The organism is Enterobacter sp. KB-221C9 (assembly GCF_041320715.1).
Classification (GTDB): domain Bacteria; phylum Pseudomonadota; class Gammaproteobacteria; order Enterobacterales; family Enterobacteriaceae; genus Enterobacter; species Enterobacter asburiae_D.
Map to the genome: position 1 here is coordinate 1 of NZ_JBGIWG010000006.1, position 57,671 is coordinate 57,671.

Genomic DNA, 57,671 nt, shown 5'->3' on the forward strand with positions numbered 1-57,671 from the left:
CGCGGGCGCCGCTGGGGCGGGCGCCGGGGTAAAAAAAAAAACGCCCCGGGGGGCACTTGGTTGGCCGGGCCTACGTGCCGGTTCGCCCCGGAAAACTATGTGCCGCCGGGCGTAAAGGCAACTCAGTTCTTCAACACCCACGCCTCTTTCCAGTGTGTGCCAACGCCTGGCTCAAACTGGGTAGACGTTCTGCTGTACTGCATGCAGTAACCGCTGTACGGGAAAGGTTTACACTCGTAGGTCTTACCGTCTTTAGGCTGTAACACTACGGTACCTGCTTTGTAAGACGCGACATTGTCCGGGAAGATATAGTCATGCTGACCGGCGTTGTCCGCCGCCGCTTCGCCTTCCAGCATCAGGTTCAGCACGTCCTGGGCAAACAGGGTGCCGTCTTTGTTGGTGGCGTAGTATTTCAGCATGTGGTGGCCCGGTGTCACGTCATTCAGGGTCATGGTCACGTCCTGGCTGGCGTTGTTCATCTCCTGTTTCAGATAGCCTTTTTCCGCACCGCTGTGGTTCATCACGTGTGCTTCCATATTCACGTCGCCTTTGGTGCTCACGTGGAACGTCACGGTCGCGCTGTCATGTTCGATTTTGCTGTACTGCAGGTTAGAAACGGCAATCGTTTCATTCACTTCCGCTTTCTGCTCTTCATACGAAATCGCGACGGACTGCAGCGTGCTGCCGTCCTTCACGAATACGCTGTTCGCGCCGTGAACCGGGTTGATTTCACCCGCTTCATCCTTCACCCCGACGCGAACGTCGCTGTGCTCGGCGTTGATCTTCTGCGCCAGATCGTATGACCACTGGTTTGCATCCCCTTGGGTAGCCGAGCCGATGGTCAACTCGGTACGCAGGGCGGCAACTTCCCCGTTAGCGTCGAAGAAGCGTGCAATGATTTTGTCGCCCGTATGGAGGTTATTGCCCGCGATTTGGCCGGAGATCATTTTGCTCCACTCCGATACGCCCGCTGTCGCCTCGTCAGTCGAGGTGCTTGCGCTATTACCAAAATCAACATCAATAGCCTGATAGAAACTGTTTGCCGTATCGGCAATTTCCCACACGCCATAAATGACCTGATATCCGGTGCGTTCAGGAACATTACAATTCATGGACTGCGTCATCGCGGGGGCAAGGCCATTCCCGTTTACAGTACAGAATGGGGTAGATTCAAACTGAGCGCGGGTCAGGGGTTTATTCGGATCCCAGTTTTGCTTAGTGATGTAATAACGCCAGTTGGCGGTTTTGTGTGGGGCGGTATGGTGCCAGACAAATTGATGCGGCCCTGCCGTCATCGGCGTTTTTGTCCAGGCATTCAGGCTCTGTTTATCCAGTTGAGAATACTGGGCAATGCCGGCACTGGCGAGTTGCCCATCCGGCGGCATAGCGCCAGCCGGGAAACCGGAAATTTTTTCTACACTCTGCGGTTCGTACTGTACTAAACCACAATCGATATTTTGGCCGAGCTTGCACATATAGGCGCGGCTGGCTGGAGATTCAATATAGCCATGGGCCAGTGCGGAAGAGGTAACGGTCAATGCCGCTATCGCCAGCGCAATTTTTGAAAGTTTCATTCTCTGTCCATAATAATCAATATACCGCGTGAGTGTATTTATGGACGGGGGGAAGGTCATTTTAACGCGAGGATAAAAATAGGCGAAATAAAAGGCAGCCTGAGCTGCCCTGTATTTACTGAAACAGATTAACGACGTACGGCAATCGCTTCGATTTCAATTTTCACGTCTTTTGGCAGACGGGCTACTTCCACGCAGGAGCGCGCCGGGAAGGTGGCGTTGTGCTCGGTGAAGAACGCTTCGTAGGTGGCGTTAACGGTCGCGAAATCGTTCAGATCCTTCACGAAAACGGTGGTTTTCACGATGTCGCCCACTTTCAGGCCCGCGGATTCCACGATCGCCTGCACGTTTTCCAGCGACTGACGCGCCTGTGCCGCCACGTCGGCCGGTACTTCACCGGTTTTTGGGTTCACCGGGATCTGGCCAGAGGTGATGATCATGCTGCCCAGATCAACGCCCTGAACGTAGGGGCCGATAGCCGCTGGTGCATTTTCCGTCGCGAGTACTTTGGTCATGATTTCTCCAGAATAACAGCTGATTTAAGAGTCCCGGCCATTATAGGGAGGCCGGGATCCTTTACCAACCTCAATTAGTTGGCCAGCACCACATAATGAGAAAACTCTTTTTCGCAGTATTTGCATTTGAGCGCGATGTCATCGGCGCGTTTTTTCACTGCAAAGCTGGAGGAAACCGGCTCAGCATGGCTGATGCAGTTGCTGTTCGGGCAGACCAGCACGCTTTCGATGCGATCCGGCAGGCTCGGGCGGGATTTGCCCACCACTTCATACTCGTCGATGCGGTTGACGGTAGCGTCCGGCGCGTACAGCGACAGCTGGTTAACCTGCTCGTCGGTCAGGAAGGTATTCTCGATTTTAATCAGGTCCTTGCGGCCCATTTCGCCTGACGGCAGGTTCAGGCCGATGGTGATGCGCTGGTCGGTTTCGGTCAGTTTGAACAGCGTCAGCAGCTTAAAGCCCACCTGCGCAGGGATGTGGTCAATCACGGTGCCACGCTTGATGGCTTCAACCTGGAGTTTGTTATCGTGTGTCATGGTCGTTTCCCCTTACAGTGCCAATTCGCGATTCAGAACCAGTGCCAGTAACGCCTGGCGGGCGAAGATGCCGTTTCCGGCCTGCTGGAAGTACCAGGCGTGCGGCGTTTTATCCACGTCTGTGGCGATCTCATCGATGCGCGGCAGCGGATGCAGCACCTTCATGTTGTCGCGCGCGCCCTCAAGGTCGCTGGCGCGCAGCACGAACTGCGCCTTCACGTTGGCGTATTCGGACGGGTCCAGGCGCTCTTTTTGCACGCGGGTCATATAGAGAATATCCACGTTGCCCACCACCTCTTCAATGCTGGCGTGCAGGCTCCACTGAATGCCTTTTTCGTCCAGCATGTCGAGAATGTACTGCGGCATCGCCAGCGCGTCAGGCGCGATGAAGAAGAAGCGGTTGCCGTTAAATTTCGCCAGCGCCTGGGTCAGGGAGTGGACGGTGCGGCCATATTTCAGGTCGCCGACCATGGCGATATTCAGGTTCTCGAGCTTGCCCTGCGTCTCCTGAATGGTGAACAGATCCAGCAGGGTCTGCGTCGGGTGCTGGTTGGCACCGTCACCGGCGTTCAGTACCGGAATGCCGCCGGAAAACTCGGTCGCCAGACGCGCCGCGCCCTCCTGCGGATGACGCATCACAATCGCGTCGACGTACGTGCTGATCACTGAAATGGTATCCGCCAGGGTCTCGCCTTTTTTACCCAGCGACGTGTTGCTGCTGTCCGAGAAGCCCACCACGCTCGCGCCCAGGCGGTGCATGGAGGTCTCAAAGGAGAGGCGGGTGCGGGTCGAGGCTTCGAAGAAGCAGCTCGCAATCACCTTGTGCTTCAGCAGCTCCGGTTGCGGATTGGCCTTCAGTTTTGCCGCGGTTTCCAGAACCAGTTCCAGCTCTTCGCGGCTGAGGTCGTTTATGGAAATGATGTGTTTTTGATAAAGCGGATTCATGTTTATCTCCTGACGCCGGGCAAAAAAAAGCCCCTCAAATGAGGGGCTCTGGGAATAGGTTTAGCAACGGGAAGAAAAACGGCAGGCCAGCGTCTGATTTCAGACGCGGTAAGACGTTATGTCGTACACGCTTGACCATGCTTCCTCCCGGCAAATTGTCGGGCATTATACGCAGCTCGCTTTTCGGATCAAGCGATTTAATGCACACTTTACTCAATGCAAACGGTTCTTTATGAATATTAATGCGTTCTGAGTAAATAATTAATTTGCTTATGCACCAGCGCGGTGCGCTTCACGACCCGGGGCGCGACCCAGACGATACTGCTGCCAGCCACCACGCCTAAAATTTCCGGTAGCTGGTGATAATCCAGAATACGCGCCACCGCGCGGCCATATCCGGCGACGGTATGAACAAGGATAAACTCGCTATTGTGCTCGACGCTGACCACCATTTCGGACACGGTACGCGCGGCGTCGGGGGCAGGGCGCAGCTGGGGATTCAGCGAATAAATCTTTAGCCCTTTGGCATTTCGAATTTTTATGACACCGAGCAATTTAAGCAGACGTGAAACGGTGGACTGGCTGATGGTCTCAAAACCACGCTCCTGCAAATCCCGGCGGATCTCCTCCTGAGAGAGATAACTCTTTTCTGCGATCAGACGCTGGCAGACCGTCAGCTGAAGCTGTTCTTTTGGAGAGTAATCACCATATTCCGTCATAACTATTTCCCATGTAAGTGGCTGAAACAAAACGCCCGGTGGCGCTACGCTTACCGGGCCTACAACTTCAAAACGTCACAACAACGCCCCCAGGCTTAACGCCGCCATAATCACCACCGTTAATATCCCCAGCAGCGGCGCCACCCATTTCAGATAACGCACGTAGGGCACGCGGGCGATAGCCAGCCCGCCCATCACGACGGCAGAGGTGGGAGTGACCAGGTTAACGATGCCGGAGGCCGACTGGTAAGCCGTAACCACCAGGTCGCGGTTGACGTTAGCGAAATCGGCAAGCGGCGCCATGATCGGCATCGTCAGAACGGCCAGGCCGGACGAAGAAGGCACAAGAAACGACAGCACGACCTCCAGCCAGTACATCACGTTGATGAACGCCACCGTGGACAACCCGCTGACCAACCCTTCCGCGCTGTGCAAAATGGTGTGGGTAATCATGCCCTTATCCATGATCACTACGATACCGCGCGCGATGCCGATAATCAGCGCGACGCCCAGCAAATCTCGCGCGCCGTTGATAAACGTCGACGTCAGCTCCTCTTCGCTCATGCGGGCAATCAGGCCGACGATAATCGCGCTGGCGAGAAACACCGCCGAGATCTCCGCCATCCACCAGCCCAGCACCGCCACGCCGTAGATCATTACCGCGAAGGCGAGGGCGAAAATCACCAGGATGATTTTGCGGACCGGGGTAAATTCCAGCGACTGTTCGCCTTTGTTGCCGAGGAAGTGGGTGCGGTTCTCTTCCTGTTTATCCGCTACGATCGACAGCGACGGATCCTGGCGCACCTTGCGGGCGTAGCGCATCACCCACGCCACGCAGATGATCCAGCCGATGACCAGCAGCGCCACGCGCAGGGCGATACCGTTGGTGAAGGGGATCCCGGCGGCGTTGGCGGCGATCACCGTTGCGAACGGGTTGATGGTAGAGCCAAGCGTGCCGATCCCCGCCCCGAGCAGCACGGTGGAGGCGGCGACAACCGGATCGAAGCGCGCGGCCAGCATCACCGGTACCAGCAGGGTGTAGAACGGCAGCGACTCTTCGGCCATGCCGTAAATCGTGCCGCCTGCGGCAAACAGCGCCATCAGGATCGGGATCATCCACTCCTCGCGCCCGCGCAGCCGGGTGGTGACGCGCTCGATCCCGGCGTCAATCGCCCCGGTTTTGGTGACGATCCCGAGGAATCCACCGATGATCAGGATAAACAGCGCCACGTCGATCGCCCCGGCCTGACCGGAAACCGGATCGTACAGCCCGGCGATGGGCGCCATCAGGACGGAAACCAGCCCCTGCGGATGCGCCGCCACGTGGGCGTACGTTCCGGCAATCGGGACTTCTTTACCGAGGGTTTCGTTCATCGCCATCTGGTACTGACCGGCAGGGACGACCCAGCTCAGCGCCGCCACAACGGCAATCAGAAAAAAGAGAATGGTGTAAGCGGAGGGAAACTTAAACTTGCCCATGATGTGCTCCTTAACCCGGCGCACCCCGCGGCGCGCCGGGCGGTGATTAGTCGCCGAGTGTCGCCACCATGACCGCTTTAATGGTGTGCATGCGGTTCTCTGCTTCGTCGAAGACGATGGAGTTCGGTGATTCGAAGACCTCTTCCGTCACCTCCAGCCCCTTCAGGCCGTACGCCATCTCGATCTCGCGGCCCACTTTGGTGTGCTCGTTGTGGAACGCCGGCAGGCAGTGCATGAACTTGACGTTCGGGTTGCCGGTGGCTTTCATCACGTCCGCGTTGATTTGATACGGCTTCATCAGGCTGACGCGCTCGGCCCAGGCCTCCTTCGGCTCGCCCATGGAGACCCACACGTCGGTGTAGAGAAAATCGGTGCCCCGCACGCCTTCTTCCACGTCGTCGGTGAGAGTGATGCGCGCGCCCGTCTCTTTCGCGATGGCGCGGCACTGCTCAACCAGCCCGGCTTCCGGCCAGAAGGATTTCGGCGCGACGAGGCGGATATCCATCCCCATCTTGGCCGCGCCGACCATCAGCGAGTTGCCCATGTTGTTGCGCGCATCGCCCAGGTAGGCAAAGCTTAGCTCCGGCAGGGTTTTGCCCGGCGCGTGCTCCAGCATGGTCATCAGGTCGGCGAGGATTTGGGTTGGGTGGAACTCGTCGGTCAGGCCGTTCCAGACCGGCACGCCCGCGTATTCGCCCAGCTCTTCGACGATGGCCTGGCCGTAGCCGCGGTATTCGATGCCGTCATACATGCGGCCTAATACGCGGGCGGTGTCTTTCATCGACTCTTTATGACCAATTTGCGATCCGCTTGGGCCGAGGTAGGTGACCTGCGCGCCCTGGTCGAACGCGCCCACTTCGAAGGCGCAGCGGGTGCGGGTGGAGGTTTTTTCAAAGATCAGGGCGATGTTTTTCCCGGCCAGGGTTTGCTTCTCACGCCCGGCTTTTTTGGCGGCCTTCAGCTCGATGGCGAGGTCGATCAGGTACTGGATCTCCGCCGGGGTGTAGTCCAGCAGTTTCAGGAAGTTGCGGTTTTTCAGGTTAATGGTCATGTGGGAAATCCTTTTTAAAATTTAGCTGTCTGATGCACTCACCCCAGGTTTACGTCCCCTCTCCCTCCGGGAGAGGGTTAGGGTGAGGGGAAAACGACTCAATTGCGAATCAACGTGCCTTTCTCGCCTGCCAGGATCTCCGCGCCGTCGGCCAGCGCGCCGATCCCGGCAATGCCGTTGCAGGCTTCAACAAACTCGCGGCAGGCGGCCACTTTCGGCCCCATCGATCCGGCGTCGAACTGCATGCCTCTGAGCAGCTCCGGCGTCACCTGCGCCAGCGGGCGCTGGGTCGGCTTGCCCCAGTCGAGGTACACCGCGTCGGCATCGGTCAAAATCAGCAGGGCGTCGGCCTCGATTTGCCTCGCCAGGAGTGCGGCGGAGAGGTCTTTGTCGATCACCGCCTCAATCCCGCGATAGCCGTTGGCGTTCTCCACCACCGGCACGCCGCCGCCGCCGTTGCAGATCACCAGGTGGTCACGCTGAATAAGCGCCGTGATGGCGTCGCTCTCGACGATGCGCTTCGGCTGCGGCGACGGCACCACGCGGCGGACGTAGCTCCCGTCGGCCTTGAACACCCAGCCTTTTTCTGCGGCCAGCGCTTTCGCCTGGGCTTCGCTGTACACCGGGCCGATGTACTTGGTCGGGTTGCGGAAGGCCGGGTCGGCGGGGTCCACTTCCACCTGCGTGAGCAGGACGCTCACCTCGCGCTGCGGCAGATTGTTTTTCAGCGCCTGCTGAAGCATGTAGCCGATCATTCCCTGGCTTTCGGCGCCGAGAACGTCCAGCGGGTAGGGCGTCACTTTGTCGTAGGCGCTGTTCTGCAGCGCCAGCAGCCCGACCTGCGGCCCGTTGCCGTGCACCAGCACCACGCGCCACTGTGCCGTCAGCCCGGCGATGGTGCGGGCGGCCTGCTCGATGTTCTGGCGCTGGATCTCCGCTTCCAGCGGCTCGCCGCGCTTGAGCAGCGCGTTGCCGCCGAGCGCCACAACCAGAGTGGGTTTTCGTTCCATGATGGCTCCTTTAAATTCCGTCACGTTCCAGCGGGCAGCTCATGCAGCGCGCGCCGCCGCGGCCGCGTCCGAGTTCGTCGCCAGGGATGGGCAGCACGGTGATGCCCGCTTTGTCGTACTTCTCGTTGGTCCAGACGTTGCGCTCGTAGCCGATCACCACGCCCGGGCGAATGGTCAGCACGTTGTTGGCGTCGTTCCACTGCTCGCGTTCCGCTTCAAAGGCGTCGCCGCCGGTGGTGATCAGGCGCACCTGGCTAATGCCGAGCGCCTTCTCGATGGCGTGCAGCAGGTCGGTTTCCTGCGTGCGCAGCAGGCCGCCGCGTCCGTCCGGGGTGAGCGTCCAGCACTGGGCGTCCTTGCGCACCACTTCCGGATAAACGGAGAAGGTGTCCACGTCGATGTGGGTCATGACGGTGTCGAGGTGCATGCAGGAGCGGTGTTTTGGCAGCTCCACGGCGATCACGCGCTCGGCCTGACGGTGTTTGAACAGGCTGTTGGCGAGGAACTCCACGCCCTGCGGCGTCGTGCGCTCGGACATGCCGATCAGGACCGCTCCGCGTCCAATAACCAATACGTCGCCGCCTTCTAGGGTGGCGTGGTCGTAATTAATATTCTCGTCGCCGAAATACTTAATAAAATCGCCGTCGGCAAACGCCGGATGCCAGCGATATATTGCCCGCAGGTTATTTGTTTCACGCTGGCGCGCAGCTTTTGCCATCGGGTTAATAGAAACGCCGTTATAAATCCAGCACGAGGTATCGCGGGTAAATAAATGGTTCGGCAGCGGCTTCATAATAAAATCATTCGCCGTGTGGGTATCGACTACCATATTTTTAATGGCCGCCGGAATTTCCCCGTAGGTTAATCCGCCGCTCAGTCTGCGCGCCAGTTCGCGGTGCGGCATATCCGCCAGCCAGCCGCGCACGTCGCCGGCAAAGGTCGGCCCGAGGCGGTAGTCCGAGATTTGCGTATCCAGCAGCCAGGCTTTCGCTTCTGAAATATCAACGGTTTGTGTCAGAAGGTCGGTCAACAGCAGGACTTCCACACCCTGCTCGCGCAGCGTGTTTGCGAAGATGTCATGCTCCTCACCCGCCCGTTCAACCGAGAGCACGTCATCAAAAAGCAGCTCCTGGCAGTTTGATGGCGTTAAACGTTTCAGACTTAAATTTGGGCGGTGCAGCATAACGCTACGCAATTGACCAATTTCAGAACCGACGTAATGCTTTTCCATAATTATTCCTTTAACTGTTTTTCAGAATAAAAAGGGCATGCGCCATGTGATGTATTTAATTGCATGGCGGCTAAGCTCAATTGATTTCGTGATTCATACTAGGCAGTTAAATAATCCGTATTGTGATGTTGCTCACGCGAAACCGGATATTAAGGGGTTTGTTTTCATTTGCATGATTCGCATCAGATAATGATTAATTTCATATTATTGAAGGATGAATAGCTAAGCAGGATCCGGTGGCATTATTTTAGGTTGTTATTATTTTGTAGATTTTAATATTTTGAAATATCTTGTTATGTGACTGATTTTAAATGATAAAAATCATGCGCAAGAATGGCTATGCAATTAACGTAATTAACTATTTTTGACTTAAGAAAAATCAATAAATAATTATGGTTTTTTAGAGCAAATTATCAAAACAGTAAAGTGTGAGGCGGCAACGGGTTTTGTTAATTAGAGAGCATGATCAAGGGGTTAGAACAGTCGTGTGATAAGCGCTGATCGAGGTTATGCATAACCCCTGCATAATTGCCTGAGCAGGATTAACAGAGAATTAACACCTTTCCCGATAAACATGCGCTCGCGCAAACCTCTTCGAAAAAGGGCTGGTATGGCAGCCGGGATTCTCGTATAAAAGATGAAAATGAAACATCGTTTTATATTGAGGATTGAAACATGATTATCGGCAACATCCACCATCTGCAGTCCTGGCTGCCTGACGATCTGCGCCAGGCGATTGAGCACGTTAAAGCCCACGTCACCGGCGCCACGCCGCTCGGTAAACACGACATCAACGGCAACAGCCTGTTTTATCTGGTCTCTGAAGACATGACCCAGCCGTTTGCCGAGCGCCGAGCCGAGTACCACGCGCGCTATCTGGATATTCAGATCGTGATGAAGGGCCAGGAAGGGATGACGTTCAGCACCCTGCCGCATGGCGTGCCGGACACCGACTGGCTGGCGGACAAAGACATTGCCTTCCTGCCGGAAGGCGAGCAGGAGAAAACCGTGGTGCTGAGCGAAGGGGATTTTGTGGTGTTTTGGCCGGGTGAAGTGCATAAGCCGCTGTGCGCGGTGGGGGCACCTGCGCAAGTGCGTAAGGTTGTGGTGAAGATGCTGATCGGCTAAACGGGTTTACTCCCTCTCCCTGTGGGAGAGGGCCGGGGTGAGGGCACCCGCGCTCAGAGGACCCAATCACTCCCCAAGCGTCGCCACCATCACCGCCTTAATCGTATGCATCCGGTTTTCCGCCTGGTCGAACACGATGCTCGCCGCCGACTCAAACACCTCGTCCGTCACCTCCATCCCGCCGTGCAGATCGAAGTCCTTCGCCATCTGCTTGCCGAGCGTGGTCTGGTCGTCATGGAACGCCGGCAGACAGTGCAGGAACTTCACGTTCGGGTTGCCGGTCAGCGCCATCATCCGGGCATTCACCTGATACCCGCGCAGCAGCGCAATCCGCTCCGCCCACTTCTCTTTGGCTTCGCCCATCGACACCCAGACGTCGGTATAGATAAAGTCCGCGCCCTTAACGCCTGCCGCCACGTCTTCCGTCAGCGTGATCTTCCCGCCGTGCTTCTCCGCCAGCGCGCTGCACTCCGCCACCAGGCTCTCTTCCGGCCAGCAGGCTTTCGGGGCCACCAGGCGCAGATCCAGCCCGGTCAGCGCCGCCGCTTCCAGCATCGAGTTGCCCATGTTGTTGCGCGCGTCGCCCGCGTACACCAGCGTCATCTCGTTAAACGCCTTGCCCGGCAGGTGCTCCTGCATGGTCAGCAGGTCCGCCAGCAGCTGCGTCGGGTGGAACTCGTTGGTCAGCCCGTTCCACACCGGCACGCCCGCGTACTGCGCCAGCGTCTCGACCACTTCCTGGCCGTGGCCGCGATACTGAATGCCGTCGTACATCCGCCCGAGAACCCGCGCGGTGTCCTTAATTGACTCTTTATGCCCAATCTGGCTGCCGCTCGGTCCTAAATAGGTGACGCGCGCGCCCTGGTCAAATGCGGCAACTTCGAAAGAGCAACGTGTACGGGTCGAGTCTTTTTCGAAGATGAGCGCGATGTTTTTACCGGTAAGCTTCTGTACTTCCTTGCCATTTTTTTTATCGGCTTTGAGCTGTGCGGCAAGGGTCAGCAGAGAAGTGAACTGTGCAGGGGTAAAGTCGAGCAATTTCAGAAAGTGTTTCTTGTATAAATCGGACATTTTATCCTCGCATGGCGAACGCCACTTATTGAATTAAAATTCACTTTATATGTGTAATTATTCATTTGCAACCCCGTTTCACAATTCTTTCTTACAAAGGTGGAGGCAAACCCGTCCGTGTGTGAAAATAGAAGTATCTGCCGCACTTTAAAGAGGATTGAGCCATGGCAAACCCGGAACACCTGGAAGAGCAACGCGAAGAGACGCGTCTTATTATTGAAGAACTGCTGGAAGACGGTAGCGATCCGGACGCGCTGTACACCATCGAGCACCATTTCTCTGCTGACGATTTCGAGGCGCTGGAAAAACTGGCCGTGGAAGCCTTCAAGCTGGGTTACGAAGTGACAGAGCCGGAAGAGCTGGAAGTGGAAGAGGGCGACACCGTCATCTGCTGCGACATCCTGAGCGAAGGCGCGCTGAAGGCGGAGCTGATCGACGTGCAGGTAGAACAGCTGATGAACCTGGCCGAGAAGTTTGAAGTGGAATACGACGGCTGGGGAACCTACTTCGAAGATCCGAACGGTGAAGACGGCGAAGAAGGCGACGACGAAGATTACGTCGACGAAGACGACGACGGCGTGCGTCACTAAGCGTTTCAGGCGGTGGCGCACGCCACCGCTTTTTCAAGGCAGAACCATGGATTACCCGCAGATACTCGCCCCCGTACTCAACTTCCTCCAGTGCCCGACCCCGCAAGCATGGATTGATAAAGCCCGCGACCCCGCGAACCTGCCGCTGCTGCTCACCGACCACATGGTGTGCGAGCTCAAGGCCGCCCAGACCGCGCTGCTGCTGGTGCGTAAATACGTCGCCGACGAAAGCGGTGCCGACGCGCTGCTCGACTGGCTCAAACCCTACGAACAGTTCACCTTCCGCGACGGCCCGGAGCCGGACTTCATCGCCCTGCACAGGCAGATTGGCAAAAGCGTGATGCCCAAAACCGACGACCCGTGGGGCCAGGCGCTCATCGACAGCATGGTGCTGCTGATCAAAGAGGAGCTGCACCACTTCTGGCAGGTGCGCGAGGCGATGCTGGCCCGCGACATTCCGTATGTCAAAATCACCGCCAGCCGCTACGCCAAAGGGATGCTGAAGGACGTGCGCACCCACGAGCCGCTGACGCTGATCGACAAGCTGATCTGCGGCGCCTACATCGAAGCCCGCTCCTGCGAACGCTTCGCCGCGCTGGCCCCGTTCCTCGACGACGACCTGCAGAAGTTCTATCTCTCGCTGCTGCGCTCGGAAGCGCGCCATTATCAGGACTACCTGACGCTGGCCCAGCAGGTGAGCGACGACGATATCTCACCGCGCATACAGCTTTTTGGCGAAATTGAAGCCACACTTATCTCGACACCGGACCACGAGTTTCGCTTCCACAGCGGCGTGCCGGTGTAAACCGGCACAACTCAAGGTTAAGGATGCGAGATGAATAAAACGTGGACCCGTACCGTGATGGTTGTTGTGGTGGCCGCCGCCGTGGCGTTCTGGGTGTTCTTCGACAGGCAGCGCGCCCCTGAACAGCAGATGGATACCGCCCTTAACGCGATGCCCGCCTGGCAGGTGATTAAGGAGCAGGAGCCCGCGCTGCATCAGCGCATCCTCGACCAGATGGCCGCCCTGCAAAAAGCGGGCGAGCCGGAGCAGCAGATTATCGACACCATCCAGCCGCAGATCCTGCATCTGCAGATGTCGCGCCTGCAAAGCGCCCCGGACGCCAACGTGGTGAACTACATGACCATCAACATGGAGCAGACCGCCGCCATCCAGAAGGTGAGCGACGACGCTTGCTTCCGCTTCCTCTACCCGACGGTGAAGGGCGGCGTGAACCCGATGCGCATGCTGGATAAAGACCTGATGGCGCGGCGCATGCAGGCCGACGCCGACATGATGCGCGCGGCCTACGGCAAAAACCGCCACACCGTGACCCCGGCCGAACGCGAGGCGGCTGTCGAGGACGTGCGGCCGATTATGAAGGCGCTTGCCGATAAGTACGGCGAGGACATCCAGCTGCTGCAGATGCCGGAGAAGGCGGCTGGCAAGGAGAAGCTCTCCTGCGATATGGTGCAGGAGATGTGGGCGAAGGTGCTGGCGCTACCGGAGAAGAAGGCGGCGGGGGTGATTCGGCTGGCGGTGTCTGAGCTGGAGTGACGAAGGACGCTGGTTTTTTGGGCACTTAGCGCGGGTTTAGCGCGTCGTCGCTTGCATGGCGGCGCGCGACAGGTATAATCCACAACGTTTCCGCATCCCCTTCAGTGCCGAAGTGGCGAAATCGGTAGACGCAGTTGATTCAAAATCAACCGTAGAAATACGTGCCGGTTCGAGTCCGGCCTTCGGCACCATCGGAACATCAATAGACGTCAACGGACGTCTTTTTTTGTGCCTGAAATCCAGTATGCGCAAGGCTTTCCTCGCTTTTTCACTCAACCTAAGTCAACCTGATTCAATCTACATCAACTTACTGATGTGGGTACAACTGCGGGTATATCCCGGTTCGATAATGTTTGTACCCACACAGAATCCTTGAAAGGATACTCATCATGGCTCTAAGTGATGTGAAGGTTCGTTCGGCTAAGCCTGAAGCAAAAGCCTATAAACTTACTGACGGCGACGGTATGGTTTTGCTGGTTCACCCTAACGGCTCCAAATACTGGCGGCTACGTTATCGCTTCGGTGGCAAAGAGAAGATGCTGGCGCTGGGGAAATACCCTGAGGTTTCGCTGGCGGATGCCAGGGCGCGCCGGGATGAAGCCCGTAAGCTGTTAGCTCATGGCGTCGATCCCAGTGAGAACAAGAAAGCCGTTAAGGTAGAGCAGGAGCAAGAGGCAATAACGTTTGAAGTGGTTGCCAGAGAATGGCACGCCAGTAATCAAAAATGGTCGGCATCGCATAGCGCTCGTGTATTGAAAAGCCTGGAAGATAATCTCTTTGCTGCTATCGGTAAGCGGAACATTGCGGGGCTTAAGACTCGGGATCTGCTTGTACCCATCAAAGCGGTGGAATCTTCCGGACGACTCGAAGTTGCGGCTCGTTTGCAGCAGCGTACTACCGCGATTATGCGCTTTGCTGTGCAGAGCGGATTAATCGACTACAACCCCGCTCAAGAGATTGCCGGTGCGGTGGCTACGGCGAAAAGACAGCATCGTGCTGCTCTGGAACTCAATCGTATACCTGAATTGCTTCACCGTATCGATCACTATTCTGGAAGACCGTTAACCCGACTGGCTGTCGAACTCACGTTATTGGTTTTCATCCGTTCAAGCGAGCTGCGATTTGCCCGCTGGTCAGAAGTAGATTTTGAAACGGCCACGTGGACGATTCCGGGTGAGCGTGAGCCGCTGGAAGGTGTTAAACATTCTCAGCGAGGTTCGAAGATGCGGACACCTCACCTTGTTCCTTTGTCGCGGCAGGCGTTAGCCATTTTGGAAAAGATCAAAAGTATGAGTGGAAACCGTGAGCTGATCTTCATTGGTGATCACGATCCGCGTAAACCCATGAGTGAGAACACAGTGAACAAGGCTCTGAGAGTGATGGGCTATAACACAAAAACGGAAGTCTGTGGGCATGGTTTCAGGACCATGGCTTGTAGTTCACTGATAGAATCGGGGTTGTGGTCGAGGGATGCAGTAGAGCGGCAGATGAGCCATCAGGAACGTAACTCTGTGCGTGCGGCTTACATCCATAAGGCGGAACATCTTGGGGAGCGTAGGTTGATGTTACAGTGGTGGGCGGATTATCTGGATAGAAATCGTGAAAGTAGGGTTAGCCCATTCGACTTTGGTAACCATTTATTCAGTTAAATCAAGATAGTTGCAGATAATGGCTTTACATATTTACGAACAATATACTTGAGTGCTAAAGCAGAACGAAAGCAGTTTTTTTATCAAAAATGGCTTTTAGTACTCGGATTTGAGGAGGTATCCTGATGAACCATGAGCAGTTAGTTCAGTATGGATTCAAGTTTGGAAAAAATGGACCTCATGCAGCGCGTTGCATGATGATCAAAGAATTGAAGATATTGCTCCAGGCACGGCCTGAGAACACCTTACAAGAAGAATATAGGGTAAGCATTGTGGATGACAATATTCTTCATAAACCCAGTTCTAGTGCCAGGAAACTAACTTATCGGCACATGGTTGGTCTTTATGGGATGTCTCCGCACATACCTTTGTTCAAATTTTTTCGTCAACTTTGGGAGCTATCTGAAGAAGCTCAGCCTCTACTCGCACTGCAATTGGCTATTGCAAGAGATCCACTACTTCGAGAATCTGTTGGGGTCATTACGGCACTTAAGCCTGGGCAAATCTTACCCAGAAGCGTTATGGAAGAACACCTAGCAAAAGACGATCCAGATCGATTTAGTCAGGCATCACTTCAGTCATTTGCTCGAAACATTAGTGGCACCTGGACTCAATCAGGTTATCTTTCGGGTAAGGTTAAAAAAAAACGTACTGACCCAAAAGTAACGTATGTGAACGTGGTTTATGCTCTACTCCTTGGGCACTTCCAGGGGCTTTCAGGTAAACGTTTGTTTGATAGCTTTTGGATGAAACTATTACCAGTTGATGAAACAACTTTGTACGAGCTTGCATATAGAGCAACTTTGCGCGGCCTGATTAATTTCAAACAAGCCAGTGAGGTCGTTGAAGTGTCTTTTGCACCTCTGAATCTCCTAGTTAAGGAATAACGTGATGTCTGACAGATTGTCAAAATTACTGAAAAGTTTTTCCAGTCACATCAGTGTGCCATGGGGTAACAATATCTCAGCTGAAGAGAAAGCTATCTTTGTCGTATATGACAAAGAGGATGAGCTTAAGCTTCGTGCTCGCATGACTGAATTTAAGCATGCATGCATCGAAAGCGAGCACCCATGGCTGTTGTTGGACTTGACCAATGAGTTCCCCTACTGGATGGCCAGACAGGACTACAAAGAGGCTTATTTCGAAGATCCTGAGTATCTGGAAGGAAGCTATGACTATTTTGCTGAAGAGCTTGTGTCGAAACTCCATGAGCAGATTAATGTGCACCAAACACCTGAATCTGTAGTGGCTCTTATGGGATGTGGGACCATGTTCGGCTTTGTATCAGTCTCCGCTTTAGTTAAATCTTTAACGACTCAAGTACAGGGCCGCTTGGTGGTATTTTTCCCCGGAGAATATCATGAAAATAATTACAAACTGCTCGATGCCAAAGATGGCTGGGGATATCAAGCCACTGCTATTACCGTAGCTTAACCAGGTACAGAAAAATGCTAAACCGTGAAATTTATAAACTTGACCCTCTGGAAAGCAAACTGGCCAACAACGGTGTGGCCGAGGTAAAAGATGATCTCTCCAAAGGAGCACTTGAAACATTAGATTATGAGCTGCGGACGTTTGTCTGTAGTGGGGCTTATGCCAAAGGCATGGCTGATATTCTAAGCAATTACTTACGAAATGTTAAAAGCTCTGGTGAGCAGCCCGCAGTTTGGGTTTCAGGCTTCTTCGGTTCTGGAAAATCGCACTTAGCGAAAATGCTAAGAACTCTTTGGGTAAATCAAAAAATGGAAAGCGGAGCAGATGCCCGCTCGTTGGTTGAGTTACCGGATGATGTTCGGCAGTACTTCGACGAACTCTCGACGTTGGGGAGCCGGTTGGGGGGGCTCCATGCTGCGTCAGGAACATTGGGCGCTGGGGCAGAAGACAAAGTTCGATTGGCCTTGTTGGCGATTATATTTAAATCAGCAGGGTTATCTGAGCAATACCATCTTGCTCAATTCGAGCTTTGGCTAAAATCTGAAGGGGTGCTTGAACAGGTTAAAGCTTATATCCAACAGCATGCCAAAGGTAAAGAAGGCGAAGACCTGTGGAAGAAAGAACTGCGCAATCTCCATGTTTCACCAGTCATGGCGAATGCGCTGTTACATGCTTTGCCATCTCTAGGCAGTGATGCGAAAGAAGTACGCGATATGCTTCGCGCACAGTACAAAATTGTTGATGATGTTTCTAATACTGAAATGGTTCAGTCTATTGTCGATGCATTGTCAAATGAAGGAGACATGCCTCTCACTTTGGTGGTTCTTGACGAAGTTCAGCAATATATCGCTGACGATCCCGATCGCGCTCATCTAGTACAAGAAACAGTAGAAACTTGCTGTAAAGCAGGAGCCCTTAAATCGAAATTGTTGTTCGTAGCTACTGGGCAAAGTGCGTTATCCGGATTGCAAAACTTGCAACGACTCATGGGGCGCTTCCAGATTTCAGTTCAGTTAGAAGATACTGATGTTGATGCAGTAATTCGTAAAGTTATTCTTCAGAAGAAAGAAACAGCCAGAGCTGAGATTGAATCTGTGTTGCATACCAACCTCGGTGAGATTAACCGTCACATGAGTGGTTCAGTTATTGAAGCTCATAAAGACGATGAACAATGGATGATTGCAGACTATCCATTGTTGCCAGTGCGTCGCCGCTTCTGGGAGCGGGTTTTGCCGGCTCTGGATAAAACCGGTACTGGATCTCAATTACGTAATCAGCTGCGAGTGGTGCATGAGGCGACTAAGTCAACAGCCCTGAAGCCGTTGGGATCGGTAGTGCCTGCTGATTTTATCTATGAGCAGATTGCGATTAATTTGCTGCAAACTGGTGTTATTGGTAAAGAGATCTACGAAAAGATTGCTCGCTTCAAGGCTGGTAGCGAAGATACTGTTCTGCAAGGCAGAATTCTTTCGTTGATACTTCTCATTAGTAAATTACCGACAGACATAAATCACGGTATTGCTTCCACAGAAGCTTTCCTTGCTGACTTGCTCTTGGAACACTTAAGCGAAGGCAAACACGAACTTAGAGCAAAATTGCCACGTTTAATCCAGGAATTGGTTGATGCTGGCGACTTACTGCCAATGAATACTAGTGCTGGCGTTGAGTACCGACTGCAAACCCTGGAAAGCCAGCAATGGCATGACACTTTCAAACAGCAACAAAATGATCTGCGCGGTAACCCACAACGCTTAGAAACGTTCCGCAGCCTTGAAATCAAAAACCGTGTTAACAATGCCTTAGGGTTTGGTAGCGTGACTCAGGGAGTTAGTAACGAACCTCGTAAGATCACCGTTTGTTTCGACCAAGACCTTCCTGCCGATGCCAAAAAGCATCTTTATGCTCATGTGCTTGAATGTAAGGAAAAAGCCTTTGAGGATGCAGTGCGTAGTGCGAATCCTGATGACGCTACTATTTTCATTCATGTTCCCTCCATTCGCCGTAATGAGCTACTGAGTGCAATCGTCGATTTTAAAGCGGCTGAAACAACTCTGGAAGTGAGTGGGATACCATCTACAGATGCGGGTAAAGACGCTCGAGCTGCAATGGAGCACCGTAAATATGAAGCTGAGCGGACCAAGAAACTGATCCTGAAAGAGATTATTGATGGTATCCAGGTACAAATGGCTGGTGGGAGCGATGTACCTGGCGACACCTTAGCTGAGCAGTTCCAAAATGCAGGTAAGAAAGCATGTGAGCGGCTCTACACTGAGTTTAAGCCTGCAGATCAAAAAGGATGGGATAAGGTATTTGAGCGTGCAAGTAAATTCGCTGATGCCAATGCGCTGGAAGCTGTAGGTCATAATGATGAAGTGGAAAAGCATCCCGTCTGTGTCGCCATTAAACGCTACATCGGTGTTGCAAAAAATGGGGCTGAGATACGAGATAAATTTATGTCAGCTCCTTTCGGCTGGCCGAAAGATACCGTTGACGGCGGGCTCTTTGCCATGTTGGCAGCCGGTGCGCTGAAAGCAAGTGATTCTCAGGAAAAATCAGTTGATGCGAAAAGTTTGGAGCGCAGCAAGGTATCTCAAACTAACTTCCGTCCTGAGACCGTTAGTTTGTCGCCACGACAGCTGGCGGGCATCAAAAGTTTGATTCATGCGATTGGTTTGAACTGCACAAACGGTGAAGAACAATCCAAATTACGAGATGCGATAGAAGCAGCCAAGCAACTGGCGCGCAAAGCAGGTGGAGATGCCCCACTACCGCTGCCGCCAAAAGCAGAGCTGCTTGTCGAAGTCGAAAGGCTTTCTGGCAATGAACAGTTAATGGCTGCGTATGAACGACATAGTAACATCATCGATGAAGTGGAGCGTTGGAAAGGGCTTGCTGAAAAAGTGTCTGCCAGACAGGCGCGTTGGGGGGAACTGAAGGCTGCGCTTAAATTTTGCCAAAACTTAGTTGGCTTTGATGAGCTAATGAAAGAAGTGCATGCGATTGAGCAAAATCGAAGCCTGTTGGCCGATCCCGATCCCGTACAGCCGCTGCTGAAGCAGGTAATAGAAAAAATTCGCGTTGCCATTTTGAAAAAGTACGAAGATTTCCAAACCGAATATAACGAGTGCTTAAAAGATGTGCAGGATGATGCAATTTGGAACCAGCTTTCTAATGAGCAGCAGAAGCAATTGCTGAAAAAGCACCATCTGGATAACCTGGAAATGTCACCTTTGTCCGGTAATGACAGAGTACTCGAATGTATTGAAAACACTTCGTTAGCGCAGTGGAGCGATAAAACCTCAGCCCTGGCAGGCCGTTTTAGCCGTATGCGTCAGGATGCGGTTGATTTGTTGGTGCCTAAGGCACAAATCGTACATTTGCCAAGAGCAGTCATTGAGACCGAGGCGGAGCTCGATATCTGGTTGGCAAAGGTTCGACAAGACGTTATGGCTGCTTTGGCAGAAAACCGCCCCGCTTCTCTGAAATAACTACTCACCGCATTTGAGCCCTGACAATCATGTCAGGGCCCCTGATTTGAATCGAAATGCATAATTAGAAATTAAACTTCATTTAAGAGCTCTACATGCGACAGTCGCTGGATAAAATACTTAGAAATCAATTGGAAAAAACCGTTGTTCGGGCCCGTGAACTGATAGAAAAAGCTGCCTCAGAGGCGTTAACTCGTTTAGGTGTAGAAACAGCGGAGGCACCAGCTTATCTGAATGATAATGAGCGAAAACTGCGTAATCGCCTGCGTGCTCATGCTCGTCAGTTGGGTGACAAGCTGCAATCTAATGGTACACAGGGTACTGAACACCTGCGAGCAGAAGTCAGTTATGAGCACTGGCATCGTATGTTATTTGCCCGTTTTCTTGAACAAAACAATCTGCTAATGCTGGATAAATACCTTGCCGTCACGCTGGCAGAGTGTCAGGAATATGCCCAAGAAGAAGGCTGCAAAGATGGCTGGGAACTTGCAGGAAAGCTGGCACAGAAAATGTTACCCCAGGTATTTCGAACTGACTCTCCTGTGTTTGAGCTGCAGATCCCTGTCGACCACATCCGCGAGTTAGAAGATTTAATTCTGACCCTGCCAGGAGAAGTATTTCAGGCACAGGATAGCTTGGGATGGTGTTATCAGTTCTGGCAAAGCAAACGTAAAGAGGAGGTGAATGCGGCGGGTATTCCTATCGGTGCTGATGAGTTAAGCCCAGTCACGCAGCTGTTTACCGAACCTTATATGGTTAGCTTCTTGCTGGATAACAGCCTGGGTGCATGGTGGGCGAAAAAACAGCTGACGGATGCGGATTTACGCTCGGCAAGTGATGAGAAAACCTTGCGTCAGGTTGCTGCTATAGAGGGTGTTCCGCTGGAATATCTGCGTTTTGTTAAAACCAGCGATGAGCAGGGCGAGTTATGGCAAGCCGCCGGCGGCTGGTTTAATGGCTGGCCACAGGAAATCAGCGCCCTGAAAACTCTGGATCCATGCTGTGGTTCAGGTCATTTTCTGGTCGCATTGTTCCTGATGTTGGTACCAATGCGTATGCAGCTTGAGGGACTTGATGCCAAAACCGCTGTTGATAAGGTACTTTTTGATAACCTTCATGGTCTTGAACTTGACAGCCGTTGCGTGGAGATTGCTGCCTTTGCGCTGGCGCTGGAGGCTTGGCGCTATCCGGGCGCTGGCGGCTATCGTAGTCTACCAGCTCTGAATATTGCCTGCTCTGGTCTGGATGTCAGTGCTGCCACTCAGGAATGGCAGGCCCTGGCTAAACACAATCCAGATATTAGTGAGGCGCTCAAATGGTTCACTCGAACCTTCAAAGACGCCCCCGTACTGGGCAGCCTGATTGACGTCAACACGGCATATTACGAAGGAAAAGCTGAAGGCAAGCCTGCACCCTGGGAAATTCTGCTTGAATCGCGAACATCAACCGAAGACGAAGCTAAAACAGCCGAGGTAACCGCTCAGGGTCTGGCAGTAGCTGCTAAATTGTTGTCTAAAAGCTATAACTTGGTGGCTACTAACGTGCCTTATTTGGCACGCGGCAAGCAGTGTGATACGTTGAAAGACTTCTGTGAAAACTATTTTCCGGAAGCGAAAGCCGATTTGGCGACGGTGTTCCTGGAGCGTTGTATGAATTTCTCTCCAACAGGTGGAACTTCAGCAATCGTCTTACCGCAGAACTGGCTTTTCTTGAACAGCTATAAAAAACTCAGAGAAAAATTGCTAACCAAAGATACTTGGAATCTGAGTGCTCGATTGGGAGAAAAAGGATTTGATTCTTCCGCAGCAGCAGGCGCATTTGTTGCGATGATAACATTAACTAGAGGTTATGCACCTCAAGGCGTCTTTTTGCATGGTCTAGATGTTTCTGATTACAAAAGTGCATTTGAAAAGTCAGAACAACTGATGGTTGAAGAGCTAATTAGTGCTGAGCAAGCTCAGCTTTTGAATAATCCAGATGCAAGAATATACTTCGGGCAGGATAGTACTCTTTCATTTTTAGGAGAATATGCTGATGGATTGGTTGGATTGCAAAGTAGTGATGATCCAATGTATGTGATCGGTTTTTGGGAGGTTCAGCGTGTAAATAAGGAAACATGGGAATATTTACAAGCTACTCCTGATTATTATTCTCACTTCGATGGTCTATCTTGGCTTGTTCGTTGGGAACAAGGTAAAGGTTCCTTGCATGCTTCCCCGACAGCATATCCTTCAAAAGGATTAAAAGCTGTTGGTTTGAGTGGGATTGCAGTTCATCGAATGAGACAACTGTTTTGTTATAGTTATGGCAAAGAGCGTTTTCATCAAAATGTAGCGACAATTATTCCGAAAAAACAACAAGATCTCTGTGCTATATGGTGTTTTTGCACGTCTCCAGAGTATTCCATTGCTGTGCGCAAGATTGATCAGAAATTAAACGTCACAAATGCAACTTTGGTAAAGGTACCTTTTGATCTTGCTCATTGGAGAACGGTTGCAAAGGAAAAATATCCTAATGGCCTACCAAAATCGTACACCAATGCTCCTACCCAATGGATCTTCCATGGCCATCCTTGCGGCTCAGTAGTCTGGGATGAAAGTAAAAAGTGGACTGCTATTGCTGATAAACGAACCGATGAAACCGTGCTACAAGTTGCGGTTGCTCGCCTGCTAGGTTACCGATGGCCAGCGGAGCTGGATGAGAAAATGGAGCTGGCTGATGAGATGCTTCACTGGCTTGGCAAATCTGATGATTTGATCAAATTTGTGGATGATGACGGTATTGTCTGCCTGCCAGCGCTTCGTGGTGAAAAAGCCGCGGCTTCTCGTCTGGAAGCCATGCTTCAGGCTGCCTATGAAGAGGACTGGTCCTCCAGTGTGCTCAGTGAGCTGCTTGCCAGTGTCGGTAGTAATAGTCTGGAAACCTGGCTGCGGGATAAATTCTTTGAACAACACTGCAAGCTCTTCCAGCACCGCCCGTTTATCTGGCAAATCTGGGATGGTCTCAAAGATGGTTTCTCGGTACTGGTGAACTACCATAAGCTCAATTATCAGGGCTTAGAGCGTCTGATTTACACCTATCTCGGGGACTGGATCCGTACTCAGGAGCACGGTTTTAAAGAAGGCATTGATGGTGCGGAAAGTCGTTTGATGGCGGCTAAAAACCTCAAAGATACTCTGGAAGCTATTCTCAAAGGGGATGCCATCACAGGGAAAAGTGGTTTAGACATTTTTGTTCGTTGGAAACCGTTATACGAACAGCCTATGGGTTGGAACCCGGATTTAAATGATGGTGTGCGTCTGAATATCCGGCCATTTATGCAGGCACCAGATGTAGATAAGAAAGGTGCGGGAATATTGCGAGCAAAACCCAATATTAAGTGGGGTAAGGATCGGGGCAACGATGTTGAACCGGCCCCCTGGTATTACCTGGGCCTGCAATATGGTGAAAAAGAGGGCGCGCGTATCAACGACCACCATATCAGTCTTGCAGATAAACAAGCTGCCAGAGACGAACATGCAAATAAGGAAAATCACGGATGATTAAATCAGTATTCAACTATCCGGTGTCAACCTTGTTGGATATTGAAGCTGGGGTGGTGTATGCCATCCCACGCTACCAACGGGAGTACACCTGGGGTAAATGGCAATGGGATGCCTTGTTTGAAGATCTGTTAGAAAACGATCTTAATTACTACTTGGGGTCGATTATCTGTATCAACCAAAGTACAGATACGCTGGCTCTGCAGCAGTTAGAGTTGGTGGATGGCCAACAGCGAATGACCACATTGTCATTATTGTTAGCTGCCATTTATGCAAGCTACAACCTGTTGGGCATTGAACTTGAGATGGAGCAGCAGATAGAGCTGTATAACCTTAAGCATAAACTGGTGCTGAAAAAGAATGCAGACCAGCCCCGGTTAGTACCTCAAGTGCAAAATGCCAACCAGCAGGATTACCTGGCGGTGCTGAAAGAGTCTGGCATTATTAAAGAAGCTGAGTGGGTTTCCAATGCAGGTAATCGCCGGGTATTTCGTGCCTATCGACATTTTTTAATGCGCATTGAACAGTTTGTCAGTGAGAGCGAAACCCCATTGCAGGCACTGAGTGCGCTACTTGATAAAGTTAATGCATCTACTCTGGTAAAAATAGAGGTAGCAAGTCATTCAGATGCTTATACCCTGTTTGAGTCACTTAACAATCGAGGGGTGCCTCTTACCGCGATTGATTTGATGAAAAACAAGCTACTGGCGAAGATCGAACAGATTGAGCCGGGTAGTATTGATAAGTCTTTTATCAGCTGGACCAAAGTGATGGAAGCCTTAGGGGATGATTATGGGGTACAAGAGCGTTTTTTCCGTCAGTATTACAATGCTTTCAAGCCTGAGTTAAAAGATATCGTCAATGTACCAGTAGCGACGAAATCTAATCTTATTCAAATTTTCGAAAAATTGATTGCTCATGATCCGCATCAATTCCTACAAGCTATGCGCTGTCATTCTGATTGGTATGCGCAGATTGTAGGGAATTGCGAAGTTAGGGATGAACCTAAACTAACAAAACTGCTTAAAAGTCTGGATAGAATTCAGGGAGCTCCTTCTTATCTCTTGTTGCTAATGTTGCTTGCCAGACGACAGGATTTAGCGCTGAGCATTGAGCACATTGAAAAAGTGGTCACTTTCCTGATCAACTTCTTTGTCCGTAGGAACACCACAGATGTGCCCGCTACTCGGGATTTAAACCGCATCTTTATGGAATTAACTGAAATTCTGCGAAGCTGCCAAGGTGAGCAAGTTGTCAGTACTATTGCTAATACCCTGGGGTCTGTCAGTACCTCTGATGAGCATTTCCGCCAAGCGCTTAGTGGTGGCCTATATGAAGAAAATAGCTGGGTCTGCCGCTTTATTCTGTGTGCTCTTGAAGAAAGCATGATGACCAAGGAAAACCAAGTAGACCTGTGGGCGGTAGAAAGTAAACAATATGTGTGGACCATCGAGCACGTATTCCCCCAAGGTATAAATATACCGGACTCTTGGGTAGATATGCTGGCAGATGGTGATAAAACGCTGGCGGAGCAGTATCGTCAAAGTCATGTGCACAAGCTTGGTAACTTGACCATCTCGGGTTACAACAGCTCTTTAGGGAATAAGAGTTTTTTAGAAAAACGCGATCGTACAACCCGTGATAAACGCCCTGTCGGCTATAACAATGGGTTGTATTTAAATCAGGAGTTGGCTGTTGCCGAGACGTGGTCAGTAGAACTAATTGAGCAAAGAACAGCAATGATGGTGGATAAGGCCCTGACTCTTTTTAGTTTGCCGGGTGTAGTCAGGAGGTAACAATGCAAGTCATCGATAAATTGATTGAACAGCTGCGCGGTAGCGCGAAACATAATCCCGCGGTGCAGGAAGCCCCAGCAGCAGTGCTTTGGACAGACGAAGCTTGCCAATGGCAAAGTGCAATGCCATTGATTAAACAATATATTCCGGAGTTACTCGAGCTTGGTGAGTATCAACCAAATGAGCGCATAGGCCCAGCTATTTGGTTGAAGTGTGCAATTGCTGGTGTATTAGAGGACGTTACGTTACCTGAAGGGCGTACACCAATTATTTACCTTCCAAAAATTGGGCGCAAAGCATTGCGCGCTATTGAGGAGTGCCCGGACTATTTACGTCCGTTGGCTGAGCTGCAATATCGTGGAAGCTGGTGGGCATATAATACTGCTGGTCGTGACTGGAGTATTAGTTCTTTTCTAACCAATCCAAGAGTTGGACTTGAGTTGGATGTAGCCAAAGATAAAAACACATTAGATGTTATTCCTCAGATTTTAAAAGATCTTTTAGAGACCCGTGTTGAAGACTTACAAGGTAAGCGTCTTGAGGCTAAAGATTTTCAATCTTTAGTTTTTAATGACCCTATCAAGGATCTGCTTGGGTGGTTAAATCATCCAGAGGGTAAGCGTAGTCAGTGGGATGACAACAAATGGCTGCTTTTCTGCAAAACGTGCTCCAGTCAATTTGGCTATGAACCATCAGATGCTAACTATTCTCAAATGCTCGCAGCTTTGTTATCCGCACAAGGTTCGTGGCAAGAAGTGTGGCTGCGTTTCGTAGATACAGCACATAACCTTTCTGGGTTAATTAGCGCACTTCGTACTATAACACCTGATTTGGCTGCGGATTTAAGTCACTATCCAGGAGAAAATACTCATGATGAGCAGAGTCTTGCAAATATGCTTGCGGGGCTGCATGAGCATGAACTTTCCGCTGTTAGAGGGAGGATTGCTTCGCTTTATCAGCAGCATAAAGAGCGTGAAAGCTGGCTTTGGTATCGATTGGGGGAATCTAAATACCTCGAGATTCTGGCTCATCTGGCAAAAGTAGCCGAGTTAACTCAGCAAGTTTTCAATCACCAGACTCCTGCAGAGATGGCGGAGCTTTATGAGGAACATTTCTGGCAAGCAGATGCTGCGGCATTGCAGGCGATGGCTTTGGCGAAGGAGCCAAGTCAACAAGAATTAGTCGCTAATGTGCTGAAGCTGATCTATTCGCCCTGGCTGAACGAAGTATCACTGAACTTCCAAAAGTTAGTAAAACTAAATGGATATCCTGGTAATAATGAAATTAAGGAAGCTACGGCTGATTACCAGGCAAAAGGGATGGTGGTGTTTTTTGTAGACGGTTTGCGTTTTGACTGTGCTAAAAAACTAGAACAAAAGCTTGATGCGCGTAATTTAGTTGTCGCTGTAAAAACACAGTGGAGTGCGTTGCCATCACTGACTGATACCGCGAAAGCAGCTGTTACTCCTGTTGCTGGTTTGCTGAACGGAGCTTTTGATTCGCAGGACTTTAAGCCTTCGGTAGCCGCAACCGGCAGTGAATTCAGTAGCTATCAATTAAAAAAAGCCTTAGCTCAGCAAGGTTGGCAATACTTAGAAGGGTTGGATACTGGCGAGCCTGATGGCTTGGCTTGGCTGCAAACGGGAGACCTGGATAACTTGGGTCACCAGCAGCAACGAAAATTGCCTTTAGGTATTGATGACGTACTTGAAGAAGTTGCTGATAGGATTTGTCATTTATTGAATGCAGGATGGAAACAAATCCGTGTTGTTACGGATCACGGTTGGCTATGGTTACCAGACCAATTACCAAAAGCTGAACTCGAAAAGCCTTTGGTCCGGAAGTACCTATCAAGATGTGCCATTCTCAAAGATAACGCCACTACAAGTTTGCCTCAGGTTGAGTGGTATTGGAACTCTGCGGTGTCTCTTGCTATGGCGCCTGGCGTCAGTGCATTCACCGCTGGGGATTATTACAATCACGGCGGTTTAAGTTTGCAAGAATGCCTGACACCTGTACTTAAAGTTACTAAGGACTAAAATTTTATTACTTAAAATAAGTTTCACTAAGTGTTTGCTAAAAGCCGCTTATAAAAGCGGCTTTTAGCTATTTGAAGACGCTGGAATTGCGGATGCGAGATAGCTGTTTTGTAGTTATTTTTTTTTGTTCTGTTACTTCGCTAGAGTAGTCTCCACGCTGATACAGCACCATGATTGTATCGTCATATTCACAACCTAAGGCTTCACTAATTTCCCGCATATCCTCTTGGTCCATGGCACGTTTGTAAACATCTTTTTGTTTAGAAAGATTATAAATACTGAATACACTCGCGACTATGCGTTTGTCAGCAGTGGTCTCTCCGCCACCAGGATTAACAATTAAGTTGAATTCTACATTTTCACCCAGCTCCAAGCGTGCATTAAAATCTAGCACTCTCATCTTCGCACAGCTCGGCGAGAAGTCATTATAGGTGGCTCCATTTACCCACTGTGCTTTTATCCAGTTTCTATCATCACCTCGCATCGCACGACCAGCTTTAGGATAGGGCGCTCCTTCATTCAGGAATTCGTCACGAATTAATTTGATAGCCTCAAGCAGTTCTGGATCGTTGGTATAGGCACTGAAATCAGCTTCTGACTCAGACAATTTTCCAGGAATAACTAGGTAGCTTTGAGTTAAGAATGTTTCCGAATCATCACGTTTTTTGGTGATTACCGTTTCGGTAGAAGGGGCGACAAACATTCCTCGGTCAAAGCCTCTGACTTGATATTTCGTACAAATATCTTCAAATGAATGCCGTAACCCATCGAAATCACTCAATTCATCACTGGCCTCGAGATGATCAAGTAGTTCAGAGTATGCTCGAACAGCTTCCAGGTTTGTAAAATGTTTCGCCTGAGTATTCTGGTGGTATCCACATGCTCTGCCAACGTTGGCTTGTACCACTGCGGCTATATTGGCAATAGAGCTATCCCATGTGTTTATTAGCGTGTTTTTCATTTCTTGGCCAAAGTTAATACCAGCGCGAAATCCAGCCACAGTGATAGCGATTAGCTTTTCATCAAACATTGCTGCTGTTTCGTACTCTCGTTTGAAGTCATCGATAGATGAGAGTTCGTGCTCGTCAACGCCAACAAGCTTTTGACCAATGATTAAGATTTGCTCCTCATCTACACCTTGATTAATCAGTACTTGTTTGGCTATGTTTGCTTGACTTGATGGAACCCTAATCAGTGACCAGCCTACGCCCTGATGTTCTTTAAACTGGCGTATAAAGCGCTTTTGTAGCAGTGAATCTTCACAAAAATCGCGTTGATCATCATCAAGTTTGACCAGCTGGTTACTGCGATGCATTTGTCGAATGCCATGATATTCATCACTAGCTTTGTGAAATACCAAAGACGTATTGAAGCTGTGACGTAGAATGGAATCTTCGCTAGCTGAGTAGAGTGAGCTAAATGGAGTTGCGGAAATAAATACAACTTTACAGTCTACATTAACTTGTTCCAGGTAATTAAATACCTTTTCATAGCGAACACTATCAATGCCAGAACCATAGTGACACTCATCGATGATGATGAGCTTAGGTGGTTGGCGCTTAAAATCCGATTTAAGCGCATTATCTATATTTGTGAAGTTACTAACAACGACATTTTTGCAGGGGGCAAGGTCAAGCTTTGCTTGCTCATGAAGTGCTAGATCTGCCATTGTCACAAGATATAAAGTATCTTTTAAGTATTTCCGGTTAGCCAATAATTCATCGGGTAAAGATAGTCTCTGAAGGCAGGCAAGGGCAAGAGCGATGCCTGATTTTCCTGACTGCATTTCCGCAGCAAGGATCACTGCTTTTGAACCAGAGTTCAATTTAGTAAATGCTTTCTCTGCAGCGTTGCGTTGGTGTTCAAAAGTATTTTCAGCCATTGAACACTGGACATAGTTGCGATACTTATTTGAGCTATTCATATGTCAATATAAAGTTTAGGGGGCATGTAGCCCCTTGTATTAATAAATAGATTCTACTTTGTCAGAGAAATGGGATTCATCGCTAAGCTCACCTGACTGCTCAGGAAGTTCGTTGTGCTGTTTCTTAGCAAGAGTACGTTCAAGGTCATACTCACCGCGCTTGTAGATAACAAGTAGAGTGTCATCATGCTCAACACTAAAGTAGTCGCACATCTCCCAAACATCTTCAAGAGTCATAATTTTCTTTGCGACATTTCGGCGAGAAATGTTGTAAACGCTAAAAATGGTTGCTACCACAAACTTATCTTCAGATAACTCTCCGGAACCAGGTGCTACAACGCGGTTAAACTCTAAATATTCCCCATTATCAATTTGTTGGGTGTGGGTTTTAGTTTTTTCTTTTTGAGTTCCGTCAGCGCGTGCCTTCTCGGGGTTATTGTAACTATCCCCATTGACCCAATGTGCCTTGATCCAGTTCTTGCCTTTACCTCGCATAGCTCGATTACCTTTGACGCTTGGCGCGCCTTTAATCGTGAACTCTTTGCGAATAATATCGATCGCCTGAAGAAGATACTTATCTTTGGTGTACTCGGTGAACTCAGCATCATCGTCAAGAAGTTTTGCGGGTACAGCAATGTAGCTATCAGTTTTATACGTTTCAACATCACCGATTGGGCGACGACGTTTGTATTTGATAGTTAACCCAACATCCAAACCATTGACATGGTATTCCTGGCACACATCTTCAAAAAACTCTTTTAACCCTTCGAAATCAGACGCTGCTTGGTCAGAGCAGGTGTTTTCAAGATGGTCAAGGATACAAGCATAAGCCTCAGCTGCATTTAAGTTAGTGAAATGAGTTGAAGAGTTGTTTTCATGGTAACCACACGCCCTGCCAATGTTGGCTTGCACCACTGCGGCAACACTGGCAACTGTACTATCCCACGTCGAGATGAGATTATTTTTCATCATCGCACCGAAGTTGATACCAGCTCGAGCTCCAGCAACAGTAATAGCGATTAGTTTTTCTTCGAACAACTGAGCATCATCAAACTCCTTTTTGAATTGCTCAATGCTGCAATGTTCATCTTCTGGTACCCCTGCTAATGAATTACCAATAATGTAAACAGCATTCTCATCGATGCCTTGCGATATGAGAAACTGCTTAGCTTCCATCGCCAAACCAGCGGGCACCCTTACGAGTGACCATCCCATACCTTTATGACTCAGAAATTGTTGAACAAACTCATCGCGTTGAACGGACTTGCAAAGGAAATTACGACTTTCATCCTCAAGGCCTTTGACCTTACTATTCATTAGCATCTCTCGGACGCCGTAGTATTCATCGCTAGTTTTGTGGAATACCAGGCGGGTGTTAAAGTCTCGACGCAAGATTGAGTCTTTTAGGGCCGCTTCAGCAACATTTCGGGCTTGAGTTAATAGTTCTGCATCATTATCATTCTTGGCTTCTTGTTGAAGTTCTAGAGCTTCTTGATATTCAGTCTCTGCTCCATAGAGAGCACCGAAGGGGGTGGCAGAGATGAAGACGACTTTACAACTATCGTTCTCTTGTTCCAGGTAGTCGAAGATCCTACTGTATCGAACAGCAGTGACATTTGAGCCATAGTGACATTCATCAATAATAATTAGCTTAGGTGGATTGCCTTTAAATTCATTTTCCAATGCCTTTTCGAAGTTCACAAAATTACTGACGACAACATTCTTGGCAAGCTTAAGATCTTCTTCAGCTTGTTCTTTGAGGGCGGTATCAGGCATTGTAACCAGGTAAAGTGTGTCTTTTAGCTGCTTACGATTGCAAATATCTGTCTCGGAGAGACTTAATCGCTGTAAGCAACACAGGGCTAGCGAAATGCCTGATTTACCTGCCTGCATTTCGGCAGCTGTCACTACTGCTCGCACATTGCCAGTTAAAGCATCAAATACTTTGGTAGCTGCTGTTACTTGGTGCTGATGTAGCGCTTCGCTCTGAAGAATAGAAAGTACTAGTTGTCGATGTTTTTGTGCTTGTGCGTTCAAGTTTACATCCTGATTTAGTTTACGTTATTAATTTTCGTAAGTGGTGTTTAGTTATCATGCGATAGAGTTCTATGTAACCAAACACTACGCAGATGCAAATGTTGACAACTTTGCACACCGATTTTCCTGAATGAAGCAAATCTTGGGAGCCTAGGGCACAAGCTTCTTGTTCTTATGGAAGCCCAATAGCCTCATTATGGGCATTATTCTAGGTCTTAATTGTAACATCTTCGTTTTATTAAGCACGTTGATGAACCACGCAAATACGTGATTGTTTGGTTTATGGATCTGGCCCCCTCCTAACATCTATAACCGAGCCTATTGCATAAAGTGATGTGAAGGGCTTCCCTCTCTATTGTTGTCAGTGCCATGCTTTACTGGCTGCATAAATCCGGGAGTAACATCGCATAGACACGATGAGAGTTGTTGGATTCAACTCGCCAGTTTGAGTCGCGTACGTTTATCGCATTGGAAGCTTGTTCAACCTCTCATTTTTGTGGGAGAACCTGTGGTGAGAGGGGATTCAGCATGATCTTCCCCAGTATTAAACACATTAGTCAGTTAGTAATGTCGGTTTGTGTTCCTTAGTTTTTTCCATTTCACCAGCTTGCTGCAAACTCCGATTGCGTCAGATAATTCAGTGAAGAATGTGGCCGACACTCGTTATACTCCAACCCCCGGTCGTTAATAATCTTTCTGGCTGAATAATATCGCTGAACCAGTACTCATTCAGACACTCATCTTGAACTCGACCATTAAAGATTTCTATAAACACGTTCTGTGTCTTCTTGTCCGGTTGAGAAAGCTGAAGCTCAACGCCATACTCAAAGGCCCACTGGTCCTGTGCCCGGCAGGTAAACTCTGGTCCTTGAGCTGTTCTGATCGTTGCCGGATAGCCACGAAATACTGTCCCGAATACGTGTGATGTGAATGACTGATAGATCAAACGCAGCAGTGACTGTCAGGCATTCCTTCGTGAAATCATCGATACAGGTCAGGCACTTGATCCTGCGTCCGGTAGCCAGTGCGTCCATGACGAAATCTATCGACCACGTCAGGTTAGGAGCACCAGGACGGAGCAATGAAAGACGTTCTGTTGCCTGTCCTTTAGACGGCTTCTGCGCTTAACTCCTGGGCCTCTGAGATGATAAAGGCGGTACACGCACTTTTGATTAACTCGTTGACCTTCCCGTCGCAGTAGTTGCTATATACGGCGTAACCGAAATGCCAGCGCTAAAGGGCCAGCTAAGTAATGTGCCCGGATAAATACGCATCAACCCCCGGACGCTGCGCCCCATAGCGGCAGGTCGACAGGGACAAACCAGCCAGCCGGCTCCGCGTTGCGACATACAAGCCGCTTTACATATCACTACAATAGCTTCCCGCTAGTGGTCTGTCGTCATACTTTCAGCTCAACGCCACCTGTAATGCTTCCTTATCCAGTATGTTTTCTGCAAGCAACTTCTTGAGACGGGCGTTCTCTTCTTCAAGCTATTTAAGCCTTTTTACCTCAGGGACTTCAATGCCACTAAACTTCTTACGCCGGGTGTAAAAAGTTGCGTCAGAAATAGCATTCTTACGGCAAAGCTCACGGGCTGATATGCCAGCCCGGGCATCGAGAAGAATATTGATGATCTATTCGTCTGATAAACGCTTCATCATGTGGGTGTCCTCACGTTACTGATGAAGATATAACTAACATCATGTTGTTTTAATCAATGGGGAGCAGATCAGTCTCTGAGTATTAGCAACAGCTTTAACTGCACCTTTACTCTGTTAAATCCCTAATGTATCACGAAAATGATTGTGCTATTGTCGAGTAATTTCAATATGAAATCATTAGAATTAAAACGGATGAATATATAAACTAGTTTTGTTGGTTGGTATATCATGTTATAAGTTTTTGTTGGGTGAGAAAATAGTGCTTGTGGTATAAATTAAAACTGCAAAGGGTGTGAGATGATATATAAAACTACCGTTAATAAAATTGTAACCTTTAACTCCAAACTTAATATGTCTCAAAAAATAATAAGGAATCTTATTGTTGCAGTCGTCATTTGTTTTCTTATGAATTTTCTAGGATTAGACAGTTTGTGGAAGGGGGGCTTTATTCTGACTTTGATTTACTGGAGCTTTTCGGTGTTCCATAGCCTAATTGGGATTTATAAAAAAACATATGAAACAATACTGGGTAAGTGGATCCTAATATTAGGAGGCACGCTTTGTGTGAATTTTGCCCTATGTCTATCAGGTGTGGTGATCAATGATATAACTTCAGTTTCACCAACCAACTTCCCTCACTCCTTGATATTTATTGCGGCTGCGATGATTCCTTTGATTTTGCCTCTTGGTATGATCTTACTGTTCGCGGTTATTTTAGTATCAGCACCCTTATGGGGCTGGTTTTTTGTTTATGACGATAAACTTAAAAAAATGTTAATACCAGGATATGAACCTATTCAACAAAGGTTTTTACACAAAACTACTTTAATAATCAAGATTTTATCTTTGATAACCTATTGTTCATTTATTTTTCATTTTTCGCAACTCAAAGGTGATGATTATATATCATATATTAATAATAAATCTCAAAGAATGATTTACACGCTCGAAATGTTTGATAAAAGTCCATGTGCCAACATTAATAATGCTAAGGTTTCATTTTTAGGTGATGGCAATGTACTGGTTGCGACTAAGGATAATGATAGATACTCATTTAAAGTCATGAAGTGCGAGATAAAATAGTAAAGAATGTTATGGTTATAGCATTCAATTGTAACAGGGAGCTTCGCCATTCTCTTAGCTTCCTTTATGCCGCATATTTCATATCTTGGGATGAGATAGTGCTAATTAGAGTACATCTATCGTTACTAAGCACTTTATTGCTAAAATAAAAACCTAAACTTCTCTCGACCCAAGACTTACAGACAGCTGCCAGTTCTTAGAATTGGCCCTATTTATTATTTCGGGTATTGTTGTCACCAATTTATCTCCCGTTATTTTATTATGTAGTACAACTATATGCCTATCGCCGAGAAGTTCTGATGCTATTATTTCGTTCTCAGTAATGGCAAAGAAAAAATTCCTGAAATCAGGAGTGGTAACCCTTTTTTGATTGCAGGTTTTAAGTTCAATAAATGTTAATGATTTTAATATTCCGGCCAAGGAGCTAACGTCACTAAAGTCAACACTTACATTTTCAGGGATTGAAATAAAATCAAAGCTTGATGCCTTTATTTCAATATCTTCAAACTGCTTCAGCGCAGCTAGCAGATTTTTCATGTCTTTGCCTTTAGGTCTTTTTATCCATAAAGCTTGCGAGTCAAGTAGGCTACGTTCCCCTAATATTCCATTTTCTGAAGAATATCTGGAGATATGTGCCCTCTTTGATTCAATCAATTCAAGTAGACTCACCGTAATTTCCTTTTAGTTTAATATTGCATACAGAAATTTATCACATTTCCTTTTTAAGGCAATGTTAAACTGCTATTACTCTTCCGATTGTGGGATCAAATGGAACTCATGAGGGGCCGATTCTCTCTATTGAGACAACACGTTCTTCGATACAGCTCGTCTTGTGCCAAAGGATGTCGATGTTAATATTTGGATGTATCGATGAATGGGCGAAAGTTAGGAGGTATGATGGTAACTAGGGAAAGCATGAAACTATGGATCATAGAGTGTCTTCGGGAACGGGGAGGTAGTGCTTGGCCACGTGAAGTTTCAAAGTACGTGTATGGAACAGATACGAGGCTGAGCTTAGGGAATCGGGCGATATGTTGTATACGTGGCAATATTACATCCGTTGGGCCGCTCAACAATTGAGAAATGGGGGCACTTTGAAACCAGTTCATAGACGCAGAGATTTGCCATGGGAACTAGCATAGTAACAGTGAGTGTTCGTTTTGCATCGACAGCTGATTTCGCCCTGAGGAAGTTTGTGCCTCTGAAGAAAACTTTTCTACCTGCCTGAATCTTGCTTTGATAGCCATATCGGTGTTCTACTGGCGTGACTTTATATCTACTCGCAATGTCTATTTTTTGTACGGATTTTAACTTGTGGGTATAACTATTTATTCCTGTTTATAAACTATATTGATATCAGTCTATTGGGTGTGAAATTCGAGTCCAGTCTTCGCACTCATCCTCTAAACACCTCTCTCCGATGCCACTCCACAAACCCCTCTCTTGGATAATTCCCTTTTACTACAGGCAGTGCAATCTGCTTCCCAGCAAAATCCCAGAACAACCGCCCAACAATCCCATTCCCATTCACCGCCTCGGACACCAGCACCTGCATACTCTCATCCAGCCCAATCGATCCCTTATCAAACGCCTTATGATGAATTGCGCACAGCGCCAGTCCGTTCGGGATCTCACACGGTCCGCCAAACTGCTTCCATTTAATATGTGCAGCTTCAAGTCCAACGGAGGCGTTATCATGCCGCATGTTGAATCCACAGATCGCACACTCGTAGTTATAAGCACGCAGAACCTGCTGACGAAACAGCGGATCGCGAACCTTACGAATCTGCTGGATATCAAAACCCATCTCATCCGCGATCTCTTCCTGAATACTATCCGGAAAATGAGCTTCAAGGATTTGCCGCGCCAGCGAGCCGATCAAGTTTTTGTTCTTACTCAGCAGCGCAAAGTGTTCTTCATCAAACCCGCCTGCAACGTTATGTCCCACAAGCTCTTTAACAGGCGGTTGCTTACTGCCAGTGGTCGAACAGAACTCAGTATTCTGAAGATCCCAAAATCCGTCCCTCTTGAGCCGCCAGAAGGGCATATTCGGGTAATGCGCCTTCCTCTGAGGGCCAAAGCGCTCTAACAGGCTAAGAAGCTGCTCGTGGACCTCAGTACCGTAATCAAACAGTCGCGCATGCCCCTGCTGATAGTTCGCCAGCACGTACAGAAGCAATAAAGGCTTATGCGGCGCACGCTGTTCGCCTTTGCGCCAGATGGTGATGTCGGCAATTGCCTGTTCGAGAGTTTTGCTGGAAGCCATCGCGTTACGAAAGAAGGTAAATAATTGCGATGATGCTCGCAAAACCCAGACCAATCAACCCGCAACCAACAAAAACATGACGTTACCGCACACAACATTATTTCCTGAATCTCCCTCGCAAATTCCAAATTTCCCCCACCCAAAACCGCTGTATTTATATTCAGCCCTGTATAATGAGCATCAGAAATTACGCCGAACGGCAAAGGAAGTATCAAAGAGAATTTAAAGAAGAATTCGCGATATGAAGGTGCTGCAACACCCCCATACCGCTAACCACCAACAACTAATCAGGAGTTGAAAATGGCTGCGACGAATTTTAAGCCAGAGTTTACCGTTTGCAAAACGGAATCAGACGCTTTCACCGGCATGATTGAAAACCGCGAGCTGGTACGCAAAAACAGCGCCCGCCGTCTGCACGGCAACCCGCCCAACGCGGCGCCCGTCCATCCCCGCGCAGAAACGCCGCAGGACAGTGCCGCCTGCTGCGAACTGTATGCACGCATAGACATGAAATACCTTCTCCTCGGCGGGGACTGGCTAACCCGTGCGGGCTTTATCAACGGCATGCCCGTGAAAATCCGCGCCATGAAAGACTGCATTGTGATTACGCCACAGCATACAAGAGAATTATGGGGATGCCTGGAAGGCATGAGCGTGGTGAATATAAATAAGCAGAAAGTCGCACAGTGGTTAAAAACGTTTCCGGGCGCGTTGAATGACACCGGCGATATTCCGGTGATTAAGCGCAACGCCTGATAAATATCCCGGCCCTGCGCCGGGATTATTATTTAAGCCGTCTTCAAAACACCGGCACCCCCAGCCCCACCTTCACCTCCCTCAACGTCGCCTGCGTCACCCCCTGTGCCCGTTCGGTCCCGCGCTTCAGCATCGCCATCAGCTCGCCCTTATCCTGCATGTACATCGCCCTCCGCTCCCGCATCGGCGCAATCAGCTCCTGCAGGCACGTTTCCAGCTCGTTCTTGCAAACCCGGTCACCCAGCCCGCCCGCCTGGTAATGCGCCTTCATCGCCGCCACTTTCTCCTTGTCCGGGTGAAATGCGTCGAGGTACGTAAACACCACGTTCCCCTCAATCTGCCCCGGGTCGCTCACCTTCAGGTGGTTCGGGTCGGTGTACATGGCGCTGACCGCACGATGAATGGTCTCTTCGCTGGCCGAAAGGTGCAGCGTGTTGCCGAGCGATTTCGACATCTTGGCGCTGCCGTCGATGCCGGGCAGGCGGCTGGTGTCGCTCAGCATCGCCTTACAGTGGCGCAGCACCGGGGCGGGCAGCAGGCTGTTCATCTTGTGCACAATCTCGTTGGTCTGCTCTATCATCGGCAGCTGGTCGTCGCCGACGGGCACGCACTCGGCCTTAAACGCGGTGATGTCCGCCGCCTGGCTGATGGGGTAGGCCATAAACCCGACCGGCAGCGATCGGGCGAAGCCCTTCTGCGCAATCTCGTTTTTCACCGTCGGGTTACGCTCCACGCGGGCGACGGTGACGATGTTCATATACAGCATCGTCAGCTCGGCGAGGGCGGGCAGGGCGGACTGCAGGCAGATCGTGGTCAGGTTCGGGTCGATGCCGGCGGCGAGGTAGTCGGCCAGCACTTCGGGGATGTTGTCGCGGATTTTCTGCGGGTTGCTGCCGTTATCGGTCAGCCCCTGCAGGTCGGCAATCAGCACAAACTGGCTGTGCGTCTGCTGGAGCGCCACGCGCTGGCGCAGCGATCCGACGAAGTGGCCGAGGTGCAGCGGGCCGGTTGGGCGATCGCCGGTGAGGATGGTGGGTGCGTTCATAAAGACTCCTTAATGTGCAGTTGCCGAAAGGGGTCTTAGAAAAGTGAAAGCCGCCTTTCGGCGGCTATCTGAAAATGGGTAAAACTACTCCATGCCGCCTTTAAGAAGGCAGCCACCAGCGGTTTACGGTGAGCACGGCGTGGTTTATGTTCATCTCTTTACCGTATCACGTCCGGCGCGAAAAACAAAAGGGCACGTCATGCTGCAATAACTCAACCACCTGACCCTCGCGGTCAGCGACCTGCAAAAAAGCGTCACCTTCTGGCACGAGCTGCTGGGGCTGACGCTGCACGCCCGCTGGAATACCGGGGCCTATCTCACCTGCGGCGATCTGTGGGTCTGCCTGTCGTACGACGAGGCGCGCCAGTACGTGCCGCCGCAGGAGAGCGACTACACCCACTACGCGTTTACCGTGGCGGAGGAGGATTTTGAACCGTTCTCGAACAAGCTGGAGCAGGCGGGCGTCACCGTCTGGAAGCAGAACAAAAGCGAGGGGGCGTCGTTCTATTTTCTCGATCCGGACGGTCACAAGCTGGAGCTGCACGTGGGCAGCCTCGCCGCGCGGCTGGCGGCGTGTCGCGAGAAGCCCTACGCGGGCATGGTGTTTACCTCAGACGAGGCTTGAGGCGCGCACCTTCAGCCTGCCCGCCAGCGTCACGTGCGTGGCGGCATCTTCCTGATTGCACAGGTACTCCACCGCCAGCCGTCCCAGCTCGCTGTAGGGCAGCTGAATGCTGGTCAGCGGCGGGGTGAGCTGCTCGGAAATCTTCTGGTCGTCGTAGCCCGCCAGCAGCATGTCCTGCGGAATGCGCACGCCGTTCACCGCCAGCGCTTGATAGCAGCCAATCGCCAGCCAGTCGCTGGCGCAGAAGATGGCGTCCGGGCGCTCGGCCAGTTCCAGTAGGGAAGCTGTCGCGATAAAGGACTCGCTGAACTGCCAGTTGGTCTGGCGCACCAGTCCGTCGTCGCACGCGAGTCCGGCCTGCTGTAATGCCGCCTGGTAGCCTGCCAGACGCTGGCGTGAGGCCTCCATCCAGCTCTCACCGGTGATGTGGGCGATGCGCGTGGCCCCGCAGGCGATGAGGTGTTTAGTCACCTGGAAGGCGTTGGCGTAGTCGTCCGGGATAAACGACGGCAGCAGCGGCGAGCCGGGGTCGCGCTGGTTGAGCAGCACCAGCGGGATGCGGGTGCAGTCCTGGAAGGCCGTCATGTCCACCAGCGTGGTGACCGGGGAGGCAAGAATGATCCCGATGCAGTTGCGCTTCTCCAGCTGGCGGATGATGTTCAGCGCCAGCTCGATGTCGTCGCCATAGTCGTACACGGTGAGCAACGTCTCGTTGCGCCACGCCGCTTCCCGCGCCTGGCTGATGGCGTCGATAAACGGGTCGAAGCTCTGCATGGAGCTCACCAGCAGGGCGATCTCTTCCTGGTTGCGCGGGGCGTGAACGGCGGGGAGGCGGTCGTAGCCGAGCTCGGTGGCGACGCCAATCACCCGCTGGCGGGTATCGTCGCTGAGCTTGATGTTGCGGGACTGGTTAAGCACCAGCGATACCGTCGCCTGCGACACGCCCGCCGCCCGCGCGATATCGTTCATCGTCACTTTCGTTTTTCGCTTCATCCGTCCTCTCCCTTTCGCGACTTCGCATCATACCCTAACCGCGCGCTTTAGCGCCGTCGATCACGTTTCTCATTCATCGAAGCGTGAACTTTGTGAGGGGCATCGCTTTTCTAAACGCCGTGATTTGCGCATTTATCCTGCAACTAATATTTATTAGCTAAATATTATCAGTAAGAGGACGCGTAATGAAAGAGCAGTGGAGCAGGGAGCAGGCACAGGCGTGGTATGAGCAAAAAGGCTGGCTGTGCGGGTTTAACTATCTGCCGTCGACGGCGGTGAACTGGACCGATATCTGGCAGGCAGAGACATTCGATGCCGCCACCATCGAGCGCGAGCTGGGCTGGGCGGCGGAGGCGGGCTATAACACCCTGCGCATCAACCTGCCGTTTATCGTCTGGGAGCACGACCGCGACGGGCTGATGGCGCGCATCGACCACTTTTTGACGATTGCCGAAGGTCGCGGGTTCAGCACCATGCTGACCCTGATGGACGACTGCGGCTTCTCCGGCGACGAGCCGTACCTCGGCCCGCAAAAGCCGCCCGTGCCGGGCAAGCACAACAGCCAGGCGGCGGCGAGCCCGGGGCGCAACAAGGTGTGCGCTCCCGACTGTTGGGCAGACATTGAACGCTATATCCGCGACGTTGTCCGCCAGTTCCGCGGCGATAAGCGCGTGCTGCTGTGGGATCTTTATAACGAGCCGGGCAACCGCGGCATTTTCGCAACCGGCACGCAGGAGGTGCAGTACGACGCAAAGCTGGAGACCTGCGCCCATAAGCTTATGAAGCTCGCATTCCAGTGGGTGCGTGAAGAAGACCCGACCCAGCCGCTCACCGTCTGCGCGTGGCGCCTGCCGCCGGAAGAGGAGGGCGAGACGTTCTTCCAGCACCCGCTGGACCAGACCGCGCTGGCGCTCTCGGACGTGGTGAGCTTCCACGCCTACACCCACACCGGGCGCATGACGGCGATTATCCAGCAGCTGCAAAAGCTCGGCCGCCCGCTGTTCTGCACCGAATGGCTGGCGCGCCACGTGGGCAGCACTATCGAAGAGCAGCTTCCGCTGATGTACGCGGCGAAGGTCGCGCCGTACCAGTGGGGGCTGGTGCGCGGCAAAACCCAGACGTGGCTGCCGTGGCCGGTGGTGATGAAGGAGTCCACGGACTACTGCCGCCTGTGGTTCCACGACGTGTTCGAGGAAAACGGCATTCCGTTCTCGCGCCGTGAAATCGCATTAATGCAGCAGCTGCGCAAGATCGCCCCGAAAGTTAAGGGCTAATAATATCGACCCGGCGGACCACCGCCGGGCAACCAGGCAGGCATATAACAATGGCAACGACAATGAAAATACCGTCTCGCGAGTTGTGGTCTTATTTTGGCTATGGTTTAGGTCAGTGTTTTAGCTTTGGTTTAGTGGGTTCGTTTATTAACTATTTTTACACCGACGTGCTGGGGATCTCGGCGCTGGCGGCGAGCACCATCTTCCTGATTGCCCGCGCGTGGGACGCGGTTCACGATCCGCTGTTTGCCAGCATTATGGACACCATTAACAGCCGGTTCGGCAAGTTTCGCCACTTTTTGCTGATCGCGCCGCTGCTGATCACCGGCGTCACGCTGCTGTCGTTCTATAAAATCGAAGCGGACATGACCACCAAAATCCTCTACGCCGGAGTGACCTACATCCTGTGGGGGACGCTGTACGCCATCTCCGATATCCCGTTCTGGTCGATGTCGTCGGTGATGACCAACGACTCCGCCCAGCGCACCCGCGCGGTGACGGCGGCGATGCTCGGGGTGAACGCGGGGATTGCCTGCGCCAATATATTCTTCCCGAAGCTGGCGGCGTTCTTCGCCCAGTACAGCAACGATAAAGGCTACTTTATGGCGGCGCTGGTAATGATGCTGGTGGGCCTGCCGCTGATGCTCAACGGCTTTATGCAGATCAAAGAGCGGGTGCCGCCGAGCCCGGAAAAGGTGACCATCCGCGACACCTTCCACAACCTGCGTCAGAACAAGCCGCTGTTTATCGTCCTGCTGTCGTTCTTTTTCTGCGTGTTCCATAACGTGGCGGGCGGTCTCTATATCTACTTCTTTATCAATAATCTGGGCGACGGCAGCCTGCAGATGGCGATTGGCGTGATGGGGATTGTGGCGGCGGTGCTGTGCCTGGTCGCGCCGATGCTGACGCGGCGGATGCAGAAGCGGAAGCTGTTTATGATCCTCTGCGGGCTGGACGTGGCGGTGCGCGTGGTGATGTGGTTTGTCGGGTATCAGCAGGTGACGATGCTGTTTATTCTGCTCGGCCTGAGCACGCTGTTCGTGATGATGACCAACATCCTCACCTCGTCGATGATTGCCGACACCATCGAGTACGCGGAGTACCACACCCACAAGCGCTGCGCGGCGATCACCTTCTCCGGGCAGACCTTTACCGGCAAGATGTCGGTGGCGGTGGGCGGCGGGCTCATCGGCGTGTTCCTGACGATGATTGGCTACGTGCCGCAGGCGCAAATTCAGAGCGAAGGCGTGCTGTCGGGGCTGTTCTTCGGGATTTGCCTGCTGCCGGCGATTGGGTCGCTGATCCGCATCGTGTTTATGTCGCGCTTTACCTTTACCGAGGAGAAGCATGCGGAGATTTGTCGGCTGCTGGCGGAGCGGAACGCGTCTGCGAAAGCGCCGGGTGGCGGCTGCGCCTTACCCGGCCTACAGGACCAGCCCTTGTAGGCCTGATAAGCGAAGCGCCATCAGGCTTCGCTTTTAAAGACTTACAGCGACTTCACAAACGCCAGCAGGTCTTCGTTGAGCTGGTCCTGGTGGGTCAGCGCGAAGCCGTGCGGCGCGTTGTCGTACACCTTCAGCGTGGCGTTTTTAATCATCTCTGCCGCCAGCTTGCCGGTGCTTTCAAACGGCACGATCTGGTCGTTGCTGCCGTGGATCACCAGCGTCGGGACGTCGATTTTCGCCATATCCGGGCGGAAGTCGGTTTCGCCGAACGCGGTCACGCAGTCGATGGTGCCCTTCAGCGACGCCAGCAGGGCGATGTTCAGCGTCTGGGTCAGGGCTCCGGCAGAGACGGTTTGCCCGGCGTTGATGCCGTAGAACGGCGTCGCGAAGTCGCTGATGAACTGGGCGCGATCTTTACGCAGCCCGTCGCGAATGCCGTCGAACACGCTCTGATCCACACCCTGCGGGAAGGAGTCGGATTTGCCGAAGATCGGCGTCACCGCGCCCAGCAGCGCCAGACCGGCCACGCGCGCGCTGCCGTAGTTGTTGATGTAGCGGGTTACGTCGCCGCCGCCCATAGAGAAGCCCACCAGCGTCACGTCGCGCAGATCCAGGGTGACGATCAGGTCGTTAATGTCGGACGCAAAGGTGTCGTAGTCGTAGCCGGTCCACGGCTGATCCGAGCGGCCAAAGCCGCGACGGTCAAAGGCGATGGCGCGGAAGCCGCGCTCCGCCAGGTAGTTCAGCTGGCTGTCCCACATGTCGCCGTCCAGCGGCCAGCCGTGGCTGAAGAGAACCGGTTTGCCCGCGCCGCCGTCTTTGTAGTAAATCTGCGTGCCGTCTTTTGCCTTAAACGTTGCCATAGAGTGTTCCTGTGCAGGTGATAGTTATGGTTATACCGGCGCGACCAGGTAGCGAATAGCCGGTGATGTTGTGCCCTGATGAAAAGCCAGAACGCGGCTCTGCAGCAGGAGGTCATTCATGGTGTGGCGCTCCTGCTGGCGCAGATGCTCAATCCACGAGCCCATCAGGAAGGTCTCGATAAACAGGCCGGGGCGCTCAATATCCTCGTATACCGCCCAGCTCATCGCCCCGGCGCGGCGGCGCACCCGGCGCAGCTCGTGTACCGCCTCGAGGAAGGCCTTGGTGTTGTTCGGGTCGATAATGTACTCGTGCGACACCAGCACCGGGCCGCGCTCGTTCGGCAGGTCAATCTCCACGCCGTCCAGCGGCTGGCCGCTGAGGTCGAGGTTCAGGTCCGGATCTTTTCCCAGCTTCCAGCGGAACACCGTCGCGCTAGCCAGCACCATCCCCAGCGTGGCGACCACCAGCGAGGTCGGGGTGCCGAACCGGGAAGCGATCTGCCCCCAGATGGCGCTGCCCGCGGTCATCGAGCCGAAGAACACCGTCAGGTAGACCGCCAGCGCGCGGGCCTTCACCCAGCGGGCGGCGCTGCGCTGCGCGCCGAGGTTGAGGGTGGAGAGCACTGCAATCCACGCGAAGCCGGTGAAGAACTCAAACAGGTTGAGCAGCCAGACGTGACGCACGAACGCCAGCGCCAGCATGGTGAGGGCAAACGTCAGGCTGGCGGCCACCATCAGGCGGTCGGCGTTCAGCCGCTGGCGCAGGCGCGGCAGCAGAATGGCCCCGGCAATCGCCCCGAGGCCAATGCACGCCAGCATCACGCCGTAGCCCGCCGGGCCCAGGCCCAGCTCGCGGCGCGCCACCAGCGGCAGAAGCGCCCAGCCCGCGCTGCCGAAAACGAAGAAGGCCACGGTGCGCACCAGCACGTTGCGCAGCACCGGCGCGGCGTGCACGTAGCGAATCCCGGAGCGCACCGCGGAGAAGAAGTGCTCCGGCGGCAGGCGCTGAATGGACGGCGCCGGACGCCAGCGCCACAGCACCCACGCCACGCCCACCACGGACAGCGCGTTGAGGGCAAACACCATCCACGGCCCGGCGAGCGACAGCAAAAAGCCGCCCAGCGCGGGGCCAATCGCCCGGCTGATGTTCACCCCGAGCGAGTTCAGCGCCACGGCAGCGCCCAGCTCCGGCTTGCTCACCAGATCGGGCACCACGGCCTGGAACGGCGGCGAGCTCATCGCCGCGCCCACGCTCAGCAGAAACGTCGCCACCAGCAGCACGGTGGGGGTGACGTGTCCGGTGAAGGAGAGCACCGTCAGCCCGGCGGCGGCGATGAACACCCACAGCTGGGAGAAGAGCAGATATTTACGTCGGTCGACGATGTCCGCCATCACTCCGGACGGCAGGGCGAAAAGGAACATCGGCAGGCTGCTGGCCGCCTGCACCAGCGCGATGTCCAAAGGATCGGCGCTCAGGGTCAGCATGCTCCAGTTGATGCCGACGTCGCTCATCCATGAGCCGACGTTAGAGACCACTGTGGCGATCCACAGCATGCGGAACACCGGCTGGCTCAGCGGCTGCCAGGGCGAAACCGTCGATGCGGGCGTCGTCTCGACGTGTGCGTCGCGAACGTCGTTAACCTGGGTCATGCGAACCTCTCCGCTGCCTTACGCTGCAGCCGCCACTGGCCAGGCCCGGTGAGGGCGAGAGTGGTGAAGATAATCAGCAGCAGCCAGCCAAACTGCCCTTCGGCAATCGACCAGTTCGGGTGGACCGCCAGCATCGCCACCAGCAGCACGGCGATAATCGGCAGGCACGCCAGGCGGGTGTACACGCCCGCAATGATAAACAGCGGGCAAATCACCTCGGCGACAATCGCCGGGATCAGGCTGGCGTAAGGCCCGAAGCCGAACGGATCTTCAATGCGCGTCAGCTCTTCGCTGAAGTGCAGCACCTTCGGCAGGCCGTGCACGTACAGCAGCAGCAGGCTGCCGGTCAGGCGCAGGAAGAACAGCCCCAGGTCGACCCGGGGCGGGGTAAAGGTGTTTTTCATCAGAATGCAAAGCAGCTGCAGCCCAGCGCCCCCCAGAAAGCGTTATCGTCGGACACCGGCATCTCCGACGTGCGGGCGAAATCATGCTGGTGGCTGTGAACCCCGCACGGGCCGCTGCAGTGGTGGACGGCGCTCATGCCCACGCGTGCGGCCTGCGGCGGCGCGCTGCGGTAGTGGCCCGGCACCTTCACCACCGGGGACCACTCGGGCAGAACCGGAATGGCAGGCGGGGAAAGCGGGCCAAAGCTGCCTGTGGCGTAGACGATATCGCCGTTGACCACCGTCAGGACGGACTCGATTCCCTTGATCTCCTCTTCCGGCACGCGGAAGTAGTCTTTGCTGAGCACGGCCAGATCGGCAAGCTGGCCGACCCTGATCTGCCCCTTCTGATTCTGCTCGCTGGAGAACCACGCGCTGCCCTGGGTCCAGAGCATCAGGGCGGTATCGCGATCCAGACGGGCGCTGTGGTCGTACATCTGCATCCCGCCGACGGTGCGGCCGGAGACCAGCCAGTAGAGCGCGGTCCACGGGTTGTAGCTCGCCACGCGGGTGGCGTCCGTCCCTAAGCCCACCGGCACGCCGGTCTCGAGCATTTTTGCCACCGGCGGCGTGTGGCGGGTGGCTTCGATGCCGTAGCGCTCGGCAAAGTATTCTCCCTGGAAGGCCATGCGGTGCTGGACGGCAATGCCGCCGCCGAGCGCTTTGATGCGGTCGATGTTGGCCTGGGTAACGGTCTCCGCATGGTCGAAGAACCAGTGCAGGCCGTTGAACGGAATATCGCGGTTCACCTTCTCGAAGACGTCCAGCATGCGGCTGATGGATTCGTTATAGGTGGCGTGCAGGCGGAACGGCCAGCGGTGCTCCACCAGATGGCGCACCACGCGCTCCAGCTCGTCCTCCATGCCCGGCGCGAGGTCCGGGCGCGGTTCGAGGAAGTCTTCAAAATCGGCGGCGGAGAAGACCAGCATCTCGCCCGCGCCGTTGTGGCGGAAGAAGTCGCTGCCCTGGCCCGGCGTGAGCATGTCGGTCCATTTTTCAAAGTCTTCCAGCTCGTGGCCCGGACGCTGGGTAAACAGGTTGTAGGCGATGCGGATGGTCATCTGCTTTTTCTCGTGCAGCTCGGCAATCACCTCGTAATCTTCCGGGTAGTTCTGGAAGCCGCCGCCCGCGTCGATGGCGCTGGTCAGCCCCAGACGGTTCAGCTCGCGCATGAACTGGCGGGTGGAGTTGACCTGCTGCTCCAGCGGCAGCTTCGGCCCTTTCGCCAGCGTGGCGTAGAGGATCATGGCGTTCGGACGGGCAATCAGCATCCCGGTCGGGTTGCCGTTGGCGTCGCGCTGGATCTCCCCGCCCGGCGGGTTCGGCGTGTCTTTGGTGTAGCCGACCACCTTCAGCGCGGCGCGGTTGAGCAGGGCGCGATCGTACAGGTGCAGGATGAAGACCGGGGTGTCCGGCGCGGCGTCGTTGATTTCGTCGAGGGTCGGCATGCGGCGCTCGGCAAACTGGAACTCGGTCCAGCCGCCCACCACGCGCACCCACTGGGGCGACGGCGTGCGCAGGGCCTGCTCTTTCAGCATCCGCAGCGCGTCGGCCAGCGACGGCACGCCCTCCCAGCGCAGCTCGAGGTTGTAGTTCAGCCCGCCGCGAATCAGGTGCAGGTGCGAGTCGTTCAGGCCGGGGATGGCGGTGTGGCCTTTTAAGTCGACCACTTTAGTACCGTCGCAGTGGTGCTGCATCACCTCGGCGACGGTACCCACTTCCAGAAATTTTCCGTCGCGCACGGCAACGGCTTCCGCGACGGGGTTCTCGCGATCGACGGTGTGAAACTGGCCGTTAACCAGAATGAGATCGGCTTTACCGAGGGTAACCATAAACTGCTCCTGACTGAGAGGGGAATGGTCAGGATTATGGGAACCGGTTTCGGCAAAGATCCAGTTATACAATAGGATAGGTATACCAAAGTATAACTATACCTAAGGTTAACTATACGAAGAGATAATTACGCGCAAAGACGGAAAACCGCAGGATGAGGGTGACTTTATCGTCGCGGCGCTCGCGGCGATTTCACCCTTAACCACTGGAAAATGCTATGACCTCTTCAAAGCTCGAAGTGTTAACCCCTGCGAACTGTCAGGTAATCTTTATCGATCACCAGCCTCAGATGGCGTTTGGCGTGCAGTCGATTGACCGTCAGGTGCTGAAAAACAACACCGTGGCGCTGGCGAAAGCGGCTAAGGTGTTCAACATTCCAACCATCATCACCACCGTTGAGACCGAAAGCTTCTCCGGTAACACCTATCCGGAGCTGCTGGACGTGTTCCCGGGACAGGACATCCTGGAGCGTACCTCCATGAACTCCTGGGACGACCAGAAGGTGCGCGACGCGCTGAAGGCTAACGGCAAGAAGAAGGTGGTGGTGGCCGGCCTGTGGACCGAAGTGTGCAACAACAGCTTTGCCCTGTGCGCGATGCTGGAAGGCGACTACGAAATTTATATGGTGGCAGACGCGTCAGGCGGCACCTCCAAAGAAGCCCACGACTACGCGATGCAGCGCATGATCCAGGCGGGCGTGATCCCGGTCACCTGGCAGCAGGTGATGCTGGAGTGGCAGCGCGACTGGGCGCGTAAAGAGACCTACACCGCGGTGATGGATATCGTGCGCGAGCACTCCGGCGCGTACGGCATGGGCGTGGATTACGCCTACACCATGGTGCACAAAGCGCCGTCTCGCCAGAAGAGCGAGCACCGCACCCTAGCGCCGGTCCCGGCTCGCTAAGCCCCGCTGGCGGGCTGGTCCCTTATCCGGCTCGCCGCCGCCTCTTTCTCTGGAGTTCACAATGAGTACTGGGCTGATATCCCTTGCCGCAGGCGTGTTGATTGGCCTGATGTATGCCGTGCTGAAGGTGCGCTCCCCCGCGCCGCCCGCGCTGGCGCTGATTGGCCTGCTCGGGATGCTGGCGGGTGAACAGGCGACGCGCCATCTGTTATCCCGCGACGCCGCGCCCCCTCCTCAGGTGACCGTTCCGCAGGCCAACTCGCAGACGGGAGCGTCGTCATGAAAGCATGGATAATTTCGCTGGTGTGCGGCGTGGCTGCTGGGGTAATTTACGCTCTGCTCGACGTCCATTCCCCGGCGCCGCCGGTTGTTGCCCTGCTTGGCCTGTTTGGCATGCTGGTGGGCGAACAGCTCATCCCGGTGGGTCGGCGTTTACTGAGTCGCGAACCGCTTACCCTCGCCTGGTTTCGTCACGAATGCGTGCCGAAAATCAGCGGCACGGCGCCCCCTGCGCCCGCGAAGGACGATCGCGACGTTTAATGATTTGTTAGAGGAAAGACAGCATGACGCTGCCGTGGCGCATTGCCATCATTGATGACGAACGTTCCGTCCGCAGCGGGCTGAGTAATCTCCTGGAGTCGGAAGGCTATTCGACCGATACGTTTGATTCGGCAGAGGTATTTCTGAGCCATCCTTTCGCCCTGTCCGGCGCGGCGCTGGTGATCACCGATATCAAGCTGCGGGGCATGAGCGGCCTGGAGCTGTTTGACAAGCTGCGGCTGCTGGCCGTACCGCCTCCGCCCGTGCTCTTTATCTCCGGTCATGCTGATGAAAATATGCAGCGGTACGCTCTCAGTCTGGGCGCCGCTGCATTTTTGCGTAAGCCTATTAACATCGATATTCTGCTGGAGCATATTCAGCGGGAGCTGGCCCGCCGACAATAAGGATCGCGGATGAACGAACACGAGCAGCCTGCATTCTGGCCCGCCCCGGGGAATCTTCACCAGGGGCGGGTTTTTGTCCTTAAAGAGGATGTGATTTTTACCGTGCTGGCGCAGGAGGGCGGTATCGCCTGGATGCACGCGCGACATCCCCATTCCGGCGGCTCGTTCATTATCGCCACCGCGGCGAGCGACGAAGAGGAAGAGCGGGCCACCCGGCTGCTTAAAAACGAGTTTGCGCTGCGCGACGTGCTGCAGGACAGCTGGGCCATCCGCGCCGTTGCCTCTACCCAGTATCGGGGGCGCTTCGCGCTGGTGTATGCCCCGTTTGCGTTTGAGCTGCTGGCGCGGCGCGCGGGCAGGGCGATCTCGGGGATCGCGCGCTTTATCGAGATGGCGATCCAGATCTGCGCTCCCCTGCGCCAGATGCATCTACAAAACCTGATCCACGGCGATATCAAGCCCGGCAGTATTTTTGTTCATCACGATGTCACCTGCCGTCTGGGCAGCTTTGGCCTTTCCAGCAGTCTCTCCGAAGCCGTCTCCCAGACCCGGCTTCCCGTTTCAGGCGGTACGCCCGCGTATATGTCGCCGGAGCACACCACCCGCACCCAGCGCTCCGTTGACGGCCGCAGCGATCTCTACAGCCTCGGCATGGTGCTGTATGAACTCCTGACCGGACGCCTGCCGTTTGAGCTGGGGGAGGACGATCGGGCCAACTGGGCGCACTACCATATTGCCTCGGCGCCGCTGGCCCCGGACGAGATCCGCCCGGACGTGCCGGGAATGCTGTCGACCATCATCCTGAAGCTGCTGGAAAAGCACCCCGATAACCGCTACCAGACGGTCGACGGGCTGATTGCCGACCTGCGCCGCTGTCAGGCGACGCTGACCTGCGAGGGCGAGATTGCCGCCTTCACCCCCGGCCAGCAGGACCGCACCCCGGCGATCCATCTGGCGGACTCCCTGTTCGCGACGCATCCGCAGGCGAACGACGTCATTGCCGCGTTTGAGCGGGTGGGGCAGAACCTGGTGCCGGAGCTGGTGACGATCGGCGGGCCGTCGGGGATCGGCAAATCCTCAATTATCGCGACGTCGCTCAAAACGCTGCAGCAGCGTACGGTGCTGCTGGCGGTGGGCAAAGTCGACCAGTTTTCGCCGTCGCTGCCCTACGGCGTATTAAGCTCCGCGTTCCGCACCCTGACGCTGCACCTGCTGGGGCTGCCCGCAGAGGACGTGGCGAAGTGGAAAATCCGCCTCTCACGCGCCCTGGAGGGGCACGAGGCGCTGGCCGTCAGCCTGGTGCCCGAGCTGGGCCTGCTGCTTGAGAGCAAGCCGCGCTTCTCGGCGGATACGTTTTCCATTGATGCCCGGGCGCTCTTCAGCCATATGGTGCTGGCGCTGGTAAAAACCTTTGCCTCGCAGGGCTGCCCGCTGGTGCTGGTGCTCGACGATCTCCAGTGGAGCGACGCCGCCAGCCTGCACACGCTTAAATATCTGCTGATGAACTGCGGCGCTGTTCCGCTGCTGGTGGTCGCGGCCCACCGGGATATCAGCGCCGTGTCCGACGCCGCCCTGCAGGCGCTGCTGGCGAGCCTGCCGGAAGCGGCGCAAAACGCGAGCGAGATTGTCCCGCAGGCGCTTTCCGTAAAAGCGGTGGCGCGCTGGCTGGCGACGGTATTTCGCACCCGCAGCGCGGCGACGGCCGACCTCGCCACGCTGATCCACGAGAAGACGGGCGGCAACCCGCTCTTTGTGCACGAGTTTTTCCGCCGCATCGTTGATGACGGCCTGGTGGTGCACAACAAATATCAGGACAAGTGGCACTACGATCTGCAGGCGATCCGCGCCAGGCATTACACCGAAAACGTCGTCACCCTGGTGCTGGAGCAGCTTGAAGAGCTGCCCGACGAGACGCGCCGCCTGCTGGGCAGCATCGCCTGCCTCGGCGGGACGGGCGAGATGGAGATGATCTGCCGCGTGGTCGGCATATCGATGGCGGAAATGCGCTATGCGCTGCACCCGGCGGTGATGGCCCAGCTCATCGTGCTGACGGAAAAAAAGTACGCCTTCACCCACGACCGGGTGCAGGAGGCGGCCTTTGCGCTGCTCGAACGGCATGAGAAAAGCCATATTCACCTGACCACCGCCAGCCTGCTGGCCGACGCCGCGCGTCAGGCTGCGGGGAACGAGCTGCTGTTCCGCGCCGTTCACCACGTCACGGCCGCGCTGGACAGCATCCAGCCCGCGCCGCAGCGGCAGATGTTCCGCGAGCTGAGCCTGCTGGCCGCGCGACGCGCGAAGCGTTCGGGAGATTACCTTTCGGCGCTCGGCTATATCCAGACCGCCAGAGCGCTGGGCAACGCCGGGACGGTGTCGGACTTTATGCTCGACATCGAAGAGGCGGGCTGCGAGTTTGCGCTGGGGCATCTGGAGCGCACCCGCGAGCTGTGTGACGCCATTCTCGGCTGCCCCGGCGGGCTGACCGAAAAGGCGCTGGCGGCCAACCTGCTGGTGGAGGTGTACATTCGCCAGTCGGACAGCCGCCTGGCGCTGGAGGCGGCGCTCTGCTGGCTGGGGATTTTCGGGATCCAGATTAGCCGCTATCCGGAAGATGCCGACTGCGACGAGGCCTGGGCGCTGTTTTGCAACCGCATGGCCGACGTGCCGCAAAGTCGCTATGCTCAGCTGTCGCGGATGGATAACCCGGAAACCGAAGCGGTGATGAACCTGCTCTACAGCGCCAGCATCTGCGCCAGCTTCATCTGCCCGCGCCTGCACTTTTTGCTGCTTTGCCGCATGATGCACCTGACCCTCGATCACGGCATTACCGGCGCGTCCACCACCGCGATGGCCTGGTTTGGCGTGCTGATTGGCCACCGCTACGCCGAGTATAGCCTCGGGTTCCAGTACGGCACCCTGGCCCGCGAGCTGGTCAATCGCCACGGCTACGACGCGTTCGAAGCCAAAACCCTGCTGCCGCTCGACCAGCTCAGCGTCTGGACCCAGCCTTTATCGTTTACCATCGAGTGCGCGAAGGCCTGCTTCACCTCGGCGGTGACCCACGGGGATATGACGATGGCCTGCTTTGCGGCCTGCCACCAGGTGATTAACTTCCTCTCGCGGGGCGATCACCTGGACGGGGTGCTGACCAGCATCGATCGCGGCCTGGCGTTCGTGCGTAAAACCCACTTCCAGGACGTGGAAACCATTCTGATGGTCCAGCGCGGCTACGTCGAGTTCCTGCGCACGCCGGTCATCGGCACCTGGACCGCGTCGCAGGTGCTGCCGGAGGCGCTGCTTCCCGCGTCGCCGGAGCAGGCGCCGGAGAAGAACGCCACCATGCTGTTCTGGTACTGGCTCTATCGCGGCATGGCGCACTTTACCTGCGGCGAATATGCCGACGCGCAGGCGGATTTAGAGATGGCGGGCTGGTACGCGTGGTCTGCGCCGGGGCACATCCATCTGCTGGACTACCATCTTTACAGCGCCCTGGCGCTGTCCCGTCAGCTGACGCCGGAGACCTTCTCGGCGAACCACCGCCGCAGCATTCACGCCCACTACGACAAAATCGCTCTGTGGGCGCGCATTAATCCGGGCACGTTCGCGGATAAAGAGGCGCTGATCTACGCCGAAATCGTGCGTCTGGACGGGATGAACAGCATTGCGCTCGAGCAGTACGAGAAGGCGGTCCGTCTCTCCCGCGAGGGCGGCTTTAACCCGATCAACGCTCTGGCCCACGAGCTGGCGGGGCGCTTCGCGCTGGCCTGCGGCTACCCGACCGCCTCGGACGCGCACTTCCGCGGCTCGATTGCTGCCTGGGGACGCGCGGGCGCGCAGGCCAAGGTGCGCCAGCTGGAGCAGGATTTCCCGCACCTGCTGGCCTCCGGGCAGGCCAGCGCCTACGACACGGTGGCGTTCGCCCAGAACGAGACCATCCGCGATCTGCAAAGCGTCATCAAAGCCTCCCGCGCGCTGTCGGAAGAGATTAACCTTGAGCGCTTAATCGAAAACCTGATGACCATCCTGCTCGAACGCGCCGGGGCGCAGCGCGGCCTGCTGCTGCGCGTGAGCGATAACCTCATCCCGGAAATTGAGGCCAGCGCCTGGACCAGCACCGAGGGCGTGCGGGTGCGGATCCTGAAAGACGTGCCGACGGCGACCGACCTGCCGCTGTCGGTGCTGGCGGCGGTGATCCGCACCGGGCAGGAGATCCGCACCGGCAGGCCGGAGGAGTTCCATCCCTTCAGCCAGGACCCCTATCTGGTGACCTCGGGGGCGGCGGTGATGTGCGTCCCGATGTTCAAACAGGCGCGGCTGGTGGGTGTGCTCTACCTGGAAAACCGCCTGATGCCGGAGGTCTTCACCGCCGAGCACTCGCGCGTGGTGAGCCTGCTGGGCGCGCAGGCCGCGGTATCCCTGGAGACGGCGCGGCTGTACGCCGAGCTGCTGGCGGAGAACATCCAGCGCCGCCGGGTGGAGAAAGAGCTGCGATCCAGCCAGACCTCGCTGATGCTCGGCGAGCAGATCAGCCACACCGGCAGCTGGCGCTGGGAGCTGGAGCAGGATCTGATGTTTGTCTCGGAAGAGTACGCCCGCATTCTCGGCCTGCCCGAGCAGCAAAAGATGATCTCCATGGCGGAGTTTTTGACCTTCGTCCATGAGGACGATTACGCCCGCATCAGCGCCATCGTCACCCGAAGCGTGCGCGACGGGCTCTCCATGCGCGCGGAGTTTCGGGTTAAGCGTACCGACGGCTCAACGCGCTACCTCCTCGGGATTGGCGATCCGGTGGGCGTGGGCAGCGAGGTGAACGAGTATTACGGCATCATTACCGACATCACCAGCCAGCGCGCCGCGGAGGATGCCATGCGGGTCGCGCAGGCGGATCTGGCGCGGGTGTCCCGGGCCACCACCGTTGGGCAGCTGACCTCCTCCATCGCCCACGAGATCAACCAGCCGCTGATGTCGATCGTCTCGAACGCCGGGGCGAGCCTGCGCTGGCTCAGCCGCGAGCCCGCCCGGCTGGACAAGGTCCGGGAAGGGCTGGAGGAGATCGCCGCGGAAGGCGCGCGGGCGGGGGAGATCATTCGAAGCATCCAGTCCCTGACGCGCAAGCAGGATCCCACCTTCTCGCGCATCGACATGCACTACCTGATCCACCATATCATCACGCTTTCGCGCAGCGAGCTGGAGCAGAGACACATTAGCGTTGATTATCTGTTAAGGGCGCAGGACAGCTTTATCACCGGCGATAGCGTGCAGATCCAGCAGGTGCTGCTCAATCTGGTGATGAATGCGGTAGAGGCGATGGCCGAGGTGAAGGATCGCGCCAGTACCATTACCCTCAGCACCGCCAACGCGGACGGGAAAGTGATCGTCGAGATCGCCGATACCGGGAGCGGCATTGAGCCCGAGCGGCTGGAGCAGATTTTTGACTCGTTCTACTCCACCAAAGCGCAGGGGATGGGGATGGGGCTGACCATCAGCGCCAGCATCATCGAGCGCCACTGCGGGAAGCTGAGCGCGCGCCGCCGGGAGCCGTACGGCACGGTGTTTGCGTTTGCGCTGCCGCTGGCGGCGCAGGAAGGGTAAAGGTTACTCCGCGGGCAGGCTATTGGTCAGGCGCTCAACGGCCCTGACCAGCTCCGCCACGGAGCGCACCTGCATTTTCTCCATCACGCGGCGGCGGTGCACCTTAACCGTGATCTCGCTGACGCCCAGCTCGGCGGCAATTTGCTTGTTCAGCATGCCGGTTATCGCCAGCGTCAGCACCTCGTGTTCGCGCGGGGTGAGGGACAGATGGCGCTGCTTCAGGGCGTAGTGCTCTTTATTGCGCGCGGCGTTGTGTTCCGCCAGCTGAAGCGCGGACTCGATGGCGTCGATAAGCGCGGTGGATTCGACGGGCTTGGTGAGAAATTCGTATGCGCCGCCTTTAATGGCGCGCACCGACATCGGGATAGTGCCGTGGCCGGTAAGAAAAATAATCGGGATCTCGCGCCCGCTGTCCTTGAGCGCGTCAGCCACCTCAAAGCCCGAGATGGCGGGCATTTGCATATCGAGGACCACGCACGACGGCAGATCCTCAAAGCGGTGTTGAAGAAACGCTTCTGCCGATGAAAAGCCGACGGCGTTCAGGTCTGCCGAGTCCAGCAGCCCGATCACGGACTGCCTGACTGCGTCATCGTCATCAACCACATACACAATGTGTTCCATTCACTGCCCCGGTGCTGATTTACATATCGAGGATGCAAACAATCCCGACCGTTACGTAAGGGACTGTTTATGCTGACTTTCATCTTAACACATTAACTATCATTATCATTTCACAATATGATAACCGTATGAAGATGAAGTATAGCGATACGTGACCGGGGCGGTTAAGCAGCGAAACGCTGATTTTATGCACCCACAAGCTCGATGCGGTTGCCGTCCGGATCCGCTATGACCGCTTCATAGAAGCCGTCCCCGGTCATGCGCGGGGCGCTGAGCAGCGTGCCGTTTGCCTGCGCCCGCTCGGCCATGCTGTCGACCTGCGCCCTGCTGCCAACGTTGATGGCGATATGCGCCCAGCCGATAAACTCCGGGTGCGCAGGGGCGTCGGGCAGATCCGGCAGAGTCATCAGCTCGATGGTCGGCCCGTTATCCAGCGTAATAAAGTGTGATTCGAAACCGGGACGATTTTTACTGACGTAGCGTTCGTTGCTGCGGCCATTAAAAACCGTTTCCCAGAACTGAACCTGTGCGTTCAGGCTGCGGGTCCAGAGTGCGACATGGGCAATATTCATAAGCTCTCTCGTTATTTGTCTGTGAGGACTTTGATCGGTAAAACAGGCTACACTCTGGTTTTGAGCGCTACAAGCTGAGGAAATAACAATGCACTACACACTGAAAGAAAGCGACAAGGATAAAGCGGAAGGGTCAAACGGCGCGGGCGCTCTGCAGCAAAAACTGCTGGAGTCCCGTTCGATTGTGATCTCCGGTGAGATCAACCAGGAGCTGGCGCAGAAGGTCATCACCCAGATGATCCTGCTGCAAAGCGTCAGCAACGATCCGATCAAGCTGTACATCAACAGCCAGGGCGGCCACGTGGAAGCGGGCGATACCATCCACGACTTCATCAAGTTCATCCGCCCGGAAGTGCACGTTATCGGCACCGGCTGGGTGGCGAGTGCCGGGATCACCATCTTCCTGGCAGCGAAGAAAGAGCACCGCTACTCGCTGCCAAATACCCGCTTTATGATCCACCAGCCGCTGGGCGGCGTGCGCGGTCAGGCAACGGATATTGAGATCGAAGCGCGCGAGATCATCCGCATGCTGGATCGCGTGAACAAGCTGATCGCCGACGCCACCGGTCAGCCGCTGGAAAAAGTGAAAAAAGACACCGACCGCAACTTCTGGATGTCTCCGGCAGAAGCGCTGGACTACGGCATCGTGGGTAAACTGATTACCCATTATGACGAACTGAAGCTGGACTAAGATTTACGTCGTGTACGTGTCGGGTGGCGGCTTCGCCTTACCCGACCTACACGCCCTCGTTTGACCCATGACAAGTTCCCCCTCTGCTTTCTTACCTATAATCGCGCCTGTTTCCCCTCTCACTGGTGCTACCCATGGCGTATCAACTGAACCTGAACTGGCCGGAATTTCTTGAGAAATACTGGCAAAAACAACCCGTAGTGCTGAAAAATGCCTTCCCGAATTTTGTCGACCCGATTACCCCGGACGAGCTGGCAGGGCTGGCGATGGAGCCGGAAGTCGATAGCCGTCTGGTGAGCCATTTCAACGGCAAATGGCAGGCCAGCAATGGTCCGTTTGAGCACTTTGACGATCTGGGCGAAACCGGCTGGTCGCTGCTGGCGCAGGCGGTGAACCATTGGCATATGCCCGCCGCGGAGCTGGTGCGTCCGTTCCGCGTCCTGCCGGACTGGCGTCTGGATGACCTGATGATCTCCTTCTCCGTGCCGGGCGGCGGCGTGGGTCCGCATATCGATCAGTACGACGTGTTTATCATTCAGGGAATGGGCAGCCGCCGCTGGCGCGTGGGCGACAAGCTGCCGATGCGTCAGTTCTGCCCGCATCCGGCGCTGCTGCATGTGGATCCGTTTGAGCCGATCATCGACGAAGATCTGGCCCCGGGCGATATCCTCTACATCCCGCCTGGATTCCCGCACGACGGCTTTACCCATGAGACGGCGCTCAACTACTCCGTCGGCTTCCGCGGGCCGAACGGTCGCGATCTGATCAGCAGCTTCGCCGATTACGCGCTGGAAAACGATCTGGGCGGCGAGCACTATAGCGATCCGGATCTGACCTGTCGCGAACATCCGGGCCGCGTGGAGCAGTACGAGCTGGATCGCATTCGTCAGATGATGATCGACACGATCGGCAAGCCGGAAGATTTCACAAAATGGTTCGGCAGCTTTGTCTCGACGCCGCGCCACGAGCTGGATATCGCCACCGCCGAGCCGCCGTACGCGCCGGAAGAGGTGCTGGACGCGCTGCAGGGCGGCGAAACGCTGTCTCGCCTGAGCGGCCTGCGCGTGCTGAACGTTAACGGCAGCTTCTTCAT

General features: G+C 54.0%; 47 protein-coding genes, 1 tRNA gene and 2 pseudogenes (1 of these 50 running past the window's edge). 25 read left to right on the forward strand and 25 right to left on the reverse strand.

Annotated features, from left to right (window positions below):
- Nucleotides 1–122 precede the first annotated feature (122 nt).
- The 5 genes from gbpA to AB8846_RS10210 all read right to left on the reverse strand — a co-directional run bounded on the left by gbpA (nt 123) and on the right by AB8846_RS10210 (nt 3,709).
- Nucleotides 123–1,574 carry an N-acetylglucosamine-binding protein GbpA gene (gbpA, locus tag AB8846_RS10190; protein ID WP_370732633.1) on the reverse strand — a complete coding sequence of 484 codons (1,452 nt, stop codon included), beginning with the start codon at nt 1,572–1,574 and terminating at the stop codon, nt 123–125.
- A 128-nt stretch (nt 1,575–1,702) separates the two neighbouring features.
- Nucleotides 1,703–2,089 (reverse strand): 2-iminobutanoate/2-iminopropanoate deaminase, encoded by a 387-nt coding sequence (gene ridA / locus AB8846_RS10195; RefSeq protein WP_014882305.1) that lies wholly within the window; start codon nt 2,087–2,089, stop codon nt 1,703–1,705.
- A 74-nt stretch (nt 2,090–2,163) separates the two neighbouring features.
- A complete protein-coding gene (pyrI, locus tag AB8846_RS10200) occupies nt 2,164–2,625 on the reverse strand; it encodes an aspartate carbamoyltransferase regulatory subunit (protein WP_023310197.1) in 462 nt (153 codons plus the stop codon).
- A 12-nt stretch (nt 2,626–2,637) separates the two neighbouring features.
- On the reverse strand, nt 2,638–3,570 hold the full coding sequence (gene pyrB / locus AB8846_RS10205) for an aspartate carbamoyltransferase (protein WP_063144042.1): 933 nt from the start codon (nt 3,568–3,570) through the stop codon (nt 2,638–2,640).
- A 34-nt stretch (nt 3,571–3,604) separates the two neighbouring features.
- Complete coding sequence (locus tag AB8846_RS10210) at nt 3,605–3,709, reverse strand: pyrBI operon leader peptide (protein WP_022646880.1); 105 nt, start codon at nt 3,707–3,709, stop codon at nt 3,605–3,607.
- Between AB8846_RS10210 and AB8846_RS10215 the strand changes: the two are divergent.
- Nucleotides 3,689–3,806, forward strand: a pseudogene (locus tag AB8846_RS10215) (hypothetical protein). The gene AB8846_RS10210 and the pseudogene AB8846_RS10215 overlap by 21 nt on opposite strands.
- Before the next feature lie 3 nt (nt 3,807–3,809).
- Here AB8846_RS10215 and AB8846_RS10220 read toward each other — a convergent pair.
- The 5 genes from AB8846_RS10220 to arcA form a co-directional block, all read right to left on the reverse strand.
- Nucleotides 3,810–4,289, reverse strand: a complete 480-nt coding sequence (locus AB8846_RS10220; protein WP_023334317.1) for an arginine repressor — start codon at nt 4,287–4,289, stop codon at nt 3,810–3,812.
- A 75-nt stretch (nt 4,290–4,364) separates the two neighbouring features.
- Nucleotides 4,365–5,768 carry a YfcC family protein gene (locus AB8846_RS10225; RefSeq protein ID WP_370732634.1) on the reverse strand — a complete coding sequence of 468 codons (1,404 nt, stop codon included), beginning with the start codon at nt 5,766–5,768 and terminating at the stop codon, nt 4,365–4,367.
- A gap of 46 nt (nt 5,769–5,814) precedes the next feature.
- The gene (gene argF, locus AB8846_RS10230; RefSeq protein WP_370732635.1) at nt 5,815–6,819 is read right to left on the reverse strand and encodes an ornithine carbamoyltransferase; all 1,005 of its coding nucleotides are present in this window, start codon (nt 6,817–6,819) and stop codon (nt 5,815–5,817) included.
- A gap of 98 nt (nt 6,820–6,917) precedes the next feature.
- Nucleotides 6,918–7,829 carry a carbamate kinase gene (arcC, locus tag AB8846_RS10235; protein ID WP_213328993.1) on the reverse strand — a complete coding sequence of 304 codons (912 nt, stop codon included), beginning with the start codon at nt 7,827–7,829 and terminating at the stop codon, nt 6,918–6,920.
- 10 nt (nt 7,830–7,839) lie between these two features.
- Complete coding sequence (gene arcA / locus AB8846_RS10240) at nt 7,840–9,060, reverse strand: arginine deiminase (protein ID WP_370732636.1); 1,221 nt, start codon at nt 9,058–9,060, stop codon at nt 7,840–7,842.
- A 675-nt stretch (nt 9,061–9,735) separates the two neighbouring features.
- Between arcA and AB8846_RS10245 the strand changes: the two genes are divergently transcribed.
- Nucleotides 9,736–10,188 (forward strand): YhcH/YjgK/YiaL family protein, encoded by a 453-nt coding sequence (locus tag AB8846_RS10245; protein ID WP_370732637.1) that lies wholly within the window; start codon nt 9,736–9,738, stop codon nt 10,186–10,188.
- 66 nt (nt 10,189–10,254) lie between these two features.
- Here the strand turns inward: AB8846_RS10245 and argF (AB8846_RS10250) are convergent, their stop codons facing one another.
- Together argF (AB8846_RS10250) and argL are read right to left on the reverse strand one after the other, a co-directional pair.
- The gene (gene argF / locus AB8846_RS10250; protein WP_370732638.1) at nt 10,255–11,259 is read right to left on the reverse strand and encodes an ornithine carbamoyltransferase; all 1,005 of its coding nucleotides are present in this window, start codon (nt 11,257–11,259) and stop codon (nt 10,255–10,257) included.
- Complete coding sequence (argL, locus tag AB8846_RS10255) at nt 11,229–11,324, reverse strand: putative translational regulatory protein ArgL (RefSeq protein WP_213328991.1); 96 nt, start codon at nt 11,322–11,324, stop codon at nt 11,229–11,231. The genes argF (AB8846_RS10250) and argL overlap by 31 nt, the downstream gene beginning before the upstream one ends.
- 99 nt (nt 11,325–11,423) lie before the next feature.
- On the opposite strand from argL, the gene rraB reads away from it, so the two are divergent.
- The 11 genes from rraB to pglZ all read left to right on the forward strand — a co-directional run bounded on the left by rraB (nt 11,424) and on the right by pglZ (nt 27,355).
- Complete coding sequence (rraB, locus tag AB8846_RS10260) at nt 11,424–11,849, forward strand: ribonuclease E inhibitor RraB (RefSeq protein WP_370732639.1); 426 nt, start codon at nt 11,424–11,426, stop codon at nt 11,847–11,849.
- A 46-nt stretch (nt 11,850–11,895) separates the two neighbouring features.
- Nucleotides 11,896–12,654, forward strand: coding sequence for a tRNA isopentenyl-2-thiomethyl-A-37 hydroxylase MiaE (miaE, locus tag AB8846_RS10265; protein ID WP_032625253.1), 759 nt, complete (start codon nt 11,896–11,898; stop codon nt 12,652–12,654).
- Between the two features lie 30 nt (nt 12,655–12,684).
- Nucleotides 12,685–13,407, forward strand: coding sequence for a topoisomerase II (locus AB8846_RS10270; protein ID WP_370732640.1), 723 nt, complete (start codon nt 12,685–12,687; stop codon nt 13,405–13,407).
- Between the two features lie 106 nt (nt 13,408–13,513).
- Nucleotides 13,514–13,598 (forward strand) — tRNA-Leu (locus AB8846_RS10275).
- Nucleotides 13,599–13,796: 198 nt separating this feature from the next.
- A complete protein-coding gene (locus AB8846_RS10280) occupies nt 13,797–15,056 on the forward strand; it encodes a tyrosine-type recombinase/integrase (protein WP_370732641.1) in 1,260 nt (419 codons plus the stop codon).
- 125 nt (nt 15,057–15,181) lie between these two features.
- On the forward strand, nt 15,182–15,943 hold the full coding sequence (locus AB8846_RS10285; protein ID WP_370732642.1) for a hypothetical protein: 762 nt from the start codon (nt 15,182–15,184) through the stop codon (nt 15,941–15,943).
- A gap of 4 nt (nt 15,944–15,947) precedes the next feature.
- Nucleotides 15,948–16,490: a BREX protein BrxB domain-containing protein gene (locus tag AB8846_RS10290; protein ID WP_370732643.1), complete on the forward strand. Its 543-nt coding sequence runs from the start codon at nt 15,948–15,950 to the stop codon at nt 16,488–16,490.
- A 14-nt stretch (nt 16,491–16,504) separates the two neighbouring features.
- Nucleotides 16,505–19,978 carry a BREX system P-loop protein BrxC gene (gene brxC / locus AB8846_RS10295; RefSeq protein WP_370732644.1) on the forward strand — a complete coding sequence of 1,158 codons (3,474 nt, stop codon included), beginning with the start codon at nt 16,505–16,507 and terminating at the stop codon, nt 19,976–19,978.
- A 95-nt stretch (nt 19,979–20,073) separates the two neighbouring features.
- Nucleotides 20,074–23,520 carry an Eco57I restriction-modification methylase domain-containing protein gene (locus tag AB8846_RS10300; protein WP_370732645.1) on the forward strand — a complete coding sequence of 1,149 codons (3,447 nt, stop codon included), beginning with the start codon at nt 20,074–20,076 and terminating at the stop codon, nt 23,518–23,520.
- Nucleotides 23,517–25,316 carry a DUF262 domain-containing protein gene (locus tag AB8846_RS10305; protein ID WP_370732646.1) on the forward strand — a complete coding sequence of 600 codons (1,800 nt, stop codon included), beginning with the start codon at nt 23,517–23,519 and terminating at the stop codon, nt 25,314–25,316. The genes AB8846_RS10300 and AB8846_RS10305 overlap by 4 nt, the downstream gene beginning before the upstream one ends.
- A 2-nt stretch (nt 25,317–25,318) precedes the next feature.
- A complete protein-coding gene (pglZ, locus tag AB8846_RS10310) occupies nt 25,319–27,355 on the forward strand; it encodes a BREX-1 system phosphatase PglZ type B (RefSeq protein WP_370732647.1) in 2,037 nt (678 codons plus the stop codon).
- Nucleotides 27,356–27,422: 67 nt separating this feature from the next.
- Here pglZ and AB8846_RS10315 read toward each other — a convergent pair whose 3' ends face one another.
- The 3 genes and pseudogenes from AB8846_RS10315 to AB8846_RS10325 all read right to left on the reverse strand — a co-directional run bounded on the left by AB8846_RS10315 (nt 27,423) and on the right by AB8846_RS10325 (nt 32,951).
- A complete protein-coding gene (locus AB8846_RS10315) occupies nt 27,423–29,237 on the reverse strand; it encodes a DEAD/DEAH box helicase family protein (protein ID WP_370732648.1) in 1,815 nt (604 codons plus the stop codon).
- A gap of 81 nt (nt 29,238–29,318) precedes the next feature.
- A complete protein-coding gene (locus AB8846_RS10320; protein WP_370732649.1) occupies nt 29,319–31,316 on the reverse strand; it encodes a DEAD/DEAH box helicase family protein in 1,998 nt (665 codons plus the stop codon).
- A gap of 599 nt (nt 31,317–31,915) precedes the next feature.
- Nucleotides 31,916–32,951, reverse strand: a pseudogene (locus AB8846_RS10325) (IS3 family transposase).
- Nucleotides 32,952–33,275: 324 nt separating this feature from the next.
- Here AB8846_RS10325 and AB8846_RS10330 point away from each other — a divergent pair.
- Nucleotides 33,276–34,061, forward strand: coding sequence for a hypothetical protein (locus tag AB8846_RS10330; protein ID WP_370732650.1), 786 nt, complete (start codon nt 33,276–33,278; stop codon nt 34,059–34,061).
- A 153-nt stretch (nt 34,062–34,214) separates the two neighbouring features.
- Here AB8846_RS10330 and AB8846_RS10335 read toward each other — a convergent pair whose 3' ends face one another.
- Together AB8846_RS10335 and AB8846_RS10340 are read right to left on the reverse strand one after the other, a co-directional pair.
- Nucleotides 34,215–34,730: a hypothetical protein gene (locus AB8846_RS10335; RefSeq protein ID WP_370732651.1), complete on the reverse strand. Its 516-nt coding sequence runs from the start codon at nt 34,728–34,730 to the stop codon at nt 34,215–34,217.
- Between the two features lie 727 nt (nt 34,731–35,457).
- Entirely contained in the window at nt 35,458–36,327 is an 870-nt protein-coding gene (locus tag AB8846_RS10340; RefSeq protein WP_370732652.1) for a phosphorothioated DNA-binding restriction endonuclease, read from the reverse strand.
- Nucleotides 36,328–36,627: 300 nt separating this feature from the next.
- Here AB8846_RS10340 and AB8846_RS10345 point away from each other — a divergent pair, with 300 nt between their 5' ends.
- Nucleotides 36,628–37,083: a SymE family type I addiction module toxin gene (locus AB8846_RS10345; protein WP_095443048.1), complete on the forward strand. Its 456-nt coding sequence runs from the start codon at nt 36,628–36,630 to the stop codon at nt 37,081–37,083.
- 43 nt (nt 37,084–37,126) lie between these two features.
- On the opposite strand, the gene trpS is transcribed toward AB8846_RS10345, so the two are convergent.
- Nucleotides 37,127–38,128, reverse strand: a complete 1,002-nt coding sequence (gene trpS, locus AB8846_RS10350; protein ID WP_370732653.1) for a tryptophan--tRNA ligase — start codon at nt 38,126–38,128, stop codon at nt 37,127–37,129.
- Nucleotides 38,129–38,348: 220 nt separating this feature from the next.
- Between trpS and fosA the strand changes: the two genes are divergently transcribed.
- On the forward strand, nt 38,349–38,753 hold the full coding sequence (fosA, locus tag AB8846_RS10355; RefSeq protein ID WP_370732764.1) for a FosA/FosA2 family fosfomycin resistance glutathione transferase: 405 nt from the start codon (nt 38,349–38,351) through the stop codon (nt 38,751–38,753).
- Here fosA and AB8846_RS10360 read toward each other — a convergent pair.
- Nucleotides 38,739–39,746 (reverse strand): LacI family DNA-binding transcriptional regulator, encoded by a 1,008-nt coding sequence (locus AB8846_RS10360; protein ID WP_370732654.1) that lies wholly within the window; start codon nt 39,744–39,746, stop codon nt 38,739–38,741. The genes fosA and AB8846_RS10360 overlap by 15 nt on opposite strands.
- A gap of 185 nt (nt 39,747–39,931) precedes the next feature.
- Here AB8846_RS10360 and AB8846_RS10365 point away from each other — a divergent pair, with 185 nt between their 5' ends.
- Nucleotides 39,932–41,020: a cellulase family glycosylhydrolase gene (locus AB8846_RS10365; RefSeq protein ID WP_370732655.1), complete on the forward strand. Its 1,089-nt coding sequence runs from the start codon at nt 39,932–39,934 to the stop codon at nt 41,018–41,020.
- A gap of 50 nt (nt 41,021–41,070) precedes the next feature.
- A complete protein-coding gene (locus AB8846_RS10370; RefSeq protein WP_202761196.1) occupies nt 41,071–42,465 on the forward strand; it encodes an MFS transporter in 1,395 nt (464 codons plus the stop codon).
- A gap of 41 nt (nt 42,466–42,506) precedes the next feature.
- Here AB8846_RS10370 and AB8846_RS10375 read toward each other — a convergent pair whose 3' ends face one another.
- Genes AB8846_RS10375 through AB8846_RS10390 form a run of 4 tightly spaced genes read right to left on the reverse strand, consistent with a single transcriptional unit; the run spans nt 42,507 to nt 47,253 of the window.
- Nucleotides 42,507–43,328: an alpha/beta fold hydrolase gene (locus AB8846_RS10375; RefSeq protein WP_370732656.1), complete on the reverse strand. Its 822-nt coding sequence runs from the start codon at nt 43,326–43,328 to the stop codon at nt 42,507–42,509.
- A gap of 30 nt (nt 43,329–43,358) precedes the next feature.
- Nucleotides 43,359–44,978, reverse strand: coding sequence for an MFS transporter (locus AB8846_RS10380; RefSeq protein WP_063143231.1), 1,620 nt, complete (start codon nt 44,976–44,978; stop codon nt 43,359–43,361).
- Nucleotides 44,975–45,382: a DoxX family protein gene (locus tag AB8846_RS10385; RefSeq protein WP_238459986.1), complete on the reverse strand. Its 408-nt coding sequence runs from the start codon at nt 45,380–45,382 to the stop codon at nt 44,975–44,977. The genes AB8846_RS10380 and AB8846_RS10385 overlap by 4 nt, the downstream gene beginning before the upstream one ends.
- Entirely contained in the window at nt 45,382–47,253 is a 1,872-nt protein-coding gene (locus tag AB8846_RS10390) for an amidohydrolase (protein ID WP_370732657.1), read from the reverse strand. Before AB8846_RS10390 ends, AB8846_RS10385 begins: the two co-directional genes overlap by 1 nt.
- A gap of 218 nt (nt 47,254–47,471) precedes the next feature.
- Here AB8846_RS10390 and AB8846_RS10395 point away from each other — a divergent pair, with 218 nt between their 5' ends.
- The 5 genes from AB8846_RS10395 (at nt 47,472) to AB8846_RS10415 (ending at nt 54,694) form a co-directional block, all read left to right on the forward strand.
- On the forward strand, nt 47,472–48,158 hold the full coding sequence (locus AB8846_RS10395; RefSeq protein WP_047059056.1) for a hydrolase: 687 nt from the start codon (nt 47,472–47,474) through the stop codon (nt 48,156–48,158).
- 61 nt (nt 48,159–48,219) lie between these two features.
- Entirely contained in the window at nt 48,220–48,441 is a 222-nt protein-coding gene (locus AB8846_RS10400) for a DUF1427 family protein (RefSeq protein WP_069303606.1), read from the forward strand.
- Nucleotides 48,438–48,698: a XapX domain-containing protein gene (locus tag AB8846_RS10405; protein ID WP_023334358.1), complete on the forward strand. Its 261-nt coding sequence runs from the start codon at nt 48,438–48,440 to the stop codon at nt 48,696–48,698. Before AB8846_RS10400 ends, AB8846_RS10405 begins: the two co-directional genes overlap by 4 nt.
- 23 nt (nt 48,699–48,721) lie before the next feature.
- A complete protein-coding gene (locus AB8846_RS10410; RefSeq protein ID WP_063143235.1) occupies nt 48,722–49,102 on the forward strand; it encodes a response regulator transcription factor in 381 nt (126 codons plus the stop codon).
- 9 nt (nt 49,103–49,111) lie between these two features.
- Nucleotides 49,112–54,694 (forward strand): ATP-binding protein, encoded by a 5,583-nt coding sequence (locus tag AB8846_RS10415; protein ID WP_370732658.1) that lies wholly within the window; start codon nt 49,112–49,114, stop codon nt 54,692–54,694.
- 3 nt (nt 54,695–54,697) lie between these two features.
- Here the strand turns inward: AB8846_RS10415 and AB8846_RS10420 are convergent, their stop codons facing one another.
- Both AB8846_RS10420 and AB8846_RS10425 read right to left on the reverse strand, forming a co-directional pair.
- Nucleotides 54,698–55,315: a response regulator transcription factor gene (locus AB8846_RS10420; protein ID WP_063143237.1), complete on the reverse strand. Its 618-nt coding sequence runs from the start codon at nt 55,313–55,315 to the stop codon at nt 54,698–54,700.
- Between the two features lie 185 nt (nt 55,316–55,500).
- Nucleotides 55,501–55,887: a VOC family protein gene (locus AB8846_RS10425; RefSeq protein WP_063143238.1), complete on the reverse strand. Its 387-nt coding sequence runs from the start codon at nt 55,885–55,887 to the stop codon at nt 55,501–55,503.
- Nucleotides 55,888–55,975: 88 nt separating this feature from the next.
- Here AB8846_RS10425 and AB8846_RS10430 point away from each other — a divergent pair, with 88 nt between their 5' ends.
- Complete coding sequence (locus AB8846_RS10430; RefSeq protein ID WP_008501342.1) at nt 55,976–56,578, forward strand: ATP-dependent Clp protease proteolytic subunit; 603 nt, start codon at nt 55,976–55,978, stop codon at nt 56,576–56,578.
- A 134-nt stretch (nt 56,579–56,712) separates the two neighbouring features.
- Nucleotides 56,713–57,671, forward strand: partial view of a JmjC domain-containing protein gene (locus AB8846_RS10435; RefSeq protein ID WP_370732659.1) — the 5' portion only. The gene runs 163 nt beyond the window's last position; 959 of the gene's 1,122 nt are visible here — the first part of the coding sequence; it begins with the start codon at nt 56,713–56,715; its stop codon lies off the right edge, out of view.

Excerpts from the sequence above, each read along its gene's own strand:
- gbpA (WP_370732633.1), bottom strand. The coding sequence starts at position 1,574 with ATGAAACTTTCAAAAATTGCGCTGGCGATAGCGGCATTGACCGTTACC.
- ridA (WP_014882305.1), bottom strand. The coding sequence starts at position 2,089 with ATGACCAAAGTACTCGCGACGGAAAATGCACCAGCGGCTATCGGCCCC.
- pyrI (WP_023310197.1), bottom strand. The coding sequence starts at position 2,625 with ATGACACACGATAACAAACTCCAGGTTGAAGCCATCAAGCGTGGCACC.
- pyrB (WP_063144042.1), bottom strand. The coding sequence starts at position 3,570 with ATGAATCCGCTTTATCAAAAACACATCATTTCCATAAACGACCTCAGC.
- AB8846_RS10210 (WP_022646880.1), bottom strand. The coding sequence starts at position 3,709 with ATGGTCAAGCGTGTACGACATAACGTCTTACCGCGTCTGAAATCAGAC.
- AB8846_RS10220 (WP_023334317.1), bottom strand. The coding sequence starts at position 4,289 with ATGACGGAATATGGTGATTACTCTCCAAAAGAACAGCTTCAGCTGACG.
- AB8846_RS10225 (WP_370732634.1), bottom strand. The coding sequence starts at position 5,768 with ATGGGCAAGTTTAAGTTTCCCTCCGCTTACACCATTCTCTTTTTTCTG.
- argF (WP_370732635.1), bottom strand. The coding sequence starts at position 6,819 with ATGACCATTAACCTGAAAAACCGCAACTTCCTGAAACTGCTGGACTAC.
- arcC (WP_213328993.1), bottom strand. The coding sequence starts at position 7,829 with ATGGAACGAAAACCCACTCTGGTTGTGGCGCTCGGCGGCAACGCGCTG.
- arcA (WP_370732636.1), bottom strand. The coding sequence starts at position 9,060 with ATGGAAAAGCATTACGTCGGTTCTGAAATTGGTCAATTGCGTAGCGTT.
- AB8846_RS10245 (WP_370732637.1), top strand. The coding sequence starts at position 9,736 with ATGATTATCGGCAACATCCACCATCTGCAGTCCTGGCTGCCTGACGAT.
- argF (WP_370732638.1), bottom strand. The coding sequence starts at position 11,259 with ATGTCCGATTTATACAAGAAACACTTTCTGAAATTGCTCGACTTTACC.
- argL (WP_213328991.1), bottom strand. The coding sequence starts at position 11,324 with ATGAATAATTACACATATAAAGTGAATTTTAATTCAATAAGTGGCGTT.
- rraB (WP_370732639.1), top strand. The coding sequence starts at position 11,424 with ATGGCAAACCCGGAACACCTGGAAGAGCAACGCGAAGAGACGCGTCTT.
- miaE (WP_032625253.1), top strand. The coding sequence starts at position 11,896 with ATGGATTACCCGCAGATACTCGCCCCCGTACTCAACTTCCTCCAGTGC.
- AB8846_RS10270 (WP_370732640.1), top strand. The coding sequence starts at position 12,685 with ATGAATAAAACGTGGACCCGTACCGTGATGGTTGTTGTGGTGGCCGCC.
- AB8846_RS10280 (WP_370732641.1), top strand. The coding sequence starts at position 13,797 with ATGGCTCTAAGTGATGTGAAGGTTCGTTCGGCTAAGCCTGAAGCAAAA.
- AB8846_RS10285 (WP_370732642.1), top strand. The coding sequence starts at position 15,182 with ATGAACCATGAGCAGTTAGTTCAGTATGGATTCAAGTTTGGAAAAAAT.
- AB8846_RS10290 (WP_370732643.1), top strand. The coding sequence starts at position 15,948 with ATGTCTGACAGATTGTCAAAATTACTGAAAAGTTTTTCCAGTCACATC.
- brxC (WP_370732644.1), top strand. The coding sequence starts at position 16,505 with ATGCTAAACCGTGAAATTTATAAACTTGACCCTCTGGAAAGCAAACTG.
- AB8846_RS10300 (WP_370732645.1), top strand. The coding sequence starts at position 20,074 with ATGCGACAGTCGCTGGATAAAATACTTAGAAATCAATTGGAAAAAACC.
- AB8846_RS10305 (WP_370732646.1), top strand. The coding sequence starts at position 23,517 with ATGATTAAATCAGTATTCAACTATCCGGTGTCAACCTTGTTGGATATT.
- pglZ (WP_370732647.1), top strand. The coding sequence starts at position 25,319 with ATGCAAGTCATCGATAAATTGATTGAACAGCTGCGCGGTAGCGCGAAA.
- AB8846_RS10315 (WP_370732648.1), bottom strand. The coding sequence starts at position 29,237 with ATGGCTGAAAATACTTTTGAACACCAACGCAACGCTGCAGAGAAAGCA.
- AB8846_RS10330 (WP_370732650.1), top strand. The coding sequence starts at position 33,276 with ATGATATATAAAACTACCGTTAATAAAATTGTAACCTTTAACTCCAAA.
- AB8846_RS10340 (WP_370732652.1), bottom strand. The coding sequence starts at position 36,327 with ATGGCTTCCAGCAAAACTCTCGAACAGGCAATTGCCGACATCACCATC.
- AB8846_RS10345 (WP_095443048.1), top strand. The coding sequence starts at position 36,628 with ATGGCTGCGACGAATTTTAAGCCAGAGTTTACCGTTTGCAAAACGGAA.
- trpS (WP_370732653.1), bottom strand. The coding sequence starts at position 38,128 with ATGAACGCACCCACCATCCTCACCGGCGATCGCCCAACCGGCCCGCTG.
- AB8846_RS10360 (WP_370732654.1), bottom strand. The coding sequence starts at position 39,746 with ATGAAGCGAAAAACGAAAGTGACGATGAACGATATCGCGCGGGCGGCG.
- AB8846_RS10365 (WP_370732655.1), top strand. The coding sequence starts at position 39,932 with ATGAAAGAGCAGTGGAGCAGGGAGCAGGCACAGGCGTGGTATGAGCAA.
- AB8846_RS10370 (WP_202761196.1), top strand. The coding sequence starts at position 41,071 with ATGGCAACGACAATGAAAATACCGTCTCGCGAGTTGTGGTCTTATTTT.
- AB8846_RS10375 (WP_370732656.1), bottom strand. The coding sequence starts at position 43,328 with ATGGCAACGTTTAAGGCAAAAGACGGCACGCAGATTTACTACAAAGAC.
- AB8846_RS10380 (WP_063143231.1), bottom strand. The coding sequence starts at position 44,978 with ATGACCCAGGTTAACGACGTTCGCGACGCACACGTCGAGACGACGCCC.
- AB8846_RS10385 (WP_238459986.1), bottom strand. The coding sequence starts at position 45,382 with ATGAAAAACACCTTTACCCCGCCCCGGGTCGACCTGGGGCTGTTCTTC.
- AB8846_RS10390 (WP_370732657.1), bottom strand. The coding sequence starts at position 47,253 with ATGGTTACCCTCGGTAAAGCCGATCTCATTCTGGTTAACGGCCAGTTT.
- AB8846_RS10395 (WP_047059056.1), top strand. The coding sequence starts at position 47,472 with ATGACCTCTTCAAAGCTCGAAGTGTTAACCCCTGCGAACTGTCAGGTA.
- AB8846_RS10400 (WP_069303606.1), top strand. The coding sequence starts at position 48,220 with ATGAGTACTGGGCTGATATCCCTTGCCGCAGGCGTGTTGATTGGCCTG.
- AB8846_RS10405 (WP_023334358.1), top strand. The coding sequence starts at position 48,438 with ATGAAAGCATGGATAATTTCGCTGGTGTGCGGCGTGGCTGCTGGGGTA.
- AB8846_RS10410 (WP_063143235.1), top strand. The coding sequence starts at position 48,722 with ATGACGCTGCCGTGGCGCATTGCCATCATTGATGACGAACGTTCCGTC.
- AB8846_RS10415 (WP_370732658.1), top strand. The coding sequence starts at position 49,112 with ATGAACGAACACGAGCAGCCTGCATTCTGGCCCGCCCCGGGGAATCTT.
- AB8846_RS10420 (WP_063143237.1), bottom strand. The coding sequence starts at position 55,315 with ATGGAACACATTGTGTATGTGGTTGATGACGATGACGCAGTCAGGCAG.
- AB8846_RS10425 (WP_063143238.1), bottom strand. The coding sequence starts at position 55,887 with ATGAATATTGCCCATGTCGCACTCTGGACCCGCAGCCTGAACGCACAG.
- AB8846_RS10430 (WP_008501342.1), top strand. The coding sequence starts at position 55,976 with ATGCACTACACACTGAAAGAAAGCGACAAGGATAAAGCGGAAGGGTCA.